At 72.0% G+C, this 56,888-nt stretch carries 54 protein-coding genes and 1 pseudogene (2 of these 55 only partly in view); 38 read left to right on the top strand and 17 right to left on the bottom strand.

Annotated features, from left to right (window positions below; translation table 11 throughout):
• On the top strand, positions 1-150 hold the end of the coding sequence (locus AB0C28_RS40770; protein WP_357849793.1) for an NmrA/HSCARG family protein. The gene continues 759 nt to the left of window position 1, outside the view; only the last 150 of its 909 coding nucleotides appear in the window; its start codon lies beyond the left edge, outside the window; its stop codon occupies positions 148-150.
• On the opposite strand, the gene AB0C28_RS40765 is transcribed toward AB0C28_RS40770, so the two are convergent.
• On the bottom strand, positions 101-1,042 hold the full coding sequence (locus AB0C28_RS40765) for a PHB depolymerase family esterase (protein WP_358080695.1): 942 nt from the start codon (positions 1,040-1,042) through the stop codon (positions 101-103). The two genes, AB0C28_RS40770 and AB0C28_RS40765, sit on opposite strands and share 50 nt — an antisense overlap.
• 114 nt (positions 1,043-1,156) lie before the next feature.
• On the opposite strand from AB0C28_RS40765, the gene AB0C28_RS40760 reads away from it, so the two are divergent.
• From AB0C28_RS40760 to AB0C28_RS40750, 3 genes are all read left to right on the top strand, one after another.
• Positions 1,157-1,762 carry a TetR/AcrR family transcriptional regulator gene (locus AB0C28_RS40760; RefSeq protein WP_358080693.1) on the top strand — a complete coding sequence of 202 codons (606 nt, stop codon included), beginning with the start codon at positions 1,157-1,159 and terminating at the stop codon, positions 1,760-1,762.
• Between the two features lie 304 nt (positions 1,763-2,066).
• Positions 2,067-2,591 carry a hypothetical protein gene (locus AB0C28_RS40755; protein WP_357849802.1) on the top strand — a complete coding sequence of 175 codons (525 nt, stop codon included), beginning with the start codon at positions 2,067-2,069 and terminating at the stop codon, positions 2,589-2,591.
• A gap of 13 nt (positions 2,592-2,604) precedes the next feature.
• Positions 2,605-3,189 (top strand): hypothetical protein, encoded by a 585-nt coding sequence (locus AB0C28_RS40750; RefSeq protein WP_357849805.1) that lies wholly within the window; start codon positions 2,605-2,607, stop codon positions 3,187-3,189.
• Positions 3,190-3,239: 50 nt separating this feature from the next.
• Here the strand turns inward: AB0C28_RS40750 and AB0C28_RS40745 are convergent, their stop codons facing one another.
• On the bottom strand, positions 3,240-4,895 hold the full coding sequence (locus tag AB0C28_RS40745) for a serine hydrolase (RefSeq protein WP_358080691.1): 1,656 nt from the start codon (positions 4,893-4,895) through the stop codon (positions 3,240-3,242).
• Positions 4,896-5,115: 220 nt separating this feature from the next.
• Here AB0C28_RS40745 and AB0C28_RS40740 point away from each other — a divergent pair, with 220 nt between their 5' ends.
• The 13 genes from AB0C28_RS40740 to AB0C28_RS40680 all read left to right on the top strand — a co-directional run bounded on the left by AB0C28_RS40740 (position 5,116) and on the right by AB0C28_RS40680 (position 20,822).
• Entirely contained in the window at positions 5,116-6,078 is a 963-nt protein-coding gene (locus tag AB0C28_RS40740) for a helix-turn-helix domain-containing protein (protein ID WP_357849811.1), read from the top strand.
• 983 nt (positions 6,079-7,061) lie between these two features.
• A complete protein-coding gene (locus tag AB0C28_RS40735; RefSeq protein ID WP_358080689.1) occupies positions 7,062-8,411 on the top strand; it encodes a sugar transferase in 1,350 nt (449 codons plus the stop codon).
• A 2-nt stretch (positions 8,412-8,413) separates the two neighbouring features.
• On the top strand, positions 8,414-9,724 hold the full coding sequence (locus AB0C28_RS40730; RefSeq protein WP_358080687.1) for an O-antigen ligase family protein: 1,311 nt from the start codon (positions 8,414-8,416) through the stop codon (positions 9,722-9,724).
• The gene (locus tag AB0C28_RS40725; RefSeq protein ID WP_358080685.1) at positions 9,721-11,265 is read left to right on the top strand and encodes a lipid II flippase MurJ; all 1,545 of its coding nucleotides are present in this window, start codon (positions 9,721-9,723) and stop codon (positions 11,263-11,265) included. Before AB0C28_RS40730 ends, AB0C28_RS40725 begins: the two co-directional genes overlap by 4 nt.
• 5 nt (positions 11,266-11,270) lie before the next feature.
• Positions 11,271-11,963, top strand: coding sequence for a polysaccharide deacetylase family protein (locus tag AB0C28_RS40720; protein WP_357850254.1), 693 nt, complete (start codon positions 11,271-11,273; stop codon positions 11,961-11,963).
• A complete protein-coding gene (locus AB0C28_RS40715; protein WP_357849822.1) occupies positions 11,960-13,054 on the top strand; it encodes a glycosyltransferase in 1,095 nt (364 codons plus the stop codon). Before AB0C28_RS40720 ends, AB0C28_RS40715 begins: the two co-directional genes overlap by 4 nt.
• A complete protein-coding gene (locus AB0C28_RS40710; protein WP_358080683.1) occupies positions 13,051-13,626 on the top strand; it encodes a hypothetical protein in 576 nt (191 codons plus the stop codon). The genes AB0C28_RS40715 and AB0C28_RS40710 overlap by 4 nt, the downstream gene beginning before the upstream one ends.
• A complete protein-coding gene (locus AB0C28_RS40705) occupies positions 13,623-14,753 on the top strand; it encodes a GNAT family N-acetyltransferase (protein WP_358080681.1) in 1,131 nt (376 codons plus the stop codon). Before AB0C28_RS40710 ends, AB0C28_RS40705 begins: the two co-directional genes overlap by 4 nt.
• Entirely contained in the window at positions 14,744-15,946 is a 1,203-nt protein-coding gene (locus AB0C28_RS40700) for a glycosyltransferase (protein WP_358080679.1), read from the top strand. The genes AB0C28_RS40705 and AB0C28_RS40700 overlap by 10 nt, the downstream gene beginning before the upstream one ends.
• A 399-nt stretch (positions 15,947-16,345) precedes the next feature.
• Positions 16,346-16,873, top strand: a complete 528-nt coding sequence (locus tag AB0C28_RS40695; protein WP_358080677.1) for a hypothetical protein — start codon at positions 16,346-16,348, stop codon at positions 16,871-16,873.
• Between the two features lie 235 nt (positions 16,874-17,108).
• On the top strand, positions 17,109-18,299 hold the full coding sequence (locus tag AB0C28_RS40690; RefSeq protein ID WP_357849836.1) for an ATP-grasp domain-containing protein: 1,191 nt from the start codon (positions 17,109-17,111) through the stop codon (positions 18,297-18,299).
• A complete protein-coding gene (locus AB0C28_RS40685) occupies positions 18,284-19,600 on the top strand; it encodes an NAD(P)-binding domain-containing protein (protein ID WP_358080675.1) in 1,317 nt (438 codons plus the stop codon). The genes AB0C28_RS40690 and AB0C28_RS40685 overlap by 16 nt, the downstream gene beginning before the upstream one ends.
• 25 nt (positions 19,601-19,625) lie before the next feature.
• Positions 19,626-20,822 (top strand): GEVED domain-containing protein, encoded by a 1,197-nt coding sequence (locus AB0C28_RS40680; protein ID WP_357849842.1) that lies wholly within the window; start codon positions 19,626-19,628, stop codon positions 20,820-20,822.
• Between the two features lie 59 nt (positions 20,823-20,881).
• On the opposite strand, the gene AB0C28_RS40675 is transcribed toward AB0C28_RS40680, so the two are convergent.
• Positions 20,882-21,799, bottom strand: coding sequence for a universal stress protein (locus AB0C28_RS40675; protein ID WP_358080673.1), 918 nt, complete (start codon positions 21,797-21,799; stop codon positions 20,882-20,884).
• A gap of 225 nt (positions 21,800-22,024) precedes the next feature.
• Here AB0C28_RS40675 and AB0C28_RS40670 point away from each other — a divergent pair, with 225 nt between their 5' ends.
• The 11 genes from AB0C28_RS40670 to AB0C28_RS40620 all read left to right on the top strand — a co-directional run bounded on the left by AB0C28_RS40670 (position 22,025) and on the right by AB0C28_RS40620 (position 36,810).
• A complete protein-coding gene (locus AB0C28_RS40670; RefSeq protein WP_358080671.1) occupies positions 22,025-23,767 on the top strand; it encodes an NAD-dependent malic enzyme in 1,743 nt (580 codons plus the stop codon).
• Positions 23,764-25,224: a class II fumarate hydratase gene (locus AB0C28_RS40665; RefSeq protein ID WP_358080669.1), complete on the top strand. Its 1,461-nt coding sequence runs from the start codon at positions 23,764-23,766 to the stop codon at positions 25,222-25,224. Before AB0C28_RS40670 ends, AB0C28_RS40665 begins: the two co-directional genes overlap by 4 nt.
• 108 nt (positions 25,225-25,332) lie before the next feature.
• A complete protein-coding gene (locus tag AB0C28_RS40660) occupies positions 25,333-25,932 on the top strand; it encodes a helix-turn-helix domain-containing protein (protein WP_357849855.1) in 600 nt (199 codons plus the stop codon).
• Entirely contained in the window at positions 25,925-27,274 is a 1,350-nt protein-coding gene (locus tag AB0C28_RS40655) for an MFS transporter (RefSeq protein ID WP_358080667.1), read from the top strand. The genes AB0C28_RS40660 and AB0C28_RS40655 overlap by 8 nt, the downstream gene beginning before the upstream one ends.
• A gap of 160 nt (positions 27,275-27,434) precedes the next feature.
• Positions 27,435-29,450 carry a sialidase family protein gene (locus tag AB0C28_RS40650; protein WP_358080665.1) on the top strand — a complete coding sequence of 672 codons (2,016 nt, stop codon included), beginning with the start codon at positions 27,435-27,437 and terminating at the stop codon, positions 29,448-29,450.
• 304 nt (positions 29,451-29,754) lie between these two features.
• Complete coding sequence (locus tag AB0C28_RS40645; protein WP_357849864.1) at positions 29,755-30,456, top strand: FCD domain-containing protein; 702 nt, start codon at positions 29,755-29,757, stop codon at positions 30,454-30,456.
• A 136-nt stretch (positions 30,457-30,592) separates the two neighbouring features.
• Positions 30,593-31,375 carry an SDR family oxidoreductase gene (locus tag AB0C28_RS40640; RefSeq protein ID WP_357849867.1) on the top strand — a complete coding sequence of 261 codons (783 nt, stop codon included), beginning with the start codon at positions 30,593-30,595 and terminating at the stop codon, positions 31,373-31,375.
• A gap of 113 nt (positions 31,376-31,488) precedes the next feature.
• Positions 31,489-33,189 (top strand): serine/threonine-protein kinase, encoded by a 1,701-nt coding sequence (locus AB0C28_RS40635; protein ID WP_357849870.1) that lies wholly within the window; start codon positions 31,489-31,491, stop codon positions 33,187-33,189.
• Between the two features lie 245 nt (positions 33,190-33,434).
• Positions 33,435-35,102, top strand: coding sequence for a cytochrome c oxidase subunit I (ctaD, locus tag AB0C28_RS40630; protein WP_357849873.1), 1,668 nt, complete (start codon positions 33,435-33,437; stop codon positions 35,100-35,102).
• Positions 35,103-35,175: 73 nt separating this feature from the next.
• On the top strand, positions 35,176-35,949 hold the full coding sequence (locus AB0C28_RS40625) for a class I SAM-dependent methyltransferase (RefSeq protein ID WP_358080663.1): 774 nt from the start codon (positions 35,176-35,178) through the stop codon (positions 35,947-35,949).
• 159 nt (positions 35,950-36,108) lie between these two features.
• Complete coding sequence (locus AB0C28_RS40620) at positions 36,109-36,810, top strand: thermonuclease family protein (RefSeq protein WP_358080661.1); 702 nt, start codon at positions 36,109-36,111, stop codon at positions 36,808-36,810.
• 122 nt (positions 36,811-36,932) lie between these two features.
• Here AB0C28_RS40620 and AB0C28_RS40615 read toward each other — a convergent pair whose 3' ends face one another.
• The gene (locus AB0C28_RS40615) at positions 36,933-37,871 is read right to left on the bottom strand and encodes an oxidoreductase (RefSeq protein WP_357849882.1); all 939 of its coding nucleotides are present in this window, start codon (positions 37,869-37,871) and stop codon (positions 36,933-36,935) included.
• A gap of 96 nt (positions 37,872-37,967) precedes the next feature.
• Here AB0C28_RS40615 and AB0C28_RS40610 point away from each other — a divergent pair, with 96 nt between their 5' ends.
• Complete coding sequence (locus tag AB0C28_RS40610) at positions 37,968-38,645, top strand: DNA-binding response regulator (RefSeq protein ID WP_357849885.1); 678 nt, start codon at positions 37,968-37,970, stop codon at positions 38,643-38,645.
• An 8-nt stretch (positions 38,646-38,653) separates the two neighbouring features.
• On the opposite strand, the gene AB0C28_RS40605 is transcribed toward AB0C28_RS40610, so the two are convergent.
• A complete protein-coding gene (locus tag AB0C28_RS40605; protein ID WP_358080659.1) occupies positions 38,654-39,196 on the bottom strand; it encodes a LysR family transcriptional regulator substrate-binding protein in 543 nt (180 codons plus the stop codon).
• Between AB0C28_RS40605 and AB0C28_RS40600 the strand changes: the two are divergent.
• A pseudogene (locus AB0C28_RS40600) lies at positions 39,083-39,493 on the top strand (SDR family NAD(P)-dependent oxidoreductase); the annotation flags it as partial. The gene AB0C28_RS40605 and the pseudogene AB0C28_RS40600 sit on opposite strands and share 114 nt — an antisense overlap.
• 41 nt (positions 39,494-39,534) lie before the next feature.
• Entirely contained in the window at positions 39,535-39,681 is a 147-nt protein-coding gene (locus AB0C28_RS40595; protein ID WP_357849891.1) for an SDR family oxidoreductase, read from the top strand.
• A gap of 24 nt (positions 39,682-39,705) precedes the next feature.
• Here AB0C28_RS40595 and AB0C28_RS40590 read toward each other — a convergent pair whose 3' ends face one another.
• Together AB0C28_RS40590 and AB0C28_RS40585 are read right to left on the bottom strand one after the other, a co-directional pair.
• Positions 39,706-40,491 carry a MerR family transcriptional regulator gene (locus tag AB0C28_RS40590; RefSeq protein WP_358080657.1) on the bottom strand — a complete coding sequence of 262 codons (786 nt, stop codon included), beginning with the start codon at positions 40,489-40,491 and terminating at the stop codon, positions 39,706-39,708.
• Between the two features lie 88 nt (positions 40,492-40,579).
• Positions 40,580-41,227 carry a class I SAM-dependent methyltransferase gene (locus tag AB0C28_RS40585; protein ID WP_357849897.1) on the bottom strand — a complete coding sequence of 216 codons (648 nt, stop codon included), beginning with the start codon at positions 41,225-41,227 and terminating at the stop codon, positions 40,580-40,582.
• A gap of 71 nt (positions 41,228-41,298) precedes the next feature.
• On the opposite strand from AB0C28_RS40585, the gene AB0C28_RS40580 reads away from it, so the two are divergent.
• Positions 41,299-41,931: a TetR/AcrR family transcriptional regulator gene (locus AB0C28_RS40580; RefSeq protein WP_358080655.1), complete on the top strand. Its 633-nt coding sequence runs from the start codon at positions 41,299-41,301 to the stop codon at positions 41,929-41,931.
• Between the two features lie 11 nt (positions 41,932-41,942).
• Here AB0C28_RS40580 and AB0C28_RS40575 read toward each other — a convergent pair whose 3' ends face one another.
• The gene (locus tag AB0C28_RS40575; RefSeq protein WP_358080653.1) at positions 41,943-42,533 is read right to left on the bottom strand and encodes a response regulator transcription factor; all 591 of its coding nucleotides are present in this window, start codon (positions 42,531-42,533) and stop codon (positions 41,943-41,945) included.
• Complete coding sequence (locus AB0C28_RS40570) at positions 42,518-43,393, bottom strand: histidine kinase (RefSeq protein WP_358080652.1); 876 nt, start codon at positions 43,391-43,393, stop codon at positions 42,518-42,520. Before AB0C28_RS40570 ends, AB0C28_RS40575 begins: the two co-directional genes overlap by 16 nt.
• Before the next feature lie 39 nt (positions 43,394-43,432).
• Between AB0C28_RS40570 and AB0C28_RS40565 the strand changes: the two genes are divergently transcribed.
• Positions 43,433-43,801 carry a hypothetical protein gene (locus AB0C28_RS40565; RefSeq protein WP_358080650.1) on the top strand — a complete coding sequence of 123 codons (369 nt, stop codon included), beginning with the start codon at positions 43,433-43,435 and terminating at the stop codon, positions 43,799-43,801.
• Positions 43,776-43,982, top strand: coding sequence for an alpha/beta hydrolase (locus tag AB0C28_RS40560; RefSeq protein ID WP_358080648.1), 207 nt, complete (start codon positions 43,776-43,778; stop codon positions 43,980-43,982). Before AB0C28_RS40565 ends, AB0C28_RS40560 begins: the two co-directional genes overlap by 26 nt.
• 299 nt (positions 43,983-44,281) lie before the next feature.
• Here AB0C28_RS40560 and AB0C28_RS40555 read toward each other — a convergent pair whose 3' ends face one another.
• Both AB0C28_RS40555 and AB0C28_RS40550 read right to left on the bottom strand, forming a co-directional pair.
• Positions 44,282-44,962 carry a response regulator transcription factor gene (locus tag AB0C28_RS40555; RefSeq protein ID WP_357849912.1) on the bottom strand — a complete coding sequence of 227 codons (681 nt, stop codon included), beginning with the start codon at positions 44,960-44,962 and terminating at the stop codon, positions 44,282-44,284.
• Between the two features lie 53 nt (positions 44,963-45,015).
• Positions 45,016-46,380: a histidine kinase gene (locus AB0C28_RS40550; RefSeq protein ID WP_358080646.1), complete on the bottom strand. Its 1,365-nt coding sequence runs from the start codon at positions 46,378-46,380 to the stop codon at positions 45,016-45,018.
• 425 nt (positions 46,381-46,805) lie between these two features.
• Here AB0C28_RS40550 and AB0C28_RS40545 point away from each other — a divergent pair, with 425 nt between their 5' ends.
• Both AB0C28_RS40545 and AB0C28_RS40540 read left to right on the top strand, forming a co-directional pair.
• Positions 46,806-47,375 carry a dihydrofolate reductase family protein gene (locus AB0C28_RS40545; protein WP_357849918.1) on the top strand — a complete coding sequence of 190 codons (570 nt, stop codon included), beginning with the start codon at positions 46,806-46,808 and terminating at the stop codon, positions 47,373-47,375.
• Positions 47,376-47,399: 24 nt separating this feature from the next.
• Complete coding sequence (locus AB0C28_RS40540; protein WP_358080644.1) at positions 47,400-48,575, top strand: acetate kinase; 1,176 nt, start codon at positions 47,400-47,402, stop codon at positions 48,573-48,575.
• An 88-nt stretch (positions 48,576-48,663) separates the two neighbouring features.
• Here AB0C28_RS40540 and AB0C28_RS40535 read toward each other — a convergent pair whose 3' ends face one another.
• Both AB0C28_RS40535 and pta read right to left on the bottom strand, forming a co-directional pair.
• A complete protein-coding gene (locus tag AB0C28_RS40535; protein WP_358080642.1) occupies positions 48,664-49,014 on the bottom strand; it encodes a transposase in 351 nt (116 codons plus the stop codon).
• 589 nt (positions 49,015-49,603) lie between these two features.
• Entirely contained in the window at positions 49,604-51,667 is a 2,064-nt protein-coding gene (gene pta, locus AB0C28_RS40530; protein ID WP_358080640.1) for a phosphate acetyltransferase, read from the bottom strand.
• 285 nt (positions 51,668-51,952) lie between these two features.
• Between pta and AB0C28_RS40525 the strand changes: the two genes are divergently transcribed.
• On the top strand, positions 51,953-53,815 hold the full coding sequence (locus AB0C28_RS40525) for an adenylyl cyclase (protein WP_357849930.1): 1,863 nt from the start codon (positions 51,953-51,955) through the stop codon (positions 53,813-53,815).
• Positions 53,816-53,924: 109 nt separating this feature from the next.
• Here the strand turns inward: AB0C28_RS40525 and AB0C28_RS40520 are convergent, their stop codons facing one another.
• The 4 genes from AB0C28_RS40520 to AB0C28_RS40505 form a co-directional block, all read right to left on the bottom strand.
• Entirely contained in the window at positions 53,925-54,239 is a 315-nt protein-coding gene (locus tag AB0C28_RS40520) for a DUF6355 family natural product biosynthesis protein (RefSeq protein ID WP_358080638.1), read from the bottom strand.
• A gap of 269 nt (positions 54,240-54,508) precedes the next feature.
• The gene (locus tag AB0C28_RS40515) at positions 54,509-54,835 is read right to left on the bottom strand and encodes a hypothetical protein (RefSeq protein ID WP_357849935.1); all 327 of its coding nucleotides are present in this window, start codon (positions 54,833-54,835) and stop codon (positions 54,509-54,511) included.
• Between the two features lie 185 nt (positions 54,836-55,020).
• The gene (locus AB0C28_RS40510; protein WP_357849938.1) at positions 55,021-55,614 is read right to left on the bottom strand and encodes a CHRD domain-containing protein; all 594 of its coding nucleotides are present in this window, start codon (positions 55,612-55,614) and stop codon (positions 55,021-55,023) included.
• Between the two features lie 130 nt (positions 55,615-55,744).
• A complete protein-coding gene (locus AB0C28_RS40505; protein ID WP_357849941.1) occupies positions 55,745-56,794 on the bottom strand; it encodes an aldo/keto reductase in 1,050 nt (349 codons plus the stop codon).
• Positions 56,795-56,842: 48 nt separating this feature from the next.
• Here AB0C28_RS40505 and AB0C28_RS40500 point away from each other — a divergent pair, with 48 nt between their 5' ends.
• Positions 56,843-56,888: the 5' portion of a MerR family transcriptional regulator gene (locus AB0C28_RS40500; protein ID WP_357849944.1), read on the top strand. 350 nt of this gene lie beyond the right edge of the window; only the first 46 of its 396 coding nucleotides appear in the window; it begins with the start codon at positions 56,843-56,845; its stop codon lies off the right edge, out of view.

The raw sequence follows: 56,888 nt of genomic DNA, 5'->3' as shown, positions 1-56,888 counted from the left end.
GTCGCGGCAGGGATGCCCGACATGGGCTTCGGGCAGTCGCGCGTCAACGAGCACCCTCAGCCCGCCCGCCCGGAGTTCGCACGGGCCCTCGGCCTGCCTCTCACGACGTTCGAGGAGTGGGCCCGGCAGAATCTGCGGCCCGGCTCCTGACCGGCTCCTGCTGCTTCCGAACGTCCGCGAAGAACTCGGCGACCAGGTCGGCGGTGCTGACGTCCTGGTTGGTCCTGCCGATCACAGCGGGCGCCTCGGCGGGGCCGGGGATGGTGTGGCCGCCGCCGTGCACCGTGTAGAGCACCACCGGCGGCCGGCCCTCCTGCCGGTAGTCGGTGCGCTCGACCGTCGTCCGGCCAGGCGATCCGGGCCGGTGCGGCAGCGTCGTGCTGACGGGCTCGGCGGTGATGCCGTTGCGGGTGGCGAAGTAGGCCGCGGTCCGCGGCATCGACAGGCTCTGCCCGCCGACCTTGAACGCCGTCCGCACCCACCAGCTCGGCTCGCCGCCCTCGTACCGGATGATCGGGTCCTTCGTGCCGTGGACCAGCAGCACCGGCATCGGCGCGGGTGGCGCCGAGGCGAACAGGAAGTTCTCCGGCGCGGGCATGGTCGCGGCGATCACCGCCGCCCCCGCGATCAGCTCCGGCGCCTCGTGGGCCAGGCGCATCACCATCTGCCCGCCGTTGGAGTAGCCCACCGCGAAGATCCGGCCCGGGTCGATCCGGTGACTGACGGTCAGTTTCTCGATCAGCGCCCGGGTGAACGCGACGTCGTCGACGTTCTCCAGCCTGGCCGGGAACGAGCTGTCGCGGCGAGCGTCGTTCCAGTTGCCCCGGTGGCCGTCGGGGTAGACCACCACCGCCGTGCCGCGCTCCGCCGGCGCGTCGAAGGCGCCGCCGGTGAACGTCCTGTGTTTCGCCCCCGTCTGCCGGGAGCCGTGGAAGATCAGGAAGAGGGCGCGGGCGTCCGCACCATCCTCTGGGCCGTCCTTCGGGCCGACCACGATGTACGTGCGCGTTCTGCCGCCCGCCTCGATGCTGTGCTGGGTCATGTGATCCTGCCCTTCGTGTCGTGCGGCCGGTCAGCCGAAGAAGCCGAGCCGGATGATCGAACCGGCCGCCAGCGAGAACCGGATGGCTTATCCGTTTCACCGTAACACAAACGGATGAGCCATCCGGTTATGCTGGTGACCATGACCGCCGCCCCGCTGCGCAAGGACGCCGCCCGCAACTGGCACCGCATCGTCGAGGTGGGCCGCCGACTCGTGGACGAGGGGACGCCGATCCAGCTCAACGACGTCGCGCGGGCCGCCTCGGTCGGGGTGGCCACGGTCTACCGCCACTTCCCCACCCCGGAGGCGCTGGTCGAGACCGTCGCCACCCCCGGGTTCGAGGCGCTGCTCGCGCAGGCCGAGCGGGCGCTGGCCTGCGACGATCCCTACGCGGGGCTGCGCGACTTCCTGTACGCCTCCGTCGACGCGCTGCTCGCCGACGCCTCGCTCTCCCCCGTTTTCGCCGCGCCCGTGAACGTCCTGCCGCACACCGCCGAACTCAAGCAGCGGCTCGCCGATCTGTCCGGGCGGATCCTGGAGCGGGCGCACGCGGCGGGCGCCGTCGATCCCGAGGTGACGCAGGATCACGTGGTGCCGCTGATGTGCGGGGTGGTGTATGCGGCGTCCATGCATCCCGCCACGGGCGCCGACGATCGGGCGGCGGCGGGGCGCCGCTTCCTCACCGTCATGCTGGAAGGGCTCCGCGTCCGCGCGAACTGACCGCCGCCGCCCCCTCTGCTCGGCTTCCGCCGCCCTCCTGCTCGGCTTCGCCGGACGTCCCGCGACCACCTGCGGCCCGGCTTCCGTCCGAGCCCCGCGACCGCCGCCGGGGCCGGCGATCATTTGGCTCACGACTGTCTTGACACGTGATCAAGCAGGCTTGCATACTCCCTTCCAGGTTCTTCGAAAAACCTTTTCCTTTCTCTTCCCGCCCGTCGGGCCCTACTTTTTCCCGGGTTTTTCCGGCTCGGTCTCCCGCATTCAGGCGCAGCATTCTCGGACACGCAGGGAGTGACCTTTCGACATGCCTTCGAAAGTGTTGGGACGTACCGCACGACGGGGGCTCGCGATCGCCGCCGTCCTGGGGTTGATACTGACGACGGGCGCCAATCCGGCGTTCGCCCACTGGAACGGCACCGGCCAGGACATCGCCAGCATTCACATGCTCCCGTACAGCTACAACAGCACGTGGCAGACGCCGATGAACAAGGCGCTAGCCAATTGGAACGCCACGTCTAGCCCGGCCAACTTCTACAAGAACTCGAATTCGGGTTCCACCATCACGGTGAAGTCGTACAGCAACACCTGGTACGGGACCTACCAGCGGTGCGGCGGGATGTGCATGTACATCAAGCTGAATTCGCGCACCATCAACCGGGACGCCTCGAACTTCGCCAACTTCGTCACCAGCACGCTCGTCCACGAGTTCGGGCACGCGCTGAACCTCGCGCACAACTCGAGCACGTCGATCATGAACACGAGCCGTAACCGCAACACGATGACGAAACCCCAGGCGCACGATGTCAGCGACGTCAACGCCTACTACTAAAGGAGGCCGCCAAGTGCTACGGCGTCTCGGCGCGCTCGTCCTGACCGCGCTCTTCGTGACCGCGTGCTCGTCCCACGACGAAACCGTTCTCTACCGTGCCGACTATCCCCAGTACGAGAGCGCCGACGCACTCTTCGACCGGGCGAGCCTGGTCGTCGAGGCCCGGATCGTCGGCGAGCCGCGCTACCTGCAGGAAGTGACGGAGCCCGACCCCACGACGACGGATCCGCAGCTCAACCCCGAGGCCGGCGCCCCCGCCGAGGCGGCCGGCGACCAGCCGGAGCCGCCGCCGATGGTCATCACCGTCTCCACCGCGCAGGTGGTGAAGGTCTTCAAGGGCGAGGCCAAGGTGGGGCAGACCATCGAGGTCAAGGAGCTCGGCGGGGTCTTCGACGGCGTGACCTACGAGGAGGAGCACACCAGCGAGCTGAAGCAGGACAGCGGCTACGTCCTGTTCCTGGAGACCTTCCCCGACTCTCCGGCGGCGCTGCTCAATCCCGTCCAGGCCAAATATCCGCTGGACGCCTCGAACAATCCGGCGCCGCTGCCGGAGAACACCATCAAGGTGACGCGGACCGAGCTGGAGACGATGTCCTGACCGGTTTCACCTGTGCCGGGGCCCGTCATTCGTACGGGCCCCGGCATCATTCATGCCATCGGGAGCCCGACCGCGTTGGGTGCGTCGGCCTCGAAGTATTCCGTCGTGGCGAAAGGGCCGGCATGGTCCTCGAAGAAACTTCGGACGGCGTCGATCGAGTCGTGCACGATGACGTTGACCGCCCTGGTGCCGTCGGTGCTCGCCACGGCCATCGTCCATCGCGCGCCCTGGGGCAGCCGGCCGTACGCCATTTTGATCGATTCCCAGAAACCGTCGCCGTCGGAAATGCTGGAGACAGCCATGATGTGCACGGTGGCGCCTTTCTCGTCGATTCTCGGATGAACGCGGCAGTTGAGGTGGAGGTAACGGGCGGCGCCGTTCTCGACGTCGTAGATGGCGAGCGTCTGCGGGTCTTCGAGAGGGTCGTCGGAGCACATGAGGAAATGGGTGTCGCTGATGGGGTGCAGTTCATGGTCGAGCTGTTCCGGTTTGCCGAGGAGTTGCGCCTCCATGGGGTTCAGAGTGTGTTTCAGATGGAGTTTTCCGGCTTCCGCCGTCACGTCGTAGCGGGTGCCGGGGCGTTCGTAGGAGCCCTCGTACCTGGACAGGTCGAGCACGAGGGCCGGGTCCGGCTCCGGCAGGGCGGGGATGGTGGGCGCGCCGAGGGCGGACAGGATCTCGTTGAAGACCATCCGGTAGAAGCCGTCGTGCGGCCCGGCGTTCGCCAGCATCGAGATGGCGATGCCCGGCTCCGGCAGGATGCGCAGCCGGGCGCTCTGGCTGATCGCGCTGCCGTCGTGGGCGTAGACGGTCTGGCCGTGCCAGTCGCACACGATGAGGCCGAGCGCCCATTCCGGCCCGAACGTGTACGGGTCGGGTACGGGAACCCGTGACGTCGTCATCTCGCGGATGGCGTCCGGCGAGACGATGGCGGTCCCGTCCGGCGCCCGGCCCTCGTTGAGGAAGACGTACGCCAGCGTGAGCAGTTCCCCGGCCGTGGTGCTGACGTTGCCGCCGGGGCCGAAGGCGCGCGGCAGGTGCGTCAGCGGTGAGCTCACGGGCCCCTCTTCGAGGGATCTGATCAGGTAGCCGGTCGCGGCACGGTCCGGGTCCACGCGCTCGGGCCGGGTGTTCGTCGAGGTCAGCCCCAGGGGGACGAACAGGCGGTCGCGCATGATGTCGTCCCACCGCTTGCCGTCGCTCACCTCCATGATGCGGGCGAGAATCGCGTAGCCCAGGGCCGGGCTGTAGCCGTGCGTGTACCCCACGGGGTGGACCTGCCGTGCGTCGGCGATGTTCGCCACCATGCGCTCGTACACGTCGTCGTCCTCGCCCGGATCTGCGTAGCTCTCCTCGATGCCGCTGGTGTGGTTGAGGAGGTGGCGGGGTGTGACCCGGGCCCCGGCCTCGGGGTCGGCGACGCGGAAGCCGGGAAGGTAGGTCCGCACCGGCTCGTCGAGGGCGACCTTTCCCTCGTCGACGAGCTGCATGAAGGCGAGGGCGGTCCAGGTCTTCGACACGGAGCCGCACTGGTAGACGGTGCCGGTCGTCGCGGGCTCCCGCGTGGAGACGTTTTTGACGCCGGCCGCGAACTCGGCGCTCTTGCCGCCGGCGAGGACACCGATCGTGGCGCTCGGGATGCGGTGTTCGGCGAGCAGGTCCGAGAGGCGGGCTCGCATCAGGGGGACGTCCAGCGGTTGGGTCATCGGGGGTTCCTTGTCCTCCACGAATGTTTCCGAGGCAGTAAAGGCTACGTAGCGTTTTATCTCTAGTCAACAAGTCAGCATTCATACAATGCTCTTACCTGGCATTTCTCACAGAATCGTTGCAACAACATTGTCGGGAAATGCAATTCACACCGACCGATCGTTGCAATGTACTGTGGGTGAACGCACCCGTGAACCCGAACCGACAGGCGGCGAGTCGATGCCCGGAGGCAGGCTGACCCACGAGGATCGCCGGCAGATCGCGAGCTGGCTGGCCGAAGGGCTCGGCTACGCCGAGATCGCCAGGCGGCTGGGCCGGCCCACGTCCACGATCAGCCGCGAAGTGGCCCGCAACCGCGCCCCCGGCGGCTACCTGGCCGATCGTGCCCAGCAGGTCGCGGGGCAGCGTGCCCGCCGCCGCAGGCCGGCGGCCCAGGAGGGCGAGCCACCGGCCGGGGAGGAGCCGTCCGTGCGCGAGTTCGTGGCGCGGTTCGCCGCGCTGCTGGCGGGGACCGGCCTGCCCAGGATGCCCGCGCGCGTGTTCTCCTGCCTGCTCGTCTCCGAAGCCGGCAGCCTCACCTCCGCCGAGCTCGTCCGCCGGCTGAAGGTCAGCCCCGCGTCTGTGTCGAAGGCGGTCGGCTACCTCGAAGGGATGGGGCTGCTCAGGCGTGCCCGCGACTCCGGCCGCCGCGAGCGGTACGTCATCGACGACGACGTCTGGCTGCGGGCGTTCGAGACCGACACCGGGGCCCACGCCGAGGTCGCGGCGGCCGCGCGGCACGGGATCGAGATCTTCGGCGCCGGCACGCCCGCCGGCGCCCGGCTGGGGCGGATGGCGGGGTTCTTCGCCTGGATCCACGAGCAGATGAACGGCAGCGGCCTCACCGACGCCGTCGTGCACGACGGGCTGACGGTGCTGGCCGCGCTGGTGCACGCCGCCCGGCCCCTCACCGTGACCGGCCTCGCCGCCGCGCTCGGCTGGCCCGCCCGGCGGGCGGGCACCGCACTGGACGCGATCAGCCGCCGTCCGGCCCTCACCGACCCGCTCGTGGTGGTGCGGACCGGGCGCGGCGCGTACGCCGTCACCCCGAGGTCCGACCGGCTGAGCTCCGCCCAGCGTGACGCGCTGAGCGCCGGTGCGCGCTCAGCCCGGGATAAGCCGGACCAACACCCCCAAAGCTAGGCCCTGATCGGCGCGGGACGCCTGAACCAGGCCACAGGTTCACTTGCGCACGACCAAGAAAGCTTGATCATGGGAGTCGGGGTGGCTCGTCACGCAATCGCCTTCGTGAACCTAATTTCGGTGATGACGCATCTCTTCGGAGCCGAGGGAATCCCGTGCTGAATCACATCCTGGAGGACGGTCGCGCGCCGACCGCCACCGGTCTCGTCCCGGCTGTCGGCCTGGCCGCGCACGCCACCGCCAGGTCTCTCGTGCATGGGCACGAACGATGTCTGCCGGCGCCGGGGGGCCGGCCCGCGGTGTAGCCCGGGTTCCACCCCGGCACTCGGCACCGGCTGGGGCGCGACGACCCGTGAAGGACCAGCCGGCGACGCCTCTCGGGCGGTGATGCGGATCCATCCTGCCGCGCGGTCGAGTCGCCGCCGCACGGCGCACCACTGCCGTCCGATCCCGCCGCCGTCCAGTGCCACCACCATGCGATGCCACCGTGCGGCACCACCGTGCGGCACCGCCATGCATGGCCTCCGCACGGCGGTCCCGGGTGGCAGCGCCGGGTGATGGCGTCGGGTGGCGGCGTCGTCCCGCCGCATCAGCGACCGCGCGGACGAAGTGACTGAGTGACCGGCTCCGGCCGGCCGCCCGCCGAGCAGTCGCGAGACACCGCGGGACGCGCGGGGCGTCGGGCCGGTGATCGCCGGGCCGTCATGGTGGCGCCGCCGTCGATCCGTGCCGGCCTGACCCGGCCGCGCTGCCACCCGAGCGGGTGGGCCCGCTCGGAATGAGCGTCACGTCGAGACGTCCCGCGCACGCCCGAGCGCGGCACGCAGCGAGGGGCGAGGGGCGAGGGGCGAGGGGGAGAAACCGCACGCGGGCGAGGCACACGTGAGCACGGGGCGCGTGGGTGGGGCGGGCATCGGCTTTCGGGCGGATCGGGCCGGCCGATCAACCGTTGACCTGGTCGAACTAGCTATTCCGGAGAAGCAGTGGCTGTAAGTATCAGGGCCCGCCGCCAGATCGTCTGGCGGGCCGGAGCCCAGAGCGCGGGGCATCGGCGGGCTGTCCAGCCGCTCGGCCTGGCCGGCGTCGACGTGGTGTGCATGACGGTCGCCGCGGCCGGCGCCGAGCAGGACCTCCGCCGGATCGCCGTCGCGGGGATCGTCGTGCTGGCGCTGAACGGCGCCGGCCGGGTCTACGTGCCACGCATCGTGCCCTCCTGCCTCGATCGCGGCCTCTGGCTGGCGGGATCCGGTCTGGTGAGCGTCCTGGTGGCCTGCTGGGGCGCGGCGTCGCTCGTCGAGGTCGTGCTGTTCGCGACGCTGTTCACGTTCCTCGCGGTCTGCGGCAGGAGCGTCCTGTGCCTGGCGGTCCGCAGGGCGCGCGAGCGCGGCAGGTCCGCGCCCACGCTGGTGGTCGGCGCGGGCGCGCACGGTCACCGGCTCGCGGACCTCCTGCTGGCCCATCCGGAGCACGGCCTGCTGCCGGTGGGCTTCCTGGACGAGGGCGCGGGAGAGAGCCAGTGCGTTCCCGTACTCGGCGGGCTGAGCGACGTCACCGACATCGTGCAGGCCCACGGGGTGCGCGCGGTGGTCATCGCGGGGGCGGCCCGGCAGTCGTTCGCCAGGACGGCGCGTGCGCTCGGCTGCGAGGTGTATCTCGCGCCCGACCCGGCCGACGTGATCGTCGACTTCGTCACGCTGCACGAGCACGTGCGCAGCTTCCCGCTGCTGCGCATGCGTCCCGAGGCGCAGCGCCGCGCCTCCTGGCCGGTGAAGCGGGTGCTCGACGTCGCGGTCGCGCTGACCGGGCTCGTCCTGACCGCGCCGATCTTGGCGCTCTGCGCCGTGATGGTGCGCTCGGAGGTCGGCCCGAAGCTGCTGTTCAGGCAGCAGCGCGTGGGGCTCGGGGGCGGGCCGATCGAGCTGCTCAAGCTCAGGACGATGCGCTCAGCCGATCCGCACGAGTCGGCGACGCTGTGGAGCATCGCCGACGATCATCGGGTCGGCCCGATCGGCAGGTCGCTGCGCAGGACGTCGGCCGACGAGCTGCCGCAGCTGTGGAACGTGCTCAAGGGCAGCATGAGCATCGTCGGCCCCCGCCCGGAACGCCCGCATTTCGTGGAGCAGTTCTCCCGGACGATCCCCGGCTACGACCTGCGGCACCGGCTGCCGGTCGGGCTCACCGGCTGGGCCCAGATCCACGGGCTGCGGGGTGACACCTCGATCGAGGACCGCGCCCGCTTCGACAACTACTACGTGGACGGCTGGACCCTCCGCTCCGACATCAAGATCATGATGCGGACGTTGTGGTGCCTGCTGCGCCGGAGCGGGAGCTAGCCGTGCGCGTCCGTTTCCGGCCCAGCCTGCTCGCCGCCGCGCTGGTGCTGCTGACGTGCCTGCCCGCCCGGCACGAGGAGCTGTCCTCCGGGGTGCGGCTGACGGCCGCCGACGTGATGTCGCTCGTGCTGGCGGTGGCGGCGGTCGCCGTCCTGCTGACGCGTGCGGGGGTCGCCCTCTTGCCGGCCCGTTCGGTGGCGGAGCGGCTGCCGGCCCGCGCCCTGGTGTTCGCTCCCGTCGCGGCGGCGGCCGGCGTCTCGTTGCTGGCCTCGGCCGACGTGCTGGCCGGTCTGCCGGGTTATGTCAGGTACGTCCAGGTCTTCGTGGTCATTCCGCTGGCCGTCCTGGTGGCGGTACGCGACCGTACGGACACGCTGATCGTCGGCGGGGCCCTGGTCGCGGCGGCCGCGGCGCAGGGTCTGGTCGGCTGTGTGCAGGCGTTCACCGGCACCGGCGCGTCGTACGCGGGTGAGCAGGTGCGGGCCGTGGGCACGTTCGGCGCGCCGGACGTGATGGGCATGGCCAGCGTGGTCAGCTTCGGGGCGATCGTCCTGCTGGGGGCCGGGCTGACCCTGCGGGGCCGGCGCCGCGCCGCCGCCCTGACCGGAGCGGCCCTGCTCTGCGTGCCGCTCGCCCTGTCGCTCAGCCGCGGCACCTGGCTCGCGCTGGCCGGCGCCTGCCTGGTCGTGCTCTTCCTGCACAGCCGCGTGCTCGCCGCGCGGGTCGTGCTGGCCGGCGCGGCGGCCGCGATCGTGCTGGCGCTCGGCGTGGGCACGGGGGCGGACCCCCTGGGGCGGCGGCTGGACTCGGTCGCCTCCTCCGTGTCGCAGCCCGACCAGTCGCTGCGCGATCGGTTCAGCCTGTGGCGGACCGCCGTGGACATCTGGCTGGAGCACCCGGTGACGGGGGCCGGTCCGCGCGGGTTCGCGCAGTTGCGTGACACGTACGCGCCGATCGAGCTGTCCAGCGGCAGCGACACCGAGGATCCGGTGCACGGCTTCGAGCGCCGGCCCCTGCTGTCGCCGCACAACATGTACCTGCTGACGCTCAGCGAGCAGGGGCTGCTCGGGCTGGCCGCCCTGGCCGGATGCCTGGCCTCGCTGGCGTGGTGGGCGGTGCGGGAACGCTCGCTCATCGCGGCCGGGCTGCTGACCTGGCAGATCGTCGACTTCTGCTACGGCGACATCGGCGGCGCTCCCACGCTGGTCATGTCCGTGGCGCTGGGCCTGGCCCTGTCGCTCGTCACCCGCCGCGAGACTTCCGCCTTTCCCGACGTACAGCCGGAGGTCGTTGTCGGCGGTGGTGTGCGATGACGGCGACGGCCGCTCCGCGGGCGGCGAAGGCCGTCGGGGTCACCGCCGTGCTGGTCGGGCTCGGGTCCGGGCTCGGGTTCGTCCGGGATCTGATGCTGGGGACGACCTTCGGCGCCGACGCCGAGACCGACGCGTTCCTCGTCGCCTGGACGATCCCGGAGACCGCCGCTCCGCTGCTGATCGAGGGGGCGATGGCGTTCGTGCTGGTCCCCCTGTTCAGCCGGGCGCTGGAGGCGGGCGACGATCTGCGCAGGCTGGTGTCGTCCACGATGCCGGGGCTGTGCCTCACCCTGGCGGCGCTGAGCGCGGTGACCGCGGCGGGCGCGCCGTGGCTGGTCGGCGTGCTCGCCCCCGGCATCCCCCGGGCCGAGCTCGCCGTCGGCTGCATGCGCCTGACCTCGGTCACCATCCTGATGTTCGGCCTGGCCGGATACCTGAGCGCGGCCCTGCGCGCGCAGCACACGTTCGCGCCGCCGGCCGCCATCTACCTCGCCTACAACGCGGGGATCGTCGGCTGCGTGTGGGCGCTGAGCGGCCAGGGCGCCTTCGGGGCGGCGGTTGGCGTGGCCGCGGGCGGGGTCGGTATGGTGCTCGTCCAGGCCCCGGCCTTCGCCCTGCGCCTCAGCCGTTCCCGCGAAGCCTCGGACGGCACAGCCCGCATCATCGACCAAGAGCCCGCCGGCGCTGTGGCGTTGTCGTGGGCGGTGTTCGTGCCGGTCGCGGTGTTCACACTGGCCCGCCAGAGCCAGGTCTTCATCGAGAGGTACGTCGCCTCGTCCCTGCCGGAAGGCTCGATCTCGCACCTCAACTACGCGCAGAAGGTGTCCCAGGTCGCCATGGTCGTGTCGCTGATCGCGGCGACGGTGAGCTTCCCGCGCCTGGCCCGCGCCATCGCCGCCGGCGACCGCGCCGCGGCCCGCAGGACGCTGCTCGCCGACCTGGTCGCCGCCGCCGCGATCGTGCTGCTCGCCACGGCGATCCTGCTGGTCTGCGCCAGGGACGTCGTCACCGTCCTGCTGCGCTACGGCGCGTTCACGGAGGCCGACGCCACCGCCACCGCGGCGATCATGCGGGTGTACGTGCTCGGCCTGCTCGGTCAGGCGGTGGTCGGCGTCGTCTGCCGGGCGTACTTCTGCGGCGCTCGCGCCTCCTGGTACCCGGCACTGGCGATGGCGGCGGGGCTGGCCGTGATGGCGCTGCTGGCCCGGCCCTCGTGGGGCGTCACGGGGATCGCCGCGGCCAACGCGGCCGGGATCACGGTGACCGCCGTGCTGCTGCTCGTACGGCTGCGCGCCCGGATCGTCGCGCTGCCCCTGCGCGCCTCCGCCGGGCCCGTCGGCCTGTTGCTGCTGTCGGTCACGGTCGCGGCGGCGGCCGGCTGGGCGGCACGGGCCGGCCTGGCGGGCCTGCCGCAGCCGCTCGCCCTGGCCCTGACGGGCGCCGTGATCACCGCCGTCTTCTGCGCCGTGGCGGTGAGCACCGGCGCCCTGACCACGCTCACCGGAGACACCCGGCCGACCAGATTGCGAGGTGGCGCGTGACCGCCATGCCGCTCGTGCTCATGTACCACTCCGTGGAGAGGTACGACAGCGACCCGTTCCGCGTCACCGTCTCCCCCGGCCGCTTCGCCAGGCAGCTCGGCTGGCTGGCCCGGCGCGGCCTGACCGGCGTCTCGATGCGCGAGCTGCTGCGCCGCCAGGCCGGGGGGAGCGCGCGCGGCCTGGTCGGGCTGACGTTCGACGACGGGTACGACGACTTCCTCGGCGAGGTCGTCCCCCTGCTGCTGAGGCACCGGTTCACCGCGACGGTGTTCGTGGTGTCGGAGCTGCTCGGCGGCCACAACGGCTGGGACGCCGGCGGCCCGCGTAAACGGCTGATGGACGCCGACGGCGTGCGCCGGGCGGCGAGCCTGGGCATGGAGGTCGGCTCGCATTCGGCCGGGCACCGCTCGCTGGCGGGCCTGAGCGAGGCCGAGCTCCGTCACGAGGTCACCGCCAGCAAGGCCACGCTGGAGCGGGTGCTCGGCGACGAGGTGAGCGGCTTCTGCTACCCGTACGGGCACGCCGGCGCCCGGGAGGTGAGCGCCGTCCGCGCGGCCGGGTACGGCTACGCCTGCGCGATCTGGCGCGGCCCGCTCACCGGCAGGCACCTGCTGCCCAGGACCTACGTCGGCGACCGTGACGGCGGGCTGCGGCTGAGCGTGAAGCGGGCACGCCACCGGGTCAGGTGGGGCCGGTGAGGGTCCTGCACGTCATCACCGGGCTGGCGGCGGGCGGCGCGGAGCAGCAGTTGCGCGTCCTGCTGCCCCGGCTGCGGGCCAGGTGCGAGGTGGCGGTGCTGACCGGCAGAGGCGTGCTCGCCGACGCCATCGAGCGCGACGGCCTGCCCGTGCACCGGATCGGCATGCGCGGCAACACGGACCTGCGGGCGGTGGGGCGGCTGGCCCGGCTCATGCGCAGGCGGCGTTACGACGTGGTGCACACCCATCTGTACCGGGCCTGCGTGTACGGCAGGCTGGCGGCGCGGCTGGCCAACGTGCCGGCCATCGTGGCGACGGAGCACTCGATCGGCCACGAGCACATCGAGGGACGCCGGCTCACCCGTCCGGTCAGGGCGCTCTACCTGGCCAGCGAGCTGCTCGGGCACTCGACCGTAGCGGTCTCGCCCACGGTGGCCGAACGGCTGTCGCTGTGGGGCGTGCCGCGCTCGCGCATCGTGGTGATCCCGAACGGCGTGGACGGCGCGGCCTTCGGCTTCGACGCGGAGCTGCGCCGCCGTACCAGGGAGCGGCTCGGCGTGGACCAGGGCGCCTTCGTGGTCGGCGGGATCGGCCGGCTGGAGCCGGGCAAACGCTTCGACCTGCTGGTGGAGGCGGTGTCGGCACTCGACGGGGCGGTGCTGCTGCTGGTCGGCACGGGGTCGTGCGAGCCGCGGCTGCGCCGGCTGGCCCGCCGGGCGGGCGACCGGGTGATCTTCGCCGGTGAGTCCACCGACGTGCCCGCCCTGCTGTCGGCGATGGACGTGCTGGCCGCGCCCTCGGCGGAGGAGGCGTTCGGCCTGGCGGTCGTCGAGGCGCTGGCCTCCGGCCTGCCCGTCCTGTACGGCGCGTGCCCGGCCGTCGAGGACCTGCCGCCGGGCGCGGCGCCGGGCGCGAGACGGGTCGCGCCGGACCGGCTGGCCGCCGAACTGGCCGAGCTGGCCGCCCGGCCACCGGAACGGCTCCCCCCACCTGACGCCGTCCGCTGCTACGACGTCCGCCACCAGGCGGACCGGCTGGAGTCGCTGTACCTGCGCCTGCTGGGCGCGGCACCCGAGGAGGAGAAACCATGAACAGGACCCCGGCCCGGCTCACGGGCCTGCTGTCGCGCTGGTGGCTGCCGTTGTCGCTGACGACGGGGCTGCTCGGCGGCCTCGCGTACACCCTGGCCGGGCAGGTCGTCTACACCTCGGACGCCTACGTCGTCGTGGTGGCGGGCGGTGAGGCGACGCGGGCGGCCGACTACGCCGCCGCCTACGCCCGGGTGGCCGCCCAGCCCGGCGTGCTCGGCGTCGCCCCGGCCGACCTGAGCGGCGTGAGCGTGGCCGCCTCGCCCGACGCCCCGCTGATCCGCCTCACCGCGGCGGCCTCGACCGCGGCGGAGGCCACCGGCCGGGCCGACCGGCTGGCGACCGCGCTGATCGCGTACGCCGGCGCCCACTCCACCGACACCCACGTGCGGCTGGCCCCCTTCGCCGGCGCCTCCTCCCCGAGCCGTCCCTCCGCCCCGGTGCCGCTGGTCAACCTGGCCGTGGGCGGCTGCGGCGCGGTCCTCCTGGGCGGCCTGCTCCGGCTGGCCGCGCCGCCGGCCCGTCGGCGGCCCGTACGCGAGCCGCTGCCCGAGCCGATCGGGGCCGGCGCGTGAGCGCCGCGCCCTCGCGGACCTCGCACGCGGGGCTGACGGTGCAGGTGGTCAGGGACGACGGCGACCTGGCCGCGCTGTCCGCGGACTGGACGGACCTGTACGCCCGCAGCTCGGCCGCCACGCCGTTCCAGTCCTACGGCTGGCTGTGCTCCTGGTGGCGGGCGTACGGGACCCCGGGGCGGCTGCGCCTCTTCCTGGCCCGCCGGGGCGGGCGGCTGGTGGCGGCGGCGCCGTTCCTGCTGGAGCGGCGCGGCGGCTGCCGGGTGCTGACCCCCGTCGGCGCCGGCCAGGCCGACTTCACCGACATCGTCGTGGACGACCTCGAAGGCGACGCGGGCCTGCGCGAGCTGCGCGCCGGGATGCTGGCCCAGCCGGGCTGGGATGTGATGGACCTGCCCGAGGCGCGGCCGGGCGCGACGGTGCGCAGGCTGGCCGAGCTGTGGGAGGGCAGGGCCTGGTCGCTGCCCGCCTCCACCTGCCTGCAGCTGCCAGGTCAGCCGATCGAGCAGGTGCTGGCCGGGCTGAACAGCCGCCGGGCGCACCGGCTGCGGCACGCGCTGCGCAAGATCGACGCGCTGGACGCGCAGGCGGTCGAGGTCGGGGCGGACCAGGTCGAGGGGTCGGTGGCCGAGCTGCTGCGCCTGCACGCCATGCAGTGGGAGAGCCGGGCGATCAACGTCCAGCACACGGAGCGGCGCTTCCGCGACCATCTGGCCAGGGCGGTGCGGACGCTGGTGGTGGAGAACCAGGCGACGCTGACGGAGTACCGGGTCCGCGGGCGGCTGATGGCCTGTGACTTCGTGCTGGTCGGCAAGGACTTCGTGGGCGGTTACCTGTACGGGGCCCATCCCGACCTGCGTGCCGAGGCCGACGTGCTCACCATGTTGCTGCGGCACAACCTGGCGCTCACCCACCGGCTCGGCCGGCCCACGCTCAGCCTGTTGCGCGGCGACGAGCCGTACAAGACGAAGTTCGGCTGCGAGGCGGTGGTGAACCAGCGGGTGATGCTCGGGCGCGGGCTGCGCGCCGCCGCCTACGCCGCGACCGCGAACGCGCGCGCGGCCGGCCGGGAGCTGGTCAAGCGGCGCTGCCCGCGGCTGGCGCGGAAGGTGGCGGCATGGCAGTGAGGCCGGGCGTCCTGCACGTCACGCAGCCGGTGGACGGCGGGGTCGGGGCGTACGTCGCCACGGCCGCCGCCGACCAGGCGCGGCGGGGCTGGCGGGTCGCGGTCGCCTGCCCTCCTTCCGGGCGGCTCTTCGACGAGCTCACGGCCTCGGGAGTGCCGTGCCTGCCCTGGACGGCGGGCCGCGCCCCCGGACCGGCCGACCTGGTACGGGCGGCCGGGCTGGCCGGGATCGTCAGGGAGTTCGCCCCCGACGTCGTGCACCTGCACTCGTCCAAGGCGGGACTGGCCGGCCGGGCCGTGCTCAGGGGCCGGGTGCCCACGCTCTTCCAGCCGCACGGCTGGTCCTGGCTCGCGGTACGCGGCCCCGTCGCCGCCGCGGCGCTCGCCTGGGAACGGCTGGCCGCGCGCTGGGCCGACCGGGTGATCTGCGTGGGCGCGGGCGAAGCCGGCCTGGCCGGGCGGCACGGCGTACGCGGCCGTCTCGTGGTGGTCCGCAACGGCGTTGACTTGCGCCGTTTCCCGCCCGCCTGCCCGCGCGAGCAGGCGGAGGCCCGCGCCCGCCACGGGATCGGCGAGCGGACGCCGCTGGCCGTCTGCGTCGGCCGGGTCTCCCGCCAGAAGGGCCAGGAGGTGCTGCTGTCGGCGTGGCGGCGGGTGGCCGCCCGCGACGACCAGGCCAGGCTCGCGATCGTCGGCGACGGCCCGCTGCTGCCCGCCCTGCGGTCGCGAAGCGAGCCCCGCGTTCACTTCACCGGCGACGTCACCGACGTCAGGTCCTGGTACGCCGCCGCCGACGTCATCGTCCTGCCGTCTCTCTGGGAGGGGCTGCCACTGACGGCGCTGGAGGCGCTGGCGACCGGACGATCGCTGGTCGCCTCGGCGGTGCCGGGACTGGCGGAGGTGGTGACCGGCGAAACCGGCGCGCTGGTCGCGCCGGGCGACGCCGGGGTGCTGGCGGAGGCGCTGCTGGCCAGGCTCGGGCAGCCCGCGCTGACGGCGGCCGAGGGCGCGGCCGCGGCGGCGCTGGCCGGCGCCTTCGACGTGGACAGGTCGCTGGACGAGCTCGCCGCGCACACGCTGGAGGCGCTCGGCACGGGAGCGGGAGCGGGGGTGGGAGCCGCGCGCAGCCGCTCGCGGAACACCTTCGACGACCGCGGGTTGGCCCGGCACTGCCAGACGCCGTGGGGACAGTAATCGGAGATCGAGTGATAGGCCACATTGTGACTGCCGATCCAGTCGAGCATCCGCCGGACGTAGGCGGAGCGGTCGCCCCTGCGGAACAGCCCCCATTCAGGGAAGGAGAGGGGCTTGCCGTGCCGCGCCGCGAAGTCGGCCTGGGCGCGCAGGCCGTACGGCTGCTCGACGTAGTCGGAGAACTCGCGCCCCGGTCCCTGGTCGTAGCTGTCCATGCCGATGATGTCGACCACGTCGTCACCCGGGTAGCACTCCGTCCACGGGATGGCGTCGCGCCCGCGGCTGGGCGCGAAGTCGAAGCGGAAACGCTGGCCGGGCGCCGAGCGCATGGCGGCCACGATGCGCCGCCAGTAGACCTTCCACGCCTGCGGGTCGGGCGCGCACCGGCTGGAGTAGGTGGTGCCGTTCATCTCCCAGCCCAGGACGATGATCGTGTCGCCGGCGCCGGAGGAGACCAGCTTCCAGGCGAGCCGGCGGAAGTGGTGGTCGTGCTCGCCGCGCGCTCCCTCGCTGAGCCGCCGCGCCACGACGCTGTCGGGCAGCCCCGCCTCGTTGGGGGCGACCATCGGCACGTTCAGCGCCAGCACCCGGCCGGGCCGGGCGGCCCGCCAGCGGGTCCAGGGCTCCAGGACGAACGCGGCGCCCGCGATGGCATCCCAGCGATCGCCTGGCAGGTACGTGCGCCCGACCGTCACCTTGTTGCGCAGCCACGACTCGAAGCCCGGCACGTGCTGCGGGCCGCGCCAGTCGGAGCCGAGGAAGACGCCCAGCGCCGCCGGCGGAGGGGCGGCCGGCGGGCTCTGTGGCGGGAGGCTGACCGGAGGGCGCGGAAAGGGGCCCCGTGGCGGAGGGGCGGCCGACGTGCCCAGGCCGAGCGTCGTGCCCGCCATCGTCGCCACGACGATCGCCATCGCACAGTGCCGATAGCCGATCGCCTTCACGCCGTGCCGACGGCCGATCGCCTTCGTGCCGTGCCGGCGGCCGATCGCCTTCGTGCCGTGCCGGCGGCCGATCGCCTTCGCGCAGCGCCGATGGCCCTTCCGCATCACCGTCGCGGTGTCACCTCGCGTTTCCTCCATACAAGGCAGGTAGCCGCAAACCGGATATTCAACTCGCGATTTGCCCGATCCATGGCTTTTCCTGGAAGAGCAGGACGTTCACCATGCTTGATCGCACCGTTCCGGCGCTCGTGCTGCGGATCGACGACAACGTCTTCCACCACGGCACCCTCGGCGCCATCCGGTCTCTCGGCAGGGCCGGCGTAGAGGTGCACGGGCTCATCGACGACCGGCGCACGCCCGCCTCCCGTTCCCGCTACCTGGCGCGCTCGCACGCCTGGCCGCGCGACCGGGACGTCATCCGCGCGCTCCGGCAGGTCGCCGACCGCATCGGCCGCCGCTCGGTGCTGCTCGCGATGGACGACGCCGCCGCCATCGCCGTGGCGGAGCACGCGGCCGACCTGCGATCCAGCTTCCTGCTGCCCGGCCAGGCGCCGGGGTTGCCGCGCGTGCTCGCCGACAAGCGCCTGCTGGCCCGCCTGTGCTCCTCGCTCGGGATCCCGCAGCCGGAGTCGCGGGTGATCACCGGCGAGCGCGACGCCGCCGCGGCCGTCGCCGACTTCGGCCTGCCGCTGGTCGCCAAGTGGGCGCGGCCCTGGCTGCTGCCCGCCGGCCGCGGGCTGCGCAACACCAGCCTGGTACGCCAGGCCAAGCACGTGGCCCCGCTGCTGCGCCACCTGCCGGGCAACGACCTGCTGTTCCAGCGGTTCGTACCGGGCGGGCCGCATTCGGACTGGTTCTTCCACGGCTACTTCGACGAGAACTCGCGCTGCCTGTACGGCGGGGCGGGCCGCAAGGAACGCTCGTACCCGCGCGGCGCTGGCCTGACCACGTACGGCCGCTGGCTGCCCAACCCGGCCATCGAGCGCGTCGCCCGCGACCTGGCCGCGACGCTGGGCTACCGCGGCGTCCTGGACATCGACTTCCGGCACGACCCCGCCACGGGCGCCTACCACCTGCTCGACTTCAACCCGCGGCTCGGCGCCCAGTTCCGGCTGTTCACCGACTCCAGGGGCCTGGATCTGGTACGGGTCGCGCACCTGCACCTCTCCGGCCGGGCCGCGGCGCTGGGACAGGCCGGTCATGGGCGGACGTACGTGGTGGAGAACTACGACCTGCTCGCCGCGGGCCCCGGCTGCCTGCGCGCGCTGTGCTCCAGCGACGAGCTCGCCTGGCTCTCCCCCGACGACCTGCGGCCCTTCGTGGCCATGGGCGGGCGGACGGTGAAACGCGGCTTCGACCGGATCACCCGGTCACCGAGACAGCGAAGGAGGAGAACGTGGGAACCCCGGTGATCGACGTGGCGATCGTGGGAGCGGGCCCGTACGGCCTCTCCGTGGCGGCGCACGCGCTGCCAGCCGGGCTGGACGCGCGGGTGTTCGGCCGGCCGATGCACGCGTGGGAGCGGCACATGCCCAGGGGCATGCTGCTGAAGTCCGACCCGGACGCCTCCCATCTCGCCGACCCGGCGCGGCGCTTCGGCCTGGACGCCTTCCACCGCCACTCCTTCGGCGAGGCGGTGCCGGTGGAGCGGTTCGCCGACTACGGCAGGTGGTTCCAGGCGCGGGCGGTGGGCGCGGCACTGGAGGAGCAGGAGGTGACCTCCATCGGCCTGGCCGGTGGCTTGGCCGGTGGCTTGGCCGGTGGCTTGGCCGGTGGCTTGGCCGGTGGCTTGGAGGGTGGCTTGGCCGGTGGCTTGGCCGGTGGCTTGGAGGGTGGCCTCGGCGGTGGCCTGGAGGGCGGCCGGTTCCTCCTGACCCTGGCGTCGGGCGAGGTGGTGGCGGCCAGGGCGGCGGTGCTCGCGCTGGGCTTCCTGCCGTTCGCCCACCGGCCGCCCGCCCTGGCCGCGCTGCCGCCCGAGGTGTGCACGCACAGCTCCGACCACGCCGATCTGAGCGGGTTCGCCGGCCGGGACGTGACCGTGGTGGGCGCGGGGCAGTCCGCTCTGGAGAGCGCGACGTTGCTGGCCGAGGCCGGGGCGAGCGTCCGGGTCCTCGCCCGTACGGACGCGCTGGCCTGGAACCCCGCCCCCGAGCGGCGGCGCTCGGCGCTGGCGCGCCTGCGCGCTCCCCGCTCCGCGCTCGGCAGCGGATGGCCGTCCGTCGCCTGGTCGCGGCTGCCCGGCGCGGTCCGGCATCTGCCGGCGGCGGCTCGCGGCCACATCGTGCGCACCGCCCTCGGGCCCGCCGGCTCCTGGTGGCTGCGCGAACGTTTCGACGGGGCCGTCACGGTGACGCTGGGGACCCGGCTGGCGGCCTGCGAGCACCGGGACGGGGTGCGGCTGGAGCTGCGGGACGCCACGGGGGCGCGGACGACCGTGGTCACCGAGCACGTGATCGCCGCCACCGGCTACCGGGTGGACGTCTCCAGGCTCGGCCTCCTCAGCGAGGACCTGCGCCGCGCGGTGGCGTCGGCGGGGCCGGGTCCCCGGCTCAGCCGGACCTTCGAGACGTCCGTCGCGGGGCTGCATCTCGTCGGGCTGGCGGCGGCGCCGACGTTCGGGCCGGCCATGCGGTTCGTGTGCGGCAGCCGGTTCGCCGCCCGCCGGGTGACCAGTGGGCTCGTCAGCCGCCTGCGATCACGGACCACCAACTGAAGAACCATCAACTACGGGGGAAAGCATGATTTGTCGCACCATAGTGGCCTGCACGGCCACCACCACCTTCCTGAGCATCCCGGCCACCGTCACCGGCACCCATGCCGAGAGCGCGTCGTCGTCCTTCACCAACTCGAACACCACCGCCGTGGGCCGCACGCCCTCCGGGGTGCGGGTGACCGTGCAGAAGACCATGATCGGCAAGACTCAGGTGGCCTCGGCCAAGGTCCTGCCCGCCGACCCGACGGCCGCCGACGACGAGTACCTCATCCCGGCCAACGCCAAGACGACGGCCGGATTCGTCGACCAGTACGAGCACTTCGCGGCCAAGCCCAGCGCCTGGAGTGACGTCGCCATGCTGACGTTCACCTTCTCCAGGCCCGTACGCGACCCGCACCTGCACGTCTTCGGCACCGGCGGCTCCTCCGGCGACGCCAGGAACCACGACGACTACTGGCCCGCGATCGAGCTGGTCGGCGGCATCCCGGCCACGCCCGCGTTCGCCCGCGTGGCCGGCTTCCCCGGCTACCGGACCAGCGCGACCGCCATCGAGCCGGAATGGACGTATCCCACCGGCTCGACCACCTGCGGCGTGGTCTACGCCTGCGGGACGGTCAGGGTGAGCGGCACCGTCAGCTCGTTCACCGTCAAGCTGCGCGCTCATGACGACCGGCAGGGGAAGGGCGGGCCGGCCCCGCAGTTGTGGGCCGCGTTCAAGCTCTCCCTGGCCGAGGACGACTCCGACGCGCCCCCCTCCTACGGCGCGGCCTCCCACGCGATCACCCGCACGACGCTCGGGCGTACCGTGACCGCCGACCACACCGACGCGGTGAGCATGACCCCGCGCTCCCTTCCCACCGGCACCGACGCCGACGACGCCGTCACGGCTCCAAGGGCGCGCATCGCACCCACCGGCGATGACTACACGCTCGCCGTCCCCGTACGGGCCGACTCTCCGTCGCGGCTGAACGGCTGGATCGACTTCGACCAGAACGGCCGCTTCGACGCCGTCGAACGGGCCACCGCCAAGGTCGTGCCGTCCGCCACCTCCGCCACGCTGCGCTGGAGGGTGCCGCGGCCGCTGCAGACGGGCGTCACCTGGATGCGGCTGCGGCTCGCCACCCAGGGCCCGGTGACGGCGTCGCCGACCGGGTGGGCGGACAGCGGCGAGGTCGAGGACCACCAGATCGAACTCGCCCACCACTGCCCGTGCACCAACTGACCTCGCGGGTCACGGCTCCGGCTGGCCACGCCTCCGGGCGGGTGACGGCTCCGGGCCGGTCACGGTTCTGGCGGCTCCTCGACGTGTGGCCGTACGACCGCGACCGGGCAGGTCACGTGGTGCAGCACGCCGTGGCCGACCGAGCCGAGCACGGCCGAGGCGAGGCCGCCGAGCCCGCGTGAGCCCACGACGACGAGGTCGGCCGTCCGGCCGGCCTCGACGAGCGCGGTGATCGGGTGAGCGCACACCTGCTCGTCGGTGATGACGAGGCCGGGGTCGCGCTCACGCCGGCCCGCGATCCGCTCGGCCACGCGGTGGAACTGCTCGGCCATGAGGTCCTCCAGGAGGCCGCCGTAGGGCACGGCGTAGGGGGCGGCGTACGCCGAGAACGCCGGCAGTTGCCAGGCGTACACGACGTGCAGTTGCGATCCGCGGGCGCGGGCCTGCTCGACGGCGTAGTCCAGGGCGACCTCGGCGTGTTCCGATCCGTCGTAGCCGGCCACGACCCGGTCGTACCACAGCGGGGTCGGCGCGCGGACGATCACGACCGGCCCGGTGGCGTGCCCCGCCACGGCCAGGCCGACGGAGCCGAGCAGCATTCCGGCGAACCCGCCGCGCCCGCGGCTGCCCAGGACCACGCTGTCCGCCGAGTGCGACTCGGCGAGCAGGGCCCTGACGACGTCACCGCCGAGCAGGTCGCCGCTCACCTCGACGTCGCGGGTGAGCTCCCGCGCACGGCGGACGGCCGCCTCCAGGACGCCGGCGCAGGACGCGGCGCTCTCGTCGTGGACGCGCGGCTCGCCCACCTGCACATCGTGGACGCGTGGCTCGCTCACGTGCACGTCGTGGACGCGTGGCTCGCACACGTGCACGACGCGCAGAGCCGCTCCACGTCGCTGGGCGTCCGCCGCGGCCCACTCCACCGCCGCGGTCGCCGGGGCCGACCCGTCCACTCCGGCGACGATGTGACCGTTCATCACGCCCGCCCCCCGCTCCCTCGCAGAGCCGATCCCTCTCTCCATCATCACCCCGCCGGCTCTCCCCCATGCAGACAAAAAGGACAATCTTCGTTGAATCTCATTTATCCGACATACGGGATATTTCTGGCATCGCGCTGGGAGTCTGCGCAGGCGGCGATGGGTATGGCGCGCCGAAGACGCGGCCGCGCCCTGGACCGGGCGCCTCGACGGAAGGGGATTGCGATGTCTCCAGGCAAGCGGAAGCCGGATCTGCCGGCTCCGATGTTCGCCGAGCAGCCCGACGGAAGCTACGTCACCTCTCTGCGCGGCCTCGCGGTGCTGCGCGAGCCGCTGCTGAACAAGGGCACGGCCTTCTCGCCGCGCGAGCGGGCGGAGCTGGGCCTGGAGGGGCTGCTGCCGCCGGTCGTCGAGACCCTGGACGAGCAGGTGCGCCGCTCGTACGCGCAGTACCGCGCGCAACCGACCGACCTGCAGAAGAACGTCTTCATGGAAGCCCTGCGCGACCGGAACGAGGTCCTGTACTACCGGCTGCTGAGCGATCACCTGCGCGAGATGCTGCCCATCGTGTACGACCCCACGGTGGCCGAGGCGATCCGCACCTACAGCCACGAGTACCGGCGCCCCCGGGGCGTGTTCCTGTCCGTCGACGACCCGGACGGCGTCGAGCGGGCGTTCCAGGCCCTGCGGCTGGGGCCGGACGACGTCGACCTGATCGTGGCCTCCGACGCGGAGGAGATCCTCGGCATCGGCGACTGGGGCGTGGGCGGCGGGGCCGGCATCGCGGTCGGCAAGCTGGCCGTCTACACCGCCGCCGCGGGCATCGACCCCGCCCGCGTCGTCCCCGTCGCCCTGGACGTCGGCACCGACAACGAGGCGCTGCTGAACGACCCGGCCTATGTCGGCAACCGGCACGCCCGGGTGCGCGGGCGGCGCTACGACGACTTCATCGACGCCTACGTGCGGACGGCGTCGCGGATGTTCCCCGGCGCGATGCTGCACTGGGAGGACTTCGGCCCGTCGAACGGCCGCCGCCTCCTGGAGAAGTACACCGGGCACCTGCCCACCTTCAACGACGACATGCAGGGCACCGGGGCCATCGTCCTGGCCGCCATGCTCAGCGCCGTGCGGGCCTCGGGGACGCCCATGGAGCAGCAGCGCATCGTCGTCTTCGGCGCGGGCACCGCCGGTATGGGCATCGCCGACCAGCTACGCGACGCGATGGTCCGGGCCGGCCTGGACGCCGCGACCGCGACCCGGCGGATCTGGCCAGTCGACCAGCAGGGCCTGCTCATCGACGACATGGACGACCTGCGCGACTTCCAGCGGCCCTACGCCCGCTCGCGCGCCGAAGTGGACGGCTGGTCACGGGACGGCGGCGGCATCTCGCTGGCCGAGGTCGTCGAGCGGATCAAACCGACCATGCTGCTGGGCGCCTCCACCGCGCACGGCGCGTTCACCGAGCGGATCGTACGCACGATGGCGGCGGGGGTCGAGCGGCCGATCATCTTCCCGATCTCCAACCCGACCGAGCGGATCGAGGCGGCGCCGGCCGACCTGCTGCGCTGGAGCGACGGCCGGGCGCTGATCGCCACCGGCATCCCGGTCGAGCCGATCACCTACCACGGCGTCACCTACGTCATCGCCCAGGCCAACAACGCCATGCTGTATCCCGGGCTGGGGCTGGGCGTCGTGACCGCGCGGGCGCGCCGGGTGAGTCCCGGCATGCTCGCGGCGGCCGCCGAGGCGGTGGGCGGCATGGTGGACGTCTCGTCCCCGGGCGCGTCCCTGCTGCCGCAGGTGGACAACCTGCGCGAGGTCTCCGCCGTGGTCGCGGTGGCCGTCGCCGAGCGGGCGTCCGCGGAACACCTCGCCCGCACCAACCTGCGCGACCCGATCCAGCAGGTCCAGGACACCATGTGGCAGCCCGTCTACCGCCCAGTCCACGCGAACGGGAGCAAACGGTGAGCGCGCCCCGCGTCCTGGACACGCCGATCGGGCTCCAGGACACCGGCACCCGGACGGAGAGCGATTCGCTCGGCGACGTGGAGGTTCCGGCCGGGCACTACTGGGGCGCCCAGACGCAGCGGTCGCTCCGGCACTTCGACATCGGCGACGATCGCATGCCCAAGGCCGTCTACCACGCCTACGGGTACATCAAGAAGGCGGCGGCGATCGTCAACGCCCGCGCGGGCCGCCTGCCCCAGTGGCAGGCCGATCTCATCAGCAGGGTCGCCGACGAGGTCATCCGCGGCGACCTGGACGGCGAGTTCCCGCTGTACGTCTGGCAGACCGGCTCGGGCACCCAGTCCAACATGAACGTCAACGAGGTGATGTCCAACCGGGCGATCCAGCTCGTCGGCGGGCGGCTCGGCAGCAAGGACCCGATCCACCCGAACGACCATGTGAACATGGGCCAGTCGTCCAACGACACCTTCGTCACCGCCATGCACCTCGCCGCCGCGGAGGCCATCGACGATCACGTGCTGCCCGCCGCCGCCCGGTTGCGTGACAGCGCCGAGGCCAAGAGCCGCGAGTGGCAGCACGTCGTCAAGATCGGGCGTACCCATCTGGAGGACGCCACCCCGCTGACCGTCGGCCAGGAGTGGTCCGGCTACGCCGCCCAGCTCGGCGCGGCCATCGACCATCTGGAACACACCCGTACCGGGCTGTACCGGCTGGCGATCGGCGGCACCGCCGTAGGCACCGGGCTGAACGCGCCGTCCGGTTTCGGCGAGGAGATGGCCCGGCAGCTCGCCGGACTCACCGGGCGCCCCTTCACCGGCGCGCCGAACAGCTTCGCCGCCCAGTCCTCGTGTGACGATCTCGTGCGGGTCTCGGCGGCCCTGCGCGCCTTGGCGGTACCGCTGTTCAAGTTCGCCAACGACCTGCGCTGGCTCGGCTCAGGGCCGCGTACGGGGCTGGGTGAACTGATCCTGCCGGCCAACGAGCCCGGTTCGTCGATCATGCCGGGCAAGGTCAACCCGACCCAGGCCGAGGCCATGCTGATGGTGGCTGTCCAGGTGGCCGGCAACGACACCGCCGTCTCCATGGCGGGCGCCGAGGGCAACTTCGAGCTGAACGCCTTCCGCCCGGTCATCATCAAGAACGTGCTGCATTCGGCCCGCATCCTGGCCGACATGATGCTCCACTTCCGGACGTACCTGATCGAAGGAGCCCAGCTGAACACTGAGACCCTGAGCCGCAACATCGATCACTCGATCATGATGGTGACCGCGCTCAGCCCCGTCATCGGCTACGACCAGGCCGCCCGCATCGCGCATCACGCCCTCGGCAAGGGCCTCGCGCTCAAGGACGCCGCACTCGAATGCGGTGTCGCGGAGGACTTGTACGACAGGATCGTCGATCCCGAACGTCTCACCCGAGCCGGCGTGCCCGGCCCGGACGGCGACGACCGGCCCTGAGCGCCGCCGCCGGTGGCCCATGTGTGACGCCGCCGGGCGGTAGGTCCGCGACCGGCATTCCAAAGGTTTCCTTGACATCCGTTGCCGGCCGAGCGGATGATTCCAAGCATGTCTTTGGAATCCTGGAGGGAACGGCCGCGCCGGGTGCTCGACGACCCGGCCGCCATGCGCGCGTTCGCCCATCCCGTCCGCCTGGCCCTGCACGAGTTGCTGATGCGGGCCGGTGCCACGACCGCCGCCGATGCCGCCCGCGAGGTCGGCGTCAGCCAGGCGCTGGCCTCGTACCATCTGCGGCAACTCGCCCGGTACGGCTTCGTGGAGCAGGCCGAGGCCCGCGACGAGCGGGAACGTCCGTGGAAGGCAACGTCGCTGACCCAGGACTGGTCCGACGCGGGGGCCGACCCCGAAGCGTCGGCCGCCCGCGGCCTGCTGGAACAGGTCATCGCCGAACGGGCGCTGGCCCGGCTGGCCGAATGGCAGGAGCGCCGCGCGGACGAGCCGGACGCGTGGCGGAAGGCGGGCGGGATCGGCAACTCCTACCTCTACGTCACCCCCGACGAGCTCGACGCGCTGGACGACGCGGTCAGCCGTCTCCTGGAGCCGCTGATGGCGCGGATCGCCGACCCGTCCGAACGGCCGGAGGGCGCCAGGCCCGTACTGCTGACCACGCTCACGATCCCGCTCCGCACGACCGGCACCGGTGACTGACGCCGGGCCGGCCACCCCGCAGGGCGGCGAAGCCACGGCACGAAACACGAACGCTCCACGCACATCGACGGTCAGCGAGGCACCGGCGCAGGTCTCGGGCGCTTCGGACACGGCGTCGGAGGGGCCGGCGGGCGGGATCCGTGGGCTGCTCGGGGCGAACCGGGACTACCGGCGGCTGCTCTCGGCCGGGCTGATCTCGCAGACCGGCGACTGGGTCGTCAGCACCGGCCTGGCCTACCACGTCTACGTGCTCACCGGCTCCACCCTGTCCAGCGCCGCCATGCTGCTGGCGGGCCGGTTACCGGACGTCCTGCTCGGCTCGGCGGCGGGCGTGCTCGCCGACCGGTGGGACCGGCGCAGGCTGCTGGTGATCGCGGACGTGCTGCTCGCGCTCGGGCTGCTGCCTCTGCTGGCGGTACGCGAGCCGGGCCAGGCCTGGATCGTCTACGCCGTCGCCCTGTGGACGGGCGTGGTCAGCACGGTCCTGTTCCCCGCTCAGAAGGCCCTCGTGCCGCAGATCGTGTCGCCCGCGCAACTCGTCAGGGCCAACGCGTTGCACGGGCAGACCGGCCAGGCCGCCCGGCTGCTGGGCGCGCTGGCGGGCGGGGCCGCGGTGGGCGCGGGCGGGCTGGCCGCCGTCGTCTGGATCGGCGTGGCCGGCTTCGCGATCTCCGCGCTGCTGCTGGCCGGCCTGCGCGGCCCCGCCCGCGCTCCGGCCGCGACGACGACGATCGGCGGGCAGTGGGTGGCGGGGCTACGGCTGGCCGGCACCGACCGTGGCGTGCGCCTGCTGGTCACGTACATGGTGATCACGGGGCTGGGCGAGGGCGTCTTCTCGACGCTCGCGGCGCCTTTCGTGGCCGACGTGCTGGACGGGTCGGCGGACGCGTACGGGCTGTTCCTGTCGGCGCAGGCGGTCGGCGGGATCGCCGGCGGCCTGCTGATCGCCACCCGCCTCGGCGACGTCACGCCGCGGACGTTGTTCGGGTGGGGGACGGTCGTCTTCGGCCTGGCCGACCTGGCGCTGTTCACCTACCCGCTCCTGACGCGGGAGCTGTGGCCGGCCTTCGTGCTCATCGGCCTGGCCGGGCTGCCCGCCGCGGCGGCGATGGCGGGGCTGACCACGTTCGCCCAGACGGTCACCGGCGGCGACCGGCTGGGCGCGGTCTTCGGGCTGCTCGCCAGCGCCCATGCCGCGACGTCGCTGCTCGGGATGGCGCTGGCGGGCGTACTCGGCGACGGGCTCGGCATCGTCCCGATGCTCTGTGTGCACGCCGGCGGCCTGATCACGGCGGGCGCGCTCGTCGTGGCGGCATCACGTCGTTCCTCCCGGCGCCCTTGACCCACCCTCAGTGACGCGGCCGCCCGCTTTGGGCTTCGCCGTCACGGGCCCGTAATGCCGTCGTCCCTCGTGAACATTCTCCGTTTGCCCTCTGTTTAACATCCAACGTTGGACGTAGGATGTCCGACCTCAGAGCTGCTCCTGGCGAAAGGGCGAAGACATGCACGATGGGTATCCCCCGGAGGGCCGTACCGGGCGCTCCTGGCTCCGCCGGGCGGGCGCCGTCACGATGCTCGCGGGCTTACTCGCCGGCGCGTCCGTCGCGCCGGCGGCCGCGGCGCCGACGCCGGCCCCCGCGACGCCGCCCGCGACAGCACCGGCGGCAACCCTGGTGACAACGCCATCGTCAACGTCCTCGACGGCACCTGGGACGGCACCGGCCGAGGCTCCCGAGACGGGTGCGGGCGGCGGCGGCGCGCCGTTCGCCGACGAGCAGGTCCTCTACGAGCAGGGCGGCTTCGGGTACGCCTGCTTCAGGATCCCCGCCGTCGTACGGGCCGCGAACGGCATGGTCCTGGCCTTCGCCGAGGGGCGGGTGAAGGACTGCGGCGACGACGAGGACATCGACCTGGTGCTGCGCCGCTCCGCCGACGGCGGCCGGACCTGGGGGCCGCTGCAGGTGGTCTCGGAGGGCAACGGCACGACCCACGGCAACCCGGTGCCGATCGTCGACCGGCGTACGGGCCGGGTCGTGCTGGTCAGCACCCACAACGGCGCCGAGCCGTGCCCGAACGGCTGCGACCGCGACCCCTGGGTGCAGTTCAGCGACGACCACGGCGCGACCTGGTCGGCCGCCAGGGAGATGACCGAGGGCAAGCGCCCCGAGTGGAACTTCTGGTACGCCACCGGCCCGATGCACGGCATCCAGCTCGAACGCGGCCCGCACGCCGGCCGGCTGATCGTCGGCGCGAGTTACGAGAGCTGGGACCGGGTCGGCCCGCACGCGTACGGCACGCACCTGCTCTACAGCGACGACAGCGGCGAGACATGGAACATCGGCGCCGAGACGTCCTACGACGACGGCTCGATCATCGCCCAGGAGGTCACCGTCGTCGAGCTCACCGACGGACGGATCTACGCCTCGGGCCGCGAGCGCGGCACCGACGAGGGCAACCGGGCGTACGTGACGAGCAGCGACGGCGGCGAGAGCTGGGACGGGCCGATCCGCACCATGCCGGCGCCGGCGACGACCGACGTGCAGGGCTCGCTGGCGCGCTTCAGCGACGGGCGCCTGCTGTTCTCCTCGCCGATGCACCCGGGCGCGAGGGAGGCGATGGGGATCCGGTCGTCCTACGACGAGGGCCGCCGCTTCGAGACGTGGGACGAGGGCAAGGTCTTCCACTGGGGTCCGTCGGCGTACTCGGACATGGTGCGGCTGGACGGCGACGAGGCGGCCCTGATGTACGAGGCCGGCGCGGTCACGCCGTACGAGCAGATCCGGTTCACCCGGTTCAACGAGGCGTTCCTGGAGACGCCGAACGGCACCCCGCCCGGCATTCCCGGCCCGCCGGCGCCAGGACCGACGACGCCGGACGTGTCGCCGGACCGCAACCCGGCCTACGTGCGCGGCGGCGCGCAGCCGGTCGCCGGGCGCTTCGGGAACGGGCTCGCCCTGGACCGGGTGGACGACCGGGTGGAGGTGCCGTTCGACGACTCCATCGACCTCGGCGCGAAGGACTTCACGCTGACCACCTGGATCCGCTACTCCGAGACGACCGGATCGCACGCGATCCTCTGGTTCCACCGGGTGGACCGGGGCACCAACCCGCCCGGCCTCTGGCTGCGGGCCGAACCGGCCAGCAACCGCATCAGGGCGGTCATGTCCGTCGACCGGTTCGACGTGACCGTGCAGTCGCCGGGCGCGTACAACGACGGGCAGTGGCACTTCGTGGCGCTGCAGCGGGCGGGCGGCGAGCTGCGGCTCTCGGTGGACGGCGTGCGGGTGTCGTCGGCGCCGGTGCCCGGCGGGTCGCTGACCCTCGGCAGGGAGTTCGGGCTCGACGGGGTCCACATCGGGCAGCGGCTGGACGGCGTGGACCGTTTCCGCGGCACCCTCGACGAGGTACGCGTCTACCGGCGCGCCCTGTCCGGCACCGAGCTGGACCTGATCAGGCAGCGCAACCTCCCGATCGGCGGCCAGTTGGGCCTGCGACTGCCCTTCGACACCGTCAACTGAGGAACGGCGTCGAACGGCAGCTGAGCGACACGGAGGCGGCGGCGCTCGCGGAACTCGCGGGCGCCGCACCTTCGCTGTCGCGAGCCGCCGCTCTCACCGCCGCAGGCACCCCTCGCACGGCAATCGGTAACCGGCAGCCGGTGCCGGGCGCCATGGACATCCCATGTCCTTCGAGCGGCGAACGGGCGGCATTCCCCCGATGGCCCGTCCGTGTAGTCGGCGTAAACTCTTCCGCACCGCCTGGCCTTCCGGGACCTAGAGGTGGGATGTTCGACACAAGGTCTTGGACGAGCCTGGAGGCAGCATGCCCACGCGTGACGGCGCGTCGCTTCAGGAGCGCATCGTCGCCCTGATCCACGAACGCGGGCTGGCTCCCGGCTCTCCGATGCCCACGGAAGTGCAGCTGATGGACCTGCTCGGAGCGAGCCGCAACAGCGTCCGCGAAGCCGTGCGGGCGCTTCGTGCGCTGGGCATCGTCGAGATCCGCCACGGACATGGGACGTTCGTCGGGCACGCGTCGCTGGACGTGCTGACGCCGTCGCTCGCCTTCCAGGTGCGTTCGGGTCCCGGCGGCGGGATCCAGGCGCTGCGCGACCTGGTCGAGGTCCGCGAGCTGCTGGAGACCGGGCTGATCGGCCAGGTGGCCAAGAGTGCCAGCGTCACCCGGCTCGCCGCGCTGGACGCCCTGGTCAACGGCATGGACCGGGACCCGGGGGCCGATCGGGCGTTCCACGCGCTGCTGTACGAGTCCAGCGGCAACGAGCTGGTGCTGCAGCTGATCGGCCTGTTCTGGGACGTCTACCACGAGGTCGAGCCGACCCTGGACCCGCCGGAGGAGCGGACCGCGGAGATCATCGCCAACCACCGCCGGATCGTGGCGGCCCTGCGCGCCCGGGACGCCGAGGCCGCCAGAGAGGCGATGCGGTTGCACTTCCGCGACGTCAAGGCCCGCATCACACGGGCGAAGACCGGGGCCGAGGAGCCGGCGGACAGCCCTCACCGCTGAGACCCGGGCGTCATCGGGGCGGGCAACCGGCTGGACCCGGCGACGGCCCTACGCCGCCCGGCCAGGCGGGCGACACGCTGAGCCAGGTACTGTCTGTGCCTGCATCCGCCCTGGTCCCAGCCCTGACACTGTCTTCATGACGACAAACACTCAGATCACACCCATCGGCCTGCTCACCGGCAAGGTGGTGTTCATCACCGGCGCCAGCCGCGGCATCGGCGCCGCCGCGGCCCGGCTCTTCGCCGCCGAGGGCGCCGCGGTCGTGCTCGCCGCCCGCAGCGAAGACGCCCTTCGGGGGATCGTCGACGACGTCCGCGCGAAGGGAGGCGTCGCCGACGCCGTCCCGCTCGACCTGGCCGACCGCGAGAGCGTCCGCGCCGCGGTCGCGCGTGTGGAGGAGCTGCACGGACGGCTCGACGGCGCGTTCAACAACGCCGCCGCGATCCAGCAACCCGGACCGCTGGACACGACGAGCGAGGAGGACATCGACGAGCAGTTCGCGGTCAACTTCCGCGCCCACTGGATCGCCATGACCGCCGAGGCCGCCCTCATGCGGCGCAGCGGTGGCGGGGCGATCGTGAACACCTCCAGCATCGGCAGCCGCCGCGCTAACCCGGCCCTGCCCGCGTACGGGGCGATGAAGCGCGCGCTCAACAGCATCACCGAGACCGCCGCCGTGACCTGGGCCGGCGACGGCATCCGGGTCAACGGCATCACTCCCGGCGGCACCGCCACGGAGATGATCGACGAGTGGGAGGCGGCGACTCCCGGCATCATCGAGCGGGTGACGTCCGCGACCCCGCTCGGGCGGATGGCCGAGCCCCGCGAGGTCGCCGAGGCGGCCGCGTGGCTGCTCAGCGACCGCGCCTCGATGGTGACCGGCGCCATCCTCCCGGTGGACGGCGGCGCCGGCGCCTGAGAACAGGCGACTCGGGCGGGAAGGCCGGCGTTCGGGAGCCGATGCGCGGAAGGCCAGCGTTCGGGGCCGGTGGGCGGGTTGTACGGGATAGCCTTGGGCGTGATCGTTTCGAGGTGGCGGGGGTACCGGTGACGGGCTCCCGGGTGGCGGGTGTGGACGGCCAGGGACGTATCGGCGAACATCAGGTCGAACGGCTCCTCGGCGAGGGCGGGCAGGGCGCGGTCTACCTGGCCAGGTCGCCCGCCGGCGGGCACGTGGCGATCAAGGTCCTGCACGAGCGGCTCGCCGGCGATCCGGAGGTCCGGCGCCGGTTCCTGCGCGAGGCGGAGGTCGCCGCCAGCGTCGCGCCGTTCTGCACGGCGCGCGTGATCGGCACCGGGATGCTGGGCGAGCGGCCGTACATCGTCAGCGAGTACGTCCAGGGCCCGTCACTCGACGAGCTGGTCAAGCGGGACGGGCCGCGTATCGGCGGCGGGCTGGACCGGCTGGCGATCAGTACGCTGACCGCCCTCGCCTCGATCCATCGCGCCGGGATCGTGCACCGCGACTTCAAGCCGGCCAACGTGATCCTCGGTCCCGAGGGGCCTGTTGTGATCGACTTCGGCATCGCCAGGACCCTCGACACCATGACCACGACCAACCACGTGGCCGGCACGCCCGCGTACATGTCGCCCGAGCAGCTTGGCGACCAGCCGCTCACGCTCGCCTCCGACATGTTCTCCTGGGCCGCCACGATGGTGTTCGCGGCGACCGGGCGCAGGGCTTTCACCGGCTCGAACGTGCCCGCGGTCATGCACGCCGTCCTGCACGGCCCGCCCGAACTGTCCGGAGTTCCCGAGCCGCTGCGCACGATGGTGGCCGCCTGCCTGGCCAAGAACCCGGCCGACCGCCCCGCCGCCGCACACCTGCTCCGCGACCTCACCTCCGGCGACGTACGCACGGCCGCCGCGTCCCCTGGCACCGCGTCCCCCGCCGCCGTGGGCGAGCACACTCTCGTGGAAGGGATGCGGCCCCCGGCCGCGTCCGCCGTGCCCACCGCGCCCGCGGGCTCGAACGGGGCGAAGGCTCGGCGTGCACGTCCACGCCGGTGGCCGCTCGGGGCCGGGGCCGTGGTGATCGCGCTGGCCGTGACCGCGGGCGTGCTGCTCGTGCCCTCCTGGACGGCCGCCAACCAGGGCGGCGGGAAGAAGGCCACGACCACCCCGCTGGTGATCGACGGCAGGACGTACCCGAAGGTAGACGTCACCGACGGCTTCGACAGCACCCAGACCGGCTACGACCACTACCAGCCCTTCGGCAACGAGGCGCTGCCGGTGATCAAGGCCGAGGGCGGCAAGCTCACCGGCACGGCCCAGGGCCCGTTCTTCGGCTGGTTCGCCCTGCCCGGCACGCTGTCCTCCGCCGACGCGGTCAGCCTGATCACCCTGGGCGCGATGGCGGGCACCGGCGAGCCTGAGGACAGCGTCTTCGTCGGCCGGGTCAAGGACGCCGGCACGTACATCGGCGCCTGGTACAACCACACCCGCAAGGAGAGCGGCATCGACGTGCGCGTCGGCGGCGAGTTCCGGCACGAGCACAACCGGGCCGACCTCACGCTCGCGCCCGGTGACCGCCTGGCCCTGGTGCTGTCGGGTGGCGGCACGATCACCTCGTACGCCGAGACCGGCGGCACCTGGCGCCTGGTGACGACCCTCGACGTCGACCCGCTGAGCACGGCGGAGGAGCGGGCGTCCTGGCGGCACGGGTTCGCCCTGCGCGGCACGACCGGCACGATCGCCCTGGACGCCGCCGAGGGCCGCACCGCCACCGGCTGACCGGCGCCGAACGAGCAGCCGCGTCACCGGCGTCGGACGAGCGCCGCCCAGGCGAACGGCGCTGAAGTGCACTAGGGCAGCCGCCACGAGCCCGGCGTCGCCTCTTCGCGGCATATGCCCAGGTGCAAGAGGGTAAGGAGACCTCAGACTTCCGGTCGGGCACCGCCGCCGCGCCATGCACGGCAGGCCGTCCGCCCGCTTCCCCCGAAGGCCAGTCGTCGTCATGCCAGAGGGGACCCGTTCGGATGACCGTACAGAAGCAGCGTGCGGACGCGCCGCCGCCCAGCCCGCCGGCACAGCCGGAGCGCGCGGGCCGGCTGATCGTCAGCTGGCTGACGTCGACCGACCACAAGGTGATCGGCTACCTGTACCTGATCACGTCCTACTCGTTCTTCACCCTGGCCGGGCTGATGGCGCTGGTGATCCGCACCGAGCTGGCCCACCCCGGCCTCGCGCTGGTGAGCAACGAGCAGTACAACCAGTTGTTCACCATGCACGGCACGATCATGATGCTGCTGTTCGCCACCCCGTTGTTCGCCGGGTTCGCCAACGTGGTCATGCCGCTGCAGATCGGCTCGCCGGACGTGGCCTTCCCCCGGCTCAACGCGGTCAGCTACTGGTTGTTCCTGTTCGGCGGGCTGATGGTGATCGGCGGGTTCGCCGGCTCCGCCGGGGCGGCCAGCTTCGGCTGGACCGGCTACACGCCGCTGTCGCACGCGACCTTCTCACCCGGCATCGGCGGCGACCTGTGGATCATGGGCCTGGCGCTGGCGGGCCTGGGCACGATCCTCGGCTCGGTCAACTTCGTCACCACGATCATCTGCATGCGGGCGCCCGGCATGACCATGTTCCGCATGTCGATCTTCACCTGGAACGTGCTGCTGACCAGCGTCATCGTGCTGATGGCCTTCCCGGTGCTGGCGGCGGCGCTGCTGGCGCTGGAGGCCGACCGCAAGCTCGGCACGCAGGTCTACGACCCGGTGAACGGCGGGGTGATGCTGTGGCAGCACCTGTTCTGGTTCTTCGGCCATCCCGAGGTCTACATCATCGCGCTGCCCTTCTTCGGCATCATCACCGAGGTCATCCCGGTCTTCAGCCGTAAACCGGTCTTCGGCTACATCGGCCTGGTCGGCGCCACGATCGCCATCGCCGGGCTGTCGATGACGGTGTGGGCGCACCACATGTTCGCCACCGGGCAGGTGCTGCTGCCGTTCTTCTCCTTCTTCACCTTCCTCATCGCGGTGCCGACCGGGGTGAAGTTCTTCAACTGGATCGGCACGATGTGGCGGGGGCATCTGACGTTCCAGACGCCGATGATGTTCGCGGTCGGATTTCTGGTCACCTTCCTGCTCGGTGGGCTCACCGGCGTCATTCTCGGCTCGCCGCCGCTGGACTTCCATCTGCACGACTCGTACTTCGTCGTCGCGCATTTCCATTACGTGGTCTTCGGCACGGTGGTGTTCGCGATGTTCTCCGGATTTTATTTCTGGTGGCCGAAGATGACCGGCAAGATGCTGAACGACACCATCGGCCAATGGCATTTCTGGCTGCTGTTCATCGGCTTCCACACCACGTTCCTGATCCAGCACTGGATCGGCGCGCTCGGCATGCCGCGCCGCTACGCCGACTACAGCCCCGCCGACGGTTTCACCACGCTCAACCAGATCTCGTCCGTCGGGGCGTTCATTCTGGGCGCCTCGACGCTGCCGTTCCTCTACAACGTCTGGTACACGTGGCGCCACGGGAAGAAGGTCACCATCGACGATCCGTGGGGTTTCGGCAACTCCCTCGAATGGGCCACCTCGTGCCCGCCGCCCCGGCACAACTTCACCAGCATGCCGCGCATCCGTTCAGAACGGCCCGCCTTCGACATCCACTACCCGCACAGCAGGGCCGCCGCCGAGCTGGAGTGAGCGTGCTCGCCCGCCGCCGATCAATGTGGTGGAATGGCTCTCGGAACGACATCTCGTACGGCACGGTGCGGCGATGGAGCCGGCCGGAAAGGCGGCGTCCATGTCCAGCGCGCAGTTGTACGACACCATCGGGGCCGGCTACACCGTGACCCGGCGCACGGAACCGCGCATCGCGGCGCAGATCTGGGCGGCGTTCGGCGACGCCAGGACGGTGCTGAACGTGGGGGCGGGCACCGGATCGTACGAGCCGTCCGACCGTTACGTCCTCGCGGTCGAGCCGTCGGCGCTCATGCGCTCGCAGCGCCGCCCCGACGCGGCCCCCTGTATGGACGGGTCCGCCGAGCGGCTGCCGTTCGACGACGGCGCCTTCGACGCCGCGATGTCCGTCGCCTCCATCCACCACTGGCCCGACCCGATCGCGGGCCTGCGCGAGCTGCTCCGGGTCGCCCGCCGGGTGGTGGTGTTCACGCACGACACCACCGAGGCCGGCTGGCTGCACCGGTTCTGGCTCACCCGCGACTACCTGCCCGAGGTGGGGAACCTGGTGTCCGGCCGGCCCTCGATCACCGAGCTGGCCGACGCGATCGGTGCCCGGCTGGAGCCGGTGCCCATCCCGTGGGACTGCGCCGACGGCTTCTTCGAGGCCCACTGGCGCCGGCCGGAGGCGTACCTGGACGAGCGCGTCCGCCGCGGGACCTCGGTCTGGGCCAAGGTCGGCCCGGAGGCCGAGCAACGCGCGGTCCGCGCCCTCCGCGGCGACCTCGACTCCGGCCGCTGGGCCGAACGCAACGCCGACCTCACCGACCTCACCACCGCGGAACTCGGCCTCCGCCTCCTGATCGCCTGACTCCGGGCTGGGAGCTGGACGGTCGGCGACCTCGGCGGATCCTGGTCGCCGCCGGTGATGACGGCTTTCCGCGCGCATCGGGGCTGTGCGGCGGGTACACCGCGCCGGCCCTCGCCGCGTCCTATTCCCGTCGTCATCGTCGTTCGCAGGAGTCACACCATGCGCTCAACCCCCCGCCGTGTCGCCGGAGCCGTCACAGCAGCCGCCCTGTTCCTGCCCGCGACCGCCGGACCGGCCTTCGCCGCTCCGTCCGGGGTGCCGAAGGGCGCCGTCACCGCCAAGGTCCTGAAGATCGTGGACGGAGACACCATCGACGTCTCGCGGGGCGGCAAGCGGTATCGGGTCCAGTTGCTCGAAGTGGACACTCCCGAACGCGGCCAGTGCTGGTTCGCCACCGCGACGGCCCGCACCAAGGCGCTGCTGCCGATCGGAAAGACGGCCTACCTGGTCGCCGACCGTGCTCCGCGCAACCGGTACGGCCACCGCCTGTACTACGTGTGGAACGCCAAGGGCATCCACGTCAACCGCAACCTGGTGCGGTACGGCTACGCCAAGGCCGTGCTGGACCAGCCCAACGACAGGTACATCCGGCTCATGCGCGCCGAACAGGCCAAGGCCAGGAAGGCGCGGCTGCGCATCTGGTCCGGCAAGTGCGACGGCGACGGCCGCCAGCCGGCCCCCACTCCCACACCGACACCGAGCCCGACCAAGACCCGCCCATCCGACGACGGGAACGATCCACGCTACCGGACCTGCGGTGAGGCCAACGCGAACGGATACGGCCCGTACGTGCGTGGCCAGGACCCCGAGTACGCCTGGTACCAGGACCGCGACGGAGACGGAGTCGTCTGCGAGCGGTGACGGCCGCCCTTCAGCGCAGGTCCTCGGATCAGATCAGGGCCGCGACGAGAACGCCGGCCGGCCGGCGTGGACGTCAACACGGTGGTCGTCCGTCCGCTCGGCCAGCCGGTCTGACCCAGGCGTCACCCGGCCGTGGCGATCCCGTCGAGGAGCGCCAGCTCGTCCCCGGTCAGCCGGAGGCCGCCCGCCGCGATGTTCTCCTCCAGGTGGGTACGGTCGCCGGTGCCGGGGATGGCCAGGACGTGGTCGCCGCGGTGGAGGGTCCAGGCGAGCCGGACCTGCGCCGGGGTCACGCCGTGGGCCTCGGCGACCTTGGCGACCTCGGTCTCGCCCGTCGTGTCGCGGCCACCGTGCGCGGCGGTGGTGGGAAGGCCGCCGGAGATGCCGGGCGCGACGGCGAAGAAGGGCACGAAGGCGATGCCATGCTGGGCGCACGTGTCGAGCAGGGCGTCGTCCTGACGTTCCGTCAGCCCGTACCGGTTCTGCACGCACACCACCGGCGCGATCTCCATCGCCTCGGCCAGTTGCTCCGCCCCGATGTTGGAGATGCCGAGGTGCCGGATCAGTCCCGCTTCGCGCAGTTCGGCGAGGGCGCCGAAGTGCTCGGCGACGGAGCCGGGCTCCCGGTCCATCCCCGCGCCCCAGCGCAGGTTGACGACGTCGAGGTGGTCGAGCCCGAGCTGGCGGATGTTCTCCTCGACCTGGGAGCGCAGCTGCTCCGGCCGCGCGTACTCGAACGCGCCGTCGCGGGCGCGGCCTGCGCCCACTTTCGTGGTGATGACCAGCTCGTCGGGGTACGGCTGCAGCGCCGTGCTGATCAGCTCGTTGACCGAGCGGGTGGGCAGGAAGTAGAAGGCCGCGGTGTCGATGTGGTTGACGCCGAGCTCGACGGCGCGGCGCAGCAGGGCGACGGCGCCGGCGCGGTCCCTGGGCCGCTCGTCCCAGGGCATGCCGGCCAGGCGCATCGCGCCGTACCCGATCCGGTTGACGGTGCGGTCGCCGAGGCGCCAGGTGCCCGCCGCGGCGGCCGGTGCGCTGCTCACGTTGGTGTCGTTCGTCATGGCTCCAGCCTGCGCGTGGCGTTCGCCGCACGTACGGGAATGGCAACTACCTGCCGGGCCGTTCACGGTGGGAAGGGCTGAGGCAGAATCGGTGGTGTGCTGACGATTGACGGACTCACGCGCGTGAACGAGACGGTCACGATCGTGCACGGCGAAGAGGAGTTGTTCCGGCGGGCGGGACATCTGTTCGCGACCGCCACCGACTTCGCGTGCGCGGCCGACGGCCTCGCCGGCTGGATGACCGACCACACGGCGGACCCGGTCGCCGCGGCGACGACGAGCCGCCTGGGCAGCTTGCGCGTCCGCAAGCTCTACCGGCCCGAGCTGCTGCTCAACTCGGCGTCCGCGCGCGAGCTCGCGCGGCGCCGTGACGAGTTCGGCGCGCAGATCCGCGTCACCACCGAGAGGATCAACGAGACGATCGTGCTCGACCGCCGGGTCGTGATCCTGGCGGGCGATCTCAAGGCCGGGCGGCGCGGCTACAGCGTGATCGCGCAGCCGGAGATCGTCCAGGGGGTGATGTCGCTGTTCGAGACGGCCTGGCGGTCGGCGACCGACCTCGCGGTCTACGACGCCCGGGTGGCCGAGATCCGCGAGCTCGCACCCTCGGTGCTCGACCTGCTCAGCCAGGGGGTCAAGGACGAGACCGCCGCCCGCACGCTCGGCCTCGGGGTGCGGACCTACCGGCGCCGGGTGGCCGAGCTGATGACCGCGCTCGGCGCCGAGTCACGTTTCCAGGCCGGCGTACGGGCCCGCGAGCTCGGCCTGGTGTAACCCGCCGCTCAAACCTGCGCGGGCCGGCCGAGGAGTCCCGTGCCGCACCAGTCCTGCTGGCTGAGGTGGTCGAGCATGGCCGTCTCCGCCGGGCCGGGATTGCGCCGCACGCCGACGAGGACGGGCTCGGTCAGGGCGGGCACGAGCGGGCAGGCCAGTTCTTCGAAGCCCTCGGGGACGGCCGAGGCCGGGACCACGGTGACGCCCAGGCCTTGCGCTACGAGCCGTACCGCGGTGGAGATCTGTGACGCCCGGGCCACCGTGTGCGGGCTGAGGCCGGCGTCGGCGAGCAGGCGGGCGAGGTAGTCGTCGACCAGGCTGCCGCTCCTGAACCGGATCCATCCCTCTGATGCCAGGTCCTCCAGGCGCAGGGCGCCGCCGGAGAGAAGCGGGTGCCCCTTCGGCAGGACGGCGACGTAGGCCTCCTCGCCCAGAGAGTGAACGTCGAAGGTGCACCCGGCGGGGACACGGTGCACCAGGAACATGTCGAGAGTTCCCTGGCGGACCAGTCGTTCCATGTCCGCGGGATCGGGCTCCTCGTGCAGGGTCACCTGCAGCTTCGGGTGGCGGACGCGGGTAAGAACGTCCTGATCACGGGTGCGGGGTCGCGAGGAGGCATCGGCGCCGCGACGGCGCACGCGTTCGCCCGCGATGGAGCGTCGGTGGTGATCACCGGCCGCAACGTCGAGCGCGGGGCCGAGGTGGTGGACGACATCACCGCCGAAGGAGGAAAGGCCCGGTTCATCCTCGCCGATCTGAGCGACCTCGCCGACGTCGAGCGGCTGGCCGAGGAGGCGGGTGAGATCGACGTACTGGTCAACAACGCGGCGAGCTACCGGGCCAGCATCAAGCCGGCCCTCGACCAGGACCTCGAGGCGAACGCGGAGTCATGGGACACCAACGTGCGCGCCGGCCGCTCAGGCGCAACGCCACGCCCGAGGAACTCGCCGAGGTCATCACGTTCGTGGCGAGCGAGCGCGCGAGCTTCGTCACCGGCCAGGTGATCGTGGCCGACGGTGGTCGCCTCGCCGTCTGAAACGACGTGGTGACCGCTTTCCTGTCAGAGTGCGTCGCAGGTCACGTCCAGGGGGATCATCAGGTGGGTGATCAGCCGGTCGGGCGGGGTGGTGGCCGGGTCGGACACGTACACCTCGCGGATCGGGCCGCGGACCGGGCACAGCCGTTCGGCGCACCACGACAGGAGCGCGTGCGCGGTCAGCCCGACCTGGTCGTACGGGCCGACGTGGGTGGCGCGGGCGAACCGGCCGCCCGGCAGCACGTCGAGCTCGGCCCCCGCCACCGGCTTCTCGGTGACCAGCGCGACGGTGACGGTGACGGGCTCGCCGAAGTCGAGCGGGAACAGGCCGATGAGCTCGGGAACGGCCACGTTCGCGGCGGCCAGCAGGCCTGCGACGGCGGCCGAGGTGGCCCGGCCGATGTCGGACGAATCCGCCGCCGTCGCGGTGACCACCGCCACCCGCCGCGCCGGCTCGGTGACCACCGTGACGGGAGCGGACGGCAGGCCCTCCGCCATCACCCGCTCCAGGGCGGCCAGCGTCGATCGGCGCCTGGCCAGCTCGGCCTCCAGCCGCTCGTGCACCTCCGCCAGCACGCCCGAGCTGCCCGACAACACCTCGGCGATGACGGCGAGCGGGACGTCGAGCGAGCGCAGCAGCCCGATCGACAGCGCGTCGCGCGCCTGCTGGGGCCGGTAGTAGCGGTAGCCGGTGTGCTCGTCCACGTACGCGGGCACCAGCAGCCCCAGGTCGGCGTAGCGGCGCAGCTGTTTGACGCTCAGCCGGCCGAGCCTGGCGAACTGCCCGATCGGCAGCAGCTCCTCGTCCATGCCCCCAGCATGGCGTCTTCCCGTATGGGAGAGTCCACCCGTCCCGTCTCAGTGGTCCGGGGTCGTGTCCAGGTGGCGTTCGAGCGCGTCAGGCCCGGCAGCTGATCTCCATGCCGTCCTCCACGGGGAACTCGACGGTGACGTATCCGTTCGCCGGATCGCGGACATAGGCGAGGTAGCCGGCCATGCTCGCGAAGCTGCTGTCGTCGGCGGCGACGAGGGCTCCGGGGGCGAGGCGGTCTTCGAGCAGCCGCAGCACCGGCAGGCAGAGGTCCTTCCAGCCGTCGAGCAGCAGCAGGCCGATGGATCCTGGAACGCCGGCCAGGGTTTCGAGCGCGTCGCCCTCCAGGACCGTCACGTGCCCGGCCACGCCGGCCTGCTCCAGGTTCTGCCGCGCGGCCTCGACCTTGACCTGACTGAGCTCGGTCGTCCACACGTGGCCCGCACCGTTGTCGGCGACCGCGGCGGCCAGGTGGATGGTGGAGATGCCGTACGAGGTGCCGAACTCGACGATCGTCTCGGGGCGGCCGTGGCGTGCGAGCGCGTAGAGCAGCCGGCCGGCCGACCTGGAGATCGGCATGTACTCCCCCGCCAGCGCGTCGGCGCGCTGCCTCGCCGACGCCTCGGCGATGGGGATGTCCAGCGGCCACGGCGCCGGATCGGCCTCCTCCCGGTCGGCGGCGGCGAAGAGCCGGTCGAGCACGGCGGCGGTCTGGGGTGTGGTGAGTGTGTTCATGCCCGCTACCGTAGACGCACCGTTGCGTCTAGGCAAGATGATAGGCTCAGGTGATCGACGGAAGGGAACCGATGGGCGCTGACGCCGGCGGCGGCACGAACAGAAGCCGCGCCACCACCGCCAAGCACCGCGGCAACCGGCACGGCCGCAGCGAGGAGGCCCGCCAGAGCGTGCTGGAGGCGGCCGACGACCTCCTCGTGGAGGTCGGACACACCCGGCTGACCATCGAGGGGATCGCCGAGCGGGCGGGCGTGGCCAAGCAGACGATCTACCGCTGGTGGCCGTCGAAGAACGACATCCTCATGGACGCGTTCGTCCAGGACGCCGCCGAAGCCCTCGTCCCGTCCGACACCGAGGACCTGCGGCGGGACCTGCGCACCCACGCCCGCAAGGTCGCCCACTTCCTGACCGCGTCCGACGCCGGCGCGGTCTTCCGGGCGCTCACCGCGCAGGCCCAGCACGACCCCGCGCTCGCCACCCGGCTGCGCTTCGAGCACCTTGGGAAGCAGCGCGGGTACGACCGGCTCCCCTTCGAACGGGCGGTCGCGCGCGGCGCGCTCGCCCCGGAGGCCGACATCGACTTCGCCGTCGACCAGATCATGGGGCCCATCTACTACCGCGTCCTGGTCACGGGGCAGGACGTTTCGCAGGAGTTCACCGACACGCTGGTCGACGCCGTGCTCGACCGGCTCACCGGCGCCTGAACACTGCGCGGCTACTTCGGCGGGGCGGGTGCGGCCTGGAGGTAGGCCAGGACCGCCATGACGCGCCGGTTGTGGTCGTCGGACGGAGGCAGGCCGAGCTTGGCGAAGATGTTGTTCGTGTGCTTGCCGATCGCCTTGTCGGTGACCTGGAAGCGGGCCGCGATGGCCAGGTTGGACATGCCCTCCGCCATGAGCGTGAGCACCTCGGGATCCATCGCGGTGCCGCCCGCGGCCACCTGGCGCACCGCGTCCACGAACCGGCCGACGTCGCCGACCCGGTCCTTGAGCAGGTAGCCCACCCCGCCGGAGCGGTCGGACAGCAGCTCCCTGGCGTACAGCTGCTCCACGTACTGCGACAGGATCAGCACGGGCAGGCCGGGGACCCGGCGGCGGGCCTCCAGGGCGGCGCGCAGCCCCTCGTCGGTGAAGCCGGGCGGCAGCCGTACGTCGATCACGGACACGTCAGGGCGGTGCCGGACGAGCGCGTTGACCAGCATGGGGCCGTTGTCGACGGCCTCGACCACGGTGCAGCCGTGCGCCGTCAGCAGGCGTACGAGACCGTCCCTGAGCAGGGCGAGATCTTCGGCTATGACAACGCGCACGGGACCTCCATGGTCAGCTCGGTGGGGCCGCCCGGCGGACTGCTCACGGTGAGCGTGCCGTCGAAGGCGGACAGGCGGTCCTCGATGCCCCGCACGCCGGTGCCGCCGTCCGGGCGGACCCCGCCGCGGCCGTCGTCGCCCACGGTCAGGCGCAGGACGCCGCCGGTGTGCCGCAGCCGGACCCAGGCGCGGGAGGCGCCGCTGTGCCTGACCGCGTTGGTCAGCGCCTCGGCGGCGGCGAAGTAGACGGCGGACTCGACCGGCGGCTGCGGGCGGCCGGGCAGGTCGAGGTCGACGTCCACCGGCATGGGGCACGACAGCGCGGACGCCTCGATGGCGCCCGACAGCCCGTGGTCGGCCAGGACCGGCGGATGAATGCCGCGTACCAGGTCACGCAGGTCCGTCAGGGCCTGCCCGGCGAGCTCGCGAGCCTCGTCGATCATCCGCGCCAGCTCGTCCGGGTCGCGGGAGCCGCCGGCCAGGCCCAGGTGCATGCGGACGGCGATCAGCTTGGCCTGGGCGCCGTCGTGCAGGTCGCGCTCGATGCGGCGCACCTCGGCCGCGTGCGCGTCGGCCACCGCGGCCCGGGACGCGGTGAGCTGCCGGATCCGCGCGTCCGGCGCCTGGCCGTCCTCCAGCAGCGCTCGCGCCAGCCGGGCCTGGCCGGTGCGGAACAGCGGAACGGCGGCGATCACGACCGCCGCGATGGCGACGGTGGACAGGCTGAGGGCGAACGTGTTCAGGCCACTCGTCTCCGCCGGTCGCAGCCGGAAGAAGACGTAGTGGAGAGCGGCCAGCATCGCCGCCAGCGCCGCCACCGGGGCGGGGCCCGTGACGCCGTGGACGGCCGGCCACGCCACTTCGCGCCACCTGCTGCCTGGGTCATACGCCAGGGCGTCGTGCCCGCCGAGCACCCCGCCCGCCCAGCGACGCTGGTAGGCGGCCAGGCGGTGGGCGAGCGCGAGCGCGAAGCCGAACGGCGCCCGCCCGGACCGCCCAGCGGCACCAGGACGGCGCTCACCAGCACCAGGCAGAGCAGCGCCACCGCCGCCAGCCCGGTGACGGCGTTCACGCTCAGCGCCCCCAGCCCGGCCGCCCCGTTCCGCACACCCCCAGCCCGCCGGACGCGGGTCGTCTTCCCCTCACGGCTGCCAGTCTGCCGTGCTCGCGAGGTGAAGACGGTAGGGGCAGGCCCACCTTCCGGGGTGGCCGATTCCCACCCCGGAGGGTGGGCCGGCGCCCATGGGAACCGGCGCTCGGGCGCGTGAAGCTGTCCTGGCTCGATCGGAACGAGCCGATCGAGCACCCGGGTCGGCCGCGATCCAGTACCTCTCGACCGGCCACAGCCTCTACAACTCCGGCATTCCCTGCATCATCACCCACGTCAACCGTTACCTGATCAGCCTGCGCCTGCCCGCTCCCGGCATCGTCTGCCGCCCGGCCACCTGACGACCGGCCACCTGACGACCGGCCACCTGACGACCGGCCACCTGACGACCGGCACCGGGACAAAGCCGCGATACCGGGATGAAGTCGCGATGAGGCCCCGGCGTGGTGACATGAGGACCGGCGGGGCCGGCGTGCTGCGGAAGTCAGCCGGCCCCGGCCGAAGCCACGGCGGTGGCGACGAGCCAGGATGCCGTACGGCGTGACCGTGCGCGGCCCCGACTACTTCGACATCTACGATTTCGTCGGCGGACAGCAGACCTCACGGAACAAGATCAGGAGCCTGCGGCGCGGCTGCTGAGTCACCCCAGCCCCGCGTCGTGCACGATGAGGGCCAGCTGAACGCGGTTGTCCAGGCCCGCCTTCGTGAGAATGCGGGAGATGTACCCCTTCACGGTGCCCACGCTCATGTGCAGGTCACCCGCGATCACCGCGTTCGGCTTCCCCTGACCGACCGCCAGCGCCACCTCGCGCTCCCGCTCACTCAGCCGCCCCAGCACCTTGCGGGCGTCGCCACGCCGCCGGTCCTCCTCCTCGGGCATCAGGTGCGCGATCAGCCTGCGCGTGACGCTCGGCGACAGGATCGGCTCTCCCGCCACGACCTTCCGTACGGCGTCCACGATGCCCTCCGGCGGGGTGTCCTTGAGCAGGAACCCGCTCGCCCCCGACCGGAGCGCCTTGAACACCAGCTCGTCGGCGTCGAACGTGGTGAGCACCACCACCTCGGGCGCCCCCGCCCGTGCCCGCAGCCGCCGGGTCGCCTCGATGCCGTCGAGGCCGTTCATCCGGATGTCCATGAGCACCACGTCCGGCTTGTGCTCGGCCACGGCGCCCTCCACCTCACCGCCGTCGGCCACCGCACCGACGACGTGCAGGTCGGGGGCGCCTTTGAGCATCAGCGTCAGACCGGCGCGCACGAGGGCGTCGTCGTCGACGATCAGCACCCGGATCGGCGCACTCGGATCGGCTCCCACCCGGATCATGCTAACCCTCACCCCACCCCAGCCACGGCCGCCTTCTCACCACGGCCAGACCTTCATCGCGGCCACGGCAGCCGGGCCGCCAGCCGGAATTCGCCATCCGCCGTCTCGCCGCACTCCAGCCGGCCACCCGCCAGCGTCGCCCGCTCCGCCAGCCCGAACAACCCCGTCCCGCTCCCACTCCCCGCCAGCCCGACCGACTCCGCCCCCGTCGGCTCCATCTCCACCGATCCCGGCCCGGCACCGCTGTCCGCCAGCGCACCCGACCCCACCGACCCCATCACCTCCGCCCCCGCCACCTCTGGCCCCGTAACGCGCTCCCCCGGCGCACCCGACCCCACCGGCTCCGTCCCCACCGCCTCCCGTCCGCTTCCCGCGACGACGGCCGGTCCGCCGGGAAGCGGGTTGCGTACCTCGACCACCAACTCGTCCTCCCCCACACCCTCCACGACCACCGTCACGGGCTGACCGGGCGCATGCTTGCGCGCGTTCGTAAGCCCCTCCTGCACGATCCGGTACGCGGCCCGCCCCACGACATCGGGCGCCTCGGACAGGCGTACCCCGTGATCATGCAGCTCGACCCGCATCCCGGCCCGCCGCGACTCCTCCACCAGCGCCCCGAGATCCATCCCCTGATCCATCGACCCCCCGCTGTCAGACGAGGACCCCGGATCGCGCAGGACCGAGATGACGGCCCGCAACTCCTCCAGCGCCTGCCGAGCGCTCGACCGGATCACCCCGGCCGTCTCCGCGACCTCCCTCGCCGTCGCGTCCGCGTTGAACTCCAGCGCCCCCGCGTGCACCGCCAGCAGCGACAGCCGGTGGGCGAGTACGTCGTGCATCTCCCTGGCGATCCCGAGCCGTTCGGCACGACGCGCCTCCTCGGCGCGCAGCCGCTGATCGGCCTCGGCCCGGCGCGCCCGCTCCGCCAACGACCGCATCAGCTCCCTGCGAGTACGCGCGAGCATCCCCCACGCGGTCACCGCCGCCCCGAACAGCACCCCGACCAGCGCCCACACCGGGTACGGCGCGAGCCCGGGCGGCCGCAACGCGAACCTGACCAGCGTCGCCACCACCCCCGCGATCCCCACCGCGACAGCCACCCGGGGCCGCCGGTACAGGGCGGCGAGCAACGCGGCGATCCCGGCCGCCACCGACGCGGAGGCGGCGACCACCGACACGCCGATCACCGCCAGCCCCGCCGCCACGGGCCACCGCCGGCACCACCACACCCCCGCGCAGGCCACCACCCCACCCACCACGTCGACAATCAGCCGCCAGCCCGGACCACCCGCCGAATCCCCCAAGACCACCGCCACCGCCCCGGCGAGCGCCGGCACGAACCCGGCCAGGCCCACGATCCACCCAGGCCGCGGCCGCATCCCGACGATCGGCCCTTCATCCGCGCTGGTCAGCAACACAACCGCCGATCGTAGCCCGCCCCGAATCCCCGCGTAAGCAACCAAGGTCACCCCTGGACCACGACCAAAGCCACCACCCACGGCATCCAAAGGACCTGGGCAAGCAACCAATAGCTGCCCCGCTCCGGACGTCCGCCGGCAGGGCCAAGCCCTCGGCACCCGGCACGCTGGCTCGATCGGCGCGCCCACCTCTTGCACAGGACGGACGAGCCCTCGACGCCCAGCACCCTGGACACACCACCGACAGACCGAAGCCGGCGACCGACGCGCCGCACTCATCCACGACCTGGCACCCGCGCAGACGTCACCGCCCGACATTTCCTCAAAATGACCGTGCGCGGGATGTACAGAACGCCACCACGGCACCGACCAACCTCCGACCAGACCAAGAGAACCAGACCAGAACCAGAACCAGGAGCAGGAACATGCGTAAGATCATCTACTGGGTGCACACCTCGATCGACGGCCACATCGACGGGGCCAACGGTGAGTTCGACTGGCCCGTGATGGGCGACGAGCTCTCGGCCTACTCCGAGACGTTGAGCGCCCGTTCCGACACCTTCCTGTACGGCCGCGGCGTCTGGGAGGGCATGGTGTCCTTCTGGCCGGAGGCCGAGTCGATGTCGGATCACCCGCACGTGCTGAAGTTCGCCCCGCTCTGGCGCAGTACGCCGAAGATCGTCTTCTCCAGGACGCTGAAGAAGGCCGACTGGGCCGAGCGCGTCATCGGCGACGACCTCGCCGAGCAGGTCACGGAGCTGAAGCGGCAGGACGGCAAGGACCTGCTGCTCACCGGCGGCTCCGCCCTGGCCGCCGCACTCACCGACCACGGCCTGATCGACGAGTACCACATCGCGGTGCACCCGCTCGTGCTGGGCGGCGGCCGGCCGCTGTTCGTCCCGCGTCCCGAGCGGCTGGGGCTGCGGCTGGTGGAGTCGCGCACCTGCGACGGCCAGGTGGTGGTCATGCGGTACGACCGCGACGCAGGCCAATAGGCTCGGCCCAATAAGCTCGGCGGCATGGACTCCCCCATCCTCGTCCTCAACACGGGCTCCTCATCCGTCAAGTACGAGCTCGTGGACCCGGTCACCCGCACCCGTTCGGCCAAGGGCCTGATCGAACGCATCGGGCAGGAGCGGGGACGGCTCACGCACCGCCACGGGGACGATCCCCCGTACGTCCGCGACCGTCCCTTCCCCGGCCACGGCGAGGCGCTGGACGCGATGATGGAGGCGTTCGCGGCAGCAGGACCCGACCTGTCCCCGGTCGCGGTCGGGCACCGGGTCGTGCACGGCGGCGACCGCTTCACCGGGCCGGCCCTCATCGACGACGACGTCATCGCCGCCATCGAAGAGCTGTCGCCACTCGCGCCCCTGCACAACCCGGTCAACCTGACCGGGATCCGGCTCGCCCGCAAGGTCTTCCCCGACGTGCCGCAGGTGGCCGTGTTCGACACCGCGTTCCATCTCACGCTGCCGCCCGAGGCGTACACGTACGCGGTGCCGCGCGACTGGCGCGAGCGGCTCGGCGTGCGCCGCTTCGGCTTCCACGGCACCTCGTACGCGTACGTCTCCCGCCGCGCCGCCACCCTCCTCGGCCGCGACCTGGCCGACCTCAACCTGATCGTGCTCCACCTCGGCAACGGCGCCAGCGCCACCGCGATCTCCGCCGGCCGCAGCGTCGACACCTCCATGGGCCTCACCCCGCTGGAAGGGCTCGTCATGGGCACCCGCTCCGGCGACGTGGACCCCGCACTCGGCGGCTACCTCGCCCGCGTGAACGGCATGGACGCGCAGCAGGTGGAACACGCGCTCACCCACGAGAGCGGCCTGCTCGCACTGGCCGGCTCCAGCGACATGCGCACGGTACGCGCCCGCGACGACGACGAAGGCCGGCTCGCCCTCGACATCTACACCCGCCGCATCCGCAAGTACGTCGGCGCCTACTACGCCCTGCTCGGCCGCCTGGACGCGATCGTCTTCACCGGCGGAGTCGGCGAACACGACCCCGCCACCCGCGCCACCGCCCTCACGGGCCTCGACCGCCTCGGCATCACGGTGAACGCCACGCTCAACGAGTCGGAGCAGCCCGGCGAACGCACGGTGTCCCCACCCGGCGCCGAGGTGACGGTCCTGGTCATCCCTACGGACGAGGAACAGGAGATCGCCCACCAAACCCTGACCCTGCTGACCTGAATGTTCTGTCCCGTGAGATTGCTGACGCGATTGGCGGATGGTTGACCACCCGAAGCGGTGTGTCCACGGTAAGGGAGTGTTCAGTCAGTCAGTGATATATCTCGATCTTGTCCGCTTCGTGATTGGTCGAGGTCAGAAGCTGCACGACGTGGAAGTGGTCTGCCACCGGCACGACGTGCGGCAGCACCTGCCGTACAGCGGCTTTGAAGATGGTGTACATGTCGATCGCTACGACGGCCACCTGCCGCCGCCAGGTGACGTCACACTGGCCGAGCCAGCCGGTGACGGCGGCGATGGTGCGGCCCTCGACCTGCCCGAGCAGACTTTGGTCGCCGGACAGGTCCACACCACAAACCCGGTATGCCAGCGATCCACTACCGTCGTCCAGGTGCCGGTGGCCTCCTCCAGCGCCCAGCGATTCCGGCTGGGCGGACAGCACGCGGTGGGCGTGCGCGGCGAAGGCGGCGGATAGTTTCCAGTCACAGCACTAGATGTCCCCGAAGCCGGACCCCATAGCGGCCTGCGACGTTGCCCCTCCAACAGCCACAGTGGAGCCCTGCTCCATCACGCTGAACCGGCCCCGCACCAGAGCCACCGAACCCACAGCGCCACGGTCGCCTGGGTCAGGCCGGTCACCCGGCCAGCCATGCGTTCATTGGCTGGGAGCACATCGTGGACCAGTCGACCGCCCACGTGATCAGTTTCGCGATCCGCAGCAGATTCGCGTAGTGCTCGCAACGTAGGGCGAGAACCTCCGAGTGCTCCTTCAGGGTGCGCAGCCAATCCCACTACGAGCCGGCCTGGCGCATGCCGCACGGCACCGCTGCGGCGATGCACGCAAGCGACGGCGGGCAGCGAGGTCGTGCCGGTACACACGCGGGCGTGCTCTCCCGAGCACGGTGCACTTCGCGGTGCCGCACTGGTTGTCGTAGGCGGCCCGCGTCTGTCGCCCTCTCATGACGCTGGACCGGAAATGCTGTGCACGCGGACGAGACGATCATTCCGCGTGGATTCTGCAGTCAGTGCACTCAAAGGCTGTCGCTGACGCCCAGCGGTGCCGGGTCGTCGGTTACCTGGGCGGCCGTGACAGCGACCGTGGTGACGATGTCGGCCACCGTGGCCCCCCGTGACAGGTCGTTGACCGGCTTGCGCAGCCCCTGCAGCACCGGCCCCACGGCGACGGCCCCCGCGCTGCGTTGCACGCCCTTGTACAGGTTGTTGCCAGTGTTCAGGTCGGGCACCACGAAAACCGTGGCGCGGCCGGCGACCTGGCTGCCGGGCATCTTGGTCCTGGCCACGGCGGGGTCGACCGCGGCGTCGTACTGGATCGGGCCCTCCACCTGGAGGTCGGGGCGGAGTTCGCGGACCAGGTCGGTGGCGGCGCGGACCTTGTCGACGTCGGCGCCCGCGCCGGAGGCTCCGGTCGAGTACGAGAGCATGGCGATCCGGGGATCGACGCCGAACCGCGCGGCGGTGCCGGCCGAGGCGATCGCGATGCCGGCGAGCTGCTCGGCGGTCGGGTCGGGGTTGACCGCGCAGTCGCCGTACACCAGCACCCGATCGGCCAGGCACATGAAGAACACGCTGGAGACCAGCCCCAGGCGCAGGATCTCGAACGCGGGCCTGATCGTGTGCGCGGTGGTGTGCGCCGCGCCCGACACCATGCCGTCGGCCATGCCGGTGTGCACCATCAGGGTGCCGAAGTAGGACACGTCGGTGACGGTGTCGCGGGCCAGCTCGACGGTCATCCCCCTGTGCGCCCTGACCGCCGCGTACTCGCGGGCGAAGCGCTCGCGCAGCTCGGCGTCGAACGGGCTGAGCACCCGGGCCGCGTCCAGGTCGAGGCCGAGCTGGGCGGCCCTGGTTCTGATGCGGGCCTCGTCGCCGAGCAGGGTCAGCTCGGCCACGCCGCGCCGTAGCAGGGTGTCGGCCGCGCGCAGGATCCGCGGCTCCTCGCCCTCGGGCAGCACGATGTGCCGGCGCCGGGCCCGTGCCCGGTCCAGCAGCTCGTACTCGAACATGAGCGGCGTCACGACGTCGGTCTTGGCGATGTCGAGGCGGTCGAGCAGCAGCGGCCCGTCGACGTGCTCGGCGAAGACCCGCAGCGCCGTGTCGATCTTCCCGCCGGCCTCGGGCGTGAACCGGCCCTCCACCGCCGACAGGCGGGTCGCGGTGTCGAAGGTGTCGTGGTCGGTCACGATCACCGGCAGCGGGATCACCATGCCGCGCAGCAGCCGGTCGACCGAGGCGGGCAGCTCGCTGCCGCCGGTCAGCAGCACCGCCGACAGGGCGGGGAAGCCCGCGGTGGTGTGGGCCGCGATCAGTCCCGGCAGCAGGGCGGCGGCCCGGTCGGACGGGATGATCACGGCGGCGCCCTCGGTGAGGCGGTCGAGGATGCTGGGCAGCGACATCGCGCCCACCATGAGGGCGCTGGCCTCCCGCCCGAGCCCGTCGCGTTCGCCGAGAAAGAACCGGCCGTCGCAGGCGTCGAGCAGGTCGGTCACCGTCGGCGCGCGCAGGGACGGGGTCTCCGGCAGGACGAACACCGGCGTCGGATGGTCGATCGGCAGCGGCCCCGGCGCGCCGGCCCGGGTGACCACGACCGCGAGCTCGCCGGCGTGGTGGTGGGCCAGCTCCCTGGACGACAGCTCGACCGCGGCGGCGATCTGCGCGGCCGTCCTGTTCCTGCCGCTCACCACGTTGACCACGGGGGTGCCCAGGTCGGCGGCCAGCCTGGCGTTGAAGCCGAACTCCGTCGGCGCCCCCACGTCGGTGTAGTCGGTGCCGACCACCACCACCGCGTCACACCGTCCGGCCAGGGCGCGGAAACGGGCCACGATGTCGCCGGCGGCCCGTTCGACGTCCGCGTGCACGTCGTCGTAGGTGACGCCGGCGCACGCCTCGTAGGGCAGGGCGAGCTGGAATCTGCTCCGGATGGTGTTGATCAGGGCGTCCTCGCGGCCGGCCCGCACCACCGGCCGGAACACGCCCACCGTCTCCACCTGCCGGGACAGCAGTTCGACCAGCCCGAGGGCCACGGTCCCCTTGTTGCTCTCCGCCTCACCTGCGGCGACGTACACGGCACGCGTCATGTCCCCTATTGTCCGGGACCCCGCTGTCGCCCACGTCAGCGGGCGACGGCGGAAGACACTCTCGTCAGCGGGCGGCGGCGGAAGACAGCGCGTCGGTCGCGGACGGCAACATCGGCGCGGTGCGTCTTGTGAGGAGGCCGGTCGGCGCGGTAGAAACGGGCGACCACACTCCTCACCACCCGAGCCGGCCGCACCCGCCCGAGAGAGCGCTCTCTCGGAGGGGCGACGCACTGACCTGCCCCTCCGCACCACTCCCCTGTACCAGCCCTGTGAAGGACGCACCGCATGACGACGACCCAGCCTTCCCGCGGCAGGCGGCCACGCATCGGCCTCGTGCTGATGACCGCCGTCCTGACCGCCGCCTTATCGGCGGGCACGAGCCCGGCCACCGCCGCCTCCCCACCGCCCGCCATCCCGAACCTCGGCCCGAACGTCACCGTCTTCGACCCCGGCATGCCGGTCGCCGACATCCAGGCCGTCCTCGACGCCGCCCACACCGCCCAGGTCGACGACGAGATGGGCGTCAACCGCCACGCGTACCTCTTCAAGCCCGGCACGTACGGCACCGCCGAGCAGCCGCTGCAGATCAAGGTCGGCTACTACACGGAGATCGCCGGCCTGGGCGCCTCCCCCACCGACGTCGTCATCAACGGCAAGGTCGAGGTCTACAACCGCTGTCTGGCCGACGGCGGCACCGGCAACTGCCTCGCGCTGGTCAACTTCTGGCGCACCCTGTCCAACCTGTCGATCAACGTCAACGCGGCCGGCCAGGACGGCTGCCGTTCGTCGGCCAACTTCTGGGCCGTCTCGCAGGCGGTGTCCCTGCGCCGGCTCGACGTCACCGGCGGCACCCTGTCGCTGATGGACTACTGCACCGCCGGCCCGCAGTACGCCAGCGGCGGCTTCATCGCCGACTCCAGGCTGCCCGCCATCACGAACGGCTCGCAGCAGCAGTGGCTGACCCGTAACAGCGAGGTCGCCGGCTGGTCGAACGGCGTGTGGAACCAGGTCTTCTCGGGCGTCGTCGGCGCGCCGGACGAGGCCGGCTTCCCGAACCCGCCGTACACCACGCTCGACACCACCCCGCTCAGCCGCGAGAAGCCCTTCCTGTACGTGGACGCGCGAGGCAGGTACGGCGTGCGGGTGCCCGCCGCCAAGAGGAACACGCGCGGCATCTCGTGGGCGAACGGCCTGACGCCCGGCCGTACGCTGCCGATCGGCGACTTCTACGTCGCCAAGCCGTCCGACTCGGCGCAGGACATCAACCGGCAGCTCGCCCGCGGCAAGCACCTGCTGCTCACCCCCGGCGTGTACGACATCGCCCGCAGCATCGAGATCAGGCGCCCCGACACGGTCGTCCTCGGGCTCGGCCACGCCACGCTGACCGCGTCCCGCGGCTCGACCCCGATCGACGTCGCGGACGTCCCCGGCGTCGTCATCGCGGGCGTGACCATCGACGCGGGCCCGCGCAAGTCGCCGGTGCTGCTGCGCGTGGGCAGCAGGCACGGGCATCACCGCGGCTCGCCGTCGAACCCGACGACCCTGTCGGACGTGTACTTCCGGGTCGGCGGCCCGCACGCCGGCAGCACGGACGTCGCCCTGGAGGTGAACAGCGACCACGTGCTCATCGACCACACCTGGGTGTGGCGGGGCGACCACGGGGTCGAGGGCTTCACCGACACCCAGCGCTGGAACACCAACCTGGGCCGCAACGGCGCCGTCGTCAACGGTGATCACGTGACCGCGACGGGGCTGTTCGTCGAGCACTTCCAGCAGTACAACACGATCTGGAACGGCGACGACGGGACGACGATCCTGTACCAGAACGAACTGCCGTACGACCCGCCGACGCAGGCCGACTGGATGAACGGCGCCGTCGAGGGCTGGGCCGGCTACAAGGTCGGCGACCGCGTCAAACGGCATCGCCTGTACGGGGCGGGGGTCTACGTGTTCAACCAGAACAACCCGCAGGTCCACACGGAGAACGGCTTCGAGGTGCCGCGGCGGCCGGGGGTGCGCCTGCACCACATCATGACCGTCAACCTGAGCGCCGGAATCATCGACCACGTCGTCAACGGCGAGGGCGAGGCGGCCGACACCACCAAGGTCGGTGCCCCGGTGTACGTCACCGACTACCCGGCGCCCTAATTAGTACCTGAGTCCAGCAGCGGTGGCTGGGGGACCACGCGTCCCCCAGCCCGAGGTGGGCGGTGGTGCGGCCCTACCGCCGCCGATCTGCTGGCAGAGCGGTGCCTGTTCAGCAGAGTTTGCCCGCGTACCACGCCCCGAGGTAGTCGGGCCACCAGCCGAGGTGATGGTCCCCCGGGCCGACGCACATCTCGAAGTCTCGGACTCCGCCTACGTTCCACCGATCGACGTAGATGACGACATTCGTCTCGCCGCAGTGGTTGTACCACAGCTCATCGAGGTTCCAGTGCTGGCCGCACTCAGCGCTGCCGGCCGATGACGCCGCGCCCGCTGTGGTCGTGTGGGCGCTCGCAGCCGCCGACGGCAGCCCGAGAGTCGCCACTATTGCGGCGCTCGTGAGTAATGCGCGGACAGTTCGCTTCATTCTCGCTCCTTTGGCCGGATTGACTTCCCCGAACTCGGTCACTGATCGGTTCGGTTCAGGGATGGGTGGAGTCGTCGCTCCCAGGAACGAGAGTAGGTTTCACCCGCGGCCTTTCACTATCCAGATCGCGCTCCTTGAACTGCGCTTTCCGGACGCGGGAAAATACCGGGCTACGGCGCAGGCCAGGTGAGGACGGAGAAACTCGCTGAATACGGCTGGGCCATGCGACCGCGCCGGCCGCATGACCCTGGAGACGGATGTGAGTCGCCTTACAAGGCGTGCACCCACGCGTCGGTGATGTGGCAGCCGTTCGCCGCGCCGTTGACCGAGGAGTCCGGCCCCCTCGACTCATGCTGTGCCTTGTAGACCACGGGACCGTGGATTTCACGCGTATAGGGCCAGTGCGCCGAGGCACAGGAAACGCGCACCTGATAGGAGCCGAATCCGTCCCAGCAGATGCCGGTTCCCACATTGTTGTCGATAGAGGCCCCACAGGTCCACACCTCGGCGTTGGCCGGTGCGGCGCCGAGCATGACTGCGGACGACACGGCCATGGCCATGGAAGCGGCGACCACGGTTTTTCTGAAAAGCTTCATCTCTTCCTTTTCTTGGCACCGGAAATCGCGGTACGAGCGATGGTACGGAGAAATGGAATGCCGGGATATCCGGGAAACGAATGGTCTGCTGCGCGATCCGGACTGCCGCCTGACCGGAAACGACGGACGCCGGCCCGCCACCACGAGGGTGACGGGCCGGTCGGGGTTGCACGGGAGGTGGCGGTTTACCAGTGGCCGCCCTTGTGGAGCTGGCCGCGGACCGCGCCGTCGGGGAACTTGGCGGTGTGCAGGTTCGCGTACCAGTTCTTCGGGTTCTTCTTGATGCCCTTGAGCAGGCTGCTCTTGACGCGGACCGAGCCGAAGCTGGTGTTGCCGCGGATGGAGCCGTTGGACAGCAGGTCGATGACGACGGGGCCGTTCACGCCCGCCTTGCCCCTGTGGATGTGGAAGGCGGTGGGCCTGCCGGTGTTGCGCCACTGGACGAAGTAGTAGAAGCGGTTGCCGTGAATGCGGAACTTGGCGACCGCCACCCCGTCGCGGTCGTTCACCTTCTTGCCCGGCTCACGTACCTCGTTCTTGCCCAGGAGGCCGGCGGCGAAGTAGTACTTGCGCGCGAAGCCGGCCGACGTGGCCGTGCCGGCCGCGCTGGCCGGGGCGGCGGTCGTGTGGGTGTGGCCGTGCGCGGGCTGGCTCGCGGCGGAGGCGGGACCGGCGGCCATCGCCAGTGCCGCTCCCGCCGCCACCGCCGCGGCCGCCGCCGACCGGGCTACGCGCAGCCGCGCCGCCCGCCCCTTGCTCAGGCTCTGAGACTTGTTCATCGTGTTTCCTTCCACCCGTCATTCGCGGCACTTTGTGGCCGCGAGTAGAAGGTACGGATCACCGGGGTGGGCGTTCTGCGTAGAATGACGCAGATGGCTTATGTGTGATCGGCATCACCAAGGTCCGGGATCAGCTCGCGGCGCGGTCGCCGACCGGGCGGCGGCGCAGGAGCGGGTCGGCGATCGGTGCGGGCTGCCAGAGGCCGACCGGGTGGTAGACGTCGGTGCCGGGCGGCACGATCTCGTCGATCCGGTCGAGCGCGGCGTCGTCCAGCACGAGTGAGGCGCCCTTCAGCAGGCCCTCCAACTGCTCCATCGTGCGCGGGCCGAGGATGACCGAGGTGATCGCCGGATGTGCCGCGACGAAGGCGATGGCCAGCTCCGGCAGGGTGCGGCCGAGCTCGTCCGCCAGCTTCACCAGTTCCTCGACGACATCCAGCTTGGCCGCGTTCACCGGGATGGACGGGTCGAAGCGCTCCGGCGCACGCGCGGCACGGCCCCGCGTCAGGTCGATCTCCTGTCCCTTGCGGTAGCGGCCGGTCAGGAAACCCCAGCCCAGCGGGCTGTAGCTGAGCACGCCCATGCCGAGCCGCTGCGCCGTGGGCAGCACGTCGCCCTCGATGCCGCGGGCCAGGATGTTGTACGGCGGCTGCTCGGTGCGGAACCGGTACAGGCCGCGCTGCCTGGCCACGTGGTACGCCTCCACCGTCTCGTGCGCGGGGAAGGCCGAGCTGCCGAAGGCACGGATCTTGCCCTGCCGCACCAGATCGGTCAGCGCGGAGAGGGTCTCCTCGATGTCGGTCCGGTGATCGAACCGGTGGATCTGGTAGAGGTCGATCCAGTCCGTACGCAGCCGCTTGAGGCTGGCCTCGACCTCGCGCACGATCCAGCGCCGCGAGTTGCCGCCCCTGTTGGGCCCCTCCCCCATCGGGAAGTGCACCTTCGTGGCCAGCACCACCTCGTCCCGCCGCCCCTGCAACGCCTTGCCCACGATCTCCTCGGACTCGCCCGCCGAGTACATGTCGGCGGTGTCGACGAAGTTGATCCCGTGGTCGAGGGCGGTGTGGATGATGCGGATGCTGTCGTCGTGGTCGGGGTTGCCGGCCGCGCCGAACATCATCGTGCCGAGACAGAAGGTGCTGACCTCGATGCCGGTGCCGCCAAGGATGCGATATCTCATGCCTCGGAACCGTAGAATCTAGAGCCGACTCTAAGTCAAACTGGCCGCATGTCAGGGTTGAGCATCGGCCAGGTCGCCGAACGCACGGGGCTGA

The organism is Nonomuraea sp. NPDC048892, assembly GCF_040649735.1.
Lineage (GTDB): Bacteria > Actinomycetota > Actinomycetes > Streptosporangiales > Streptosporangiaceae > Nonomuraea > Nonomuraea maheshkhaliensis.
The sequence above is the reverse complement of the archived record's forward strand: the minus strand, read 5'-3'. Positions and strand labels throughout refer to the sequence as shown.

Coding starts and splice junctions, on each gene's coding strand:
- AB0C28_RS40625 (WP_358080663.1), top strand. CDS start 35,176: ATGGAGCCGGCCGGAAAGGCGGCGTCCATGTCCAGCGCGCAGTTGTAC.
- AB0C28_RS40710 (WP_358080683.1), top strand. CDS start 13,051: ATGAACAGGACCCCGGCCCGGCTCACGGGCCTGCTGTCGCGCTGGTGG.
- AB0C28_RS40675 (WP_358080673.1), bottom strand. CDS start 21,799: ATGAACGGTCACATCGTCGCCGGAGTGGACGGGTCGGCCCCGGCGACC.
- AB0C28_RS40590 (WP_358080657.1), bottom strand. CDS start 40,491: ATGGACGAGGAGCTGCTGCCGATCGGGCAGTTCGCCAGGCTCGGCCGG.
- AB0C28_RS40595 (WP_357849891.1), top strand. CDS start 39,535: ATGGGACACCAACGTGCGCGCCGGCCGCTCAGGCGCAACGCCACGCCC.
- AB0C28_RS40720 (WP_357850254.1), top strand. CDS start 11,271: ATGCCGCTCGTGCTCATGTACCACTCCGTGGAGAGGTACGACAGCGAC.
- AB0C28_RS40640 (WP_357849867.1), top strand. CDS start 30,593: ATGACGACAAACACTCAGATCACACCCATCGGCCTGCTCACCGGCAAG.
- AB0C28_RS40525 (WP_357849930.1), top strand. CDS start 51,953: ATGACGACGACCCAGCCTTCCCGCGGCAGGCGGCCACGCATCGGCCTC.
- AB0C28_RS40740 (WP_357849811.1), top strand. CDS start 5,116: ATGCCCGGAGGCAGGCTGACCCACGAGGATCGCCGGCAGATCGCGAGC.
- AB0C28_RS40620 (WP_358080661.1), top strand. CDS start 36,109: ATGCGCTCAACCCCCCGCCGTGTCGCCGGAGCCGTCACAGCAGCCGCC.
- AB0C28_RS40680 (WP_357849842.1), top strand. CDS start 19,626: ATGATTTGTCGCACCATAGTGGCCTGCACGGCCACCACCACCTTCCTG.
- ctaD (WP_357849873.1), top strand. CDS start 33,435: ATGACCGTACAGAAGCAGCGTGCGGACGCGCCGCCGCCCAGCCCGCCG.
- AB0C28_RS40540 (WP_358080644.1), top strand. CDS start 47,400: ATGGACTCCCCCATCCTCGTCCTCAACACGGGCTCCTCATCCGTCAAG.
- AB0C28_RS40660 (WP_357849855.1), top strand. CDS start 25,333: ATGTCTTTGGAATCCTGGAGGGAACGGCCGCGCCGGGTGCTCGACGAC.
- AB0C28_RS40745 (WP_358080691.1), bottom strand. CDS start 4,895: ATGACCCAACCGCTGGACGTCCCCCTGATGCGAGCCCGCCTCTCGGAC.
- pta (WP_358080640.1), bottom strand. CDS start 51,667: ATGACGCGTGCCGTGTACGTCGCCGCAGGTGAGGCGGAGAGCAACAAG.
- AB0C28_RS40765 (WP_358080695.1), bottom strand. CDS start 1,042: ATGACCCAGCACAGCATCGAGGCGGGCGGCAGAACGCGCACGTACATC.
- AB0C28_RS40560 (WP_358080648.1), top strand. CDS start 43,776: ATGGGAACCGGCGCTCGGGCGCGTGAAGCTGTCCTGGCTCGATCGGAA.
- AB0C28_RS40645 (WP_357849864.1), top strand. CDS start 29,755: ATGCCCACGCGTGACGGCGCGTCGCTTCAGGAGCGCATCGTCGCCCTG.
- AB0C28_RS40520 (WP_358080638.1), bottom strand. CDS start 54,239: ATGAAGCGAACTGTCCGCGCATTACTCACGAGCGCCGCAATAGTGGCG.
- AB0C28_RS40505 (WP_357849941.1), bottom strand. CDS start 56,794: ATGAGATATCGCATCCTTGGCGGCACCGGCATCGAGGTCAGCACCTTC.
- AB0C28_RS40760 (WP_358080693.1), top strand. CDS start 1,157: ATGAGCCATCCGGTTATGCTGGTGACCATGACCGCCGCCCCGCTGCGC.
- AB0C28_RS40555 (WP_357849912.1), bottom strand. CDS start 44,962: ATGATCCGGGTGGGAGCCGATCCGAGTGCGCCGATCCGGGTGCTGATC.
- AB0C28_RS40615 (WP_357849882.1), bottom strand. CDS start 37,871: ATGACGAACGACACCAACGTGAGCAGCGCACCGGCCGCCGCGGCGGGC.
- AB0C28_RS40755 (WP_357849802.1), top strand. CDS start 2,067: ATGCCTTCGAAAGTGTTGGGACGTACCGCACGACGGGGGCTCGCGATC.
- AB0C28_RS40510 (WP_357849938.1), bottom strand. CDS start 55,614: ATGAACAAGTCTCAGAGCCTGAGCAAGGGGCGGGCGGCGCGGCTGCGC.
- AB0C28_RS40725 (WP_358080685.1), top strand. CDS start 9,721: ATGACGGCGACGGCCGCTCCGCGGGCGGCGAAGGCCGTCGGGGTCACC.
- AB0C28_RS40670 (WP_358080671.1), top strand. CDS start 22,025: ATGTCTCCAGGCAAGCGGAAGCCGGATCTGCCGGCTCCGATGTTCGCC.
- AB0C28_RS40545 (WP_357849918.1), top strand. CDS start 46,806: ATGCGTAAGATCATCTACTGGGTGCACACCTCGATCGACGGCCACATC.
- AB0C28_RS40515 (WP_357849935.1), bottom strand. CDS start 54,835: ATGAAGCTTTTCAGAAAAACCGTGGTCGCCGCTTCCATGGCCATGGCC.
- AB0C28_RS40585 (WP_357849897.1), bottom strand. CDS start 41,227: ATGAACACACTCACCACACCCCAGACCGCCGCCGTGCTCGACCGGCTC.
- AB0C28_RS40700 (WP_358080679.1), top strand. CDS start 14,744: ATGGCAGTGAGGCCGGGCGTCCTGCACGTCACGCAGCCGGTGGACGGC.
- AB0C28_RS40580 (WP_358080655.1), top strand. CDS start 41,299: ATGGGCGCTGACGCCGGCGGCGGCACGAACAGAAGCCGCGCCACCACC.
- AB0C28_RS40690 (WP_357849836.1), top strand. CDS start 17,109: ATGCTTGATCGCACCGTTCCGGCGCTCGTGCTGCGGATCGACGACAAC.
- AB0C28_RS40650 (WP_358080665.1), top strand. CDS start 27,435: ATGCACGATGGGTATCCCCCGGAGGGCCGTACCGGGCGCTCCTGGCTC.